The 57,671-nt window shown below is 60.3% G+C and carries 51 protein-coding genes, 1 tRNA gene and 1 pseudogene (1 of these 53 running past the window's edge); 23 read left to right on the top strand and 30 right to left on the bottom strand.

The genetic code is table 11. The annotated features are described in order from the left end of the window. From PG897_RS00265 to PG897_RS00205, 13 genes are all read right to left on the bottom strand, one after another. Positions 1–134: the 5' portion of a hypothetical protein gene (locus PG897_RS00265; protein WP_010633746.1), read on the bottom strand. 361 nt of this gene lie to the left of the window's left edge; only the first 134 of its 495 coding nucleotides appear in the window; the start codon lies at positions 132–134; the stop codon falls past the left edge of the window. A gap of 168 nt (positions 135–302) precedes the next feature. Beyond that, positions 303–665 (bottom strand): DUF2750 domain-containing protein, encoded by a 363-nt coding sequence (locus tag PG897_RS00260; protein WP_005301823.1) that lies wholly within the window; start codon positions 663–665, stop codon positions 303–305. A gap of 188 nt (positions 666–853) precedes the next feature. Continuing rightward, on the bottom strand, positions 854–2,158 hold the full coding sequence (locus PG897_RS00255) for an inosine/guanosine kinase (protein WP_010633745.1): 1,305 nt from the start codon (positions 2,156–2,158) through the stop codon (positions 854–856). A gap of 178 nt (positions 2,159–2,336) precedes the next feature. Further along, on the bottom strand, positions 2,337–2,729 hold the full coding sequence (locus PG897_RS00250) for an MAPEG family protein (RefSeq protein ID WP_010633744.1): 393 nt from the start codon (positions 2,727–2,729) through the stop codon (positions 2,337–2,339). Positions 2,730–2,802: 73 nt separating this feature from the next. Beyond that, complete coding sequence (gene hemH / locus PG897_RS00245; RefSeq protein ID WP_010633743.1) at positions 2,803–3,777, bottom strand: ferrochelatase; 975 nt, start codon at positions 3,775–3,777, stop codon at positions 2,803–2,805. A gap of 114 nt (positions 3,778–3,891) precedes the next feature. Then, positions 3,892–4,536 carry an adenylate kinase gene (gene adk / locus PG897_RS00240; RefSeq protein WP_005301834.1) on the bottom strand — a complete coding sequence of 215 codons (645 nt, stop codon included), beginning with the start codon at positions 4,534–4,536 and terminating at the stop codon, positions 3,892–3,894. Between the two features lie 254 nt (positions 4,537–4,790). Then, the gene (gene htpG / locus PG897_RS00235) at positions 4,791–6,704 is read right to left on the bottom strand and encodes a molecular chaperone HtpG (RefSeq protein ID WP_010633742.1); all 1,914 of its coding nucleotides are present in this window, start codon (positions 6,702–6,704) and stop codon (positions 4,791–4,793) included. 267 nt (positions 6,705–6,971) lie between these two features. Next, positions 6,972–7,574 (bottom strand): recombination mediator RecR, encoded by a 603-nt coding sequence (gene recR, locus PG897_RS00230; RefSeq protein WP_010633741.1) that lies wholly within the window; start codon positions 7,572–7,574, stop codon positions 6,972–6,974. A 125-nt stretch (positions 7,575–7,699) separates the two neighbouring features. Continuing rightward, positions 7,700–8,557, bottom strand: coding sequence for a formate dehydrogenase accessory sulfurtransferase FdhD (gene fdhD / locus PG897_RS00225; RefSeq protein ID WP_201881915.1), 858 nt, complete (start codon positions 8,555–8,557; stop codon positions 7,700–7,702). 11 nt (positions 8,558–8,568) lie between these two features. After that, the gene (locus PG897_RS00220; RefSeq protein WP_010633739.1) at positions 8,569–10,698 is read right to left on the bottom strand and encodes a sigma 54-interacting transcriptional regulator; all 2,130 of its coding nucleotides are present in this window, start codon (positions 10,696–10,698) and stop codon (positions 8,569–8,571) included. Positions 10,699–11,052: 354 nt separating this feature from the next. Continuing rightward, complete coding sequence (locus tag PG897_RS00215) at positions 11,053–11,352, bottom strand: hypothetical protein (protein ID WP_010633738.1); 300 nt, start codon at positions 11,350–11,352, stop codon at positions 11,053–11,055. Positions 11,353–11,532: 180 nt separating this feature from the next. Further along, a complete protein-coding gene (gene fdhF / locus PG897_RS00210; RefSeq protein WP_201881917.1) occupies positions 11,533–13,677 on the bottom strand; it encodes a formate dehydrogenase subunit alpha in 2,145 nt (714 codons plus the stop codon). 46 nt (positions 13,678–13,723) lie between these two features. Then, positions 13,724–14,323, bottom strand: a complete 600-nt coding sequence (locus tag PG897_RS00205) for a 4Fe-4S dicluster domain-containing protein (RefSeq protein ID WP_010633735.1) — start codon at positions 14,321–14,323, stop codon at positions 13,724–13,726. A 15-nt stretch (positions 14,324–14,338) separates the two neighbouring features. Between PG897_RS00205 and PG897_RS00200 the strand changes: the two genes are divergently transcribed. From PG897_RS00200 to hypA, 19 genes are all read left to right on the top strand, one after another. After that, positions 14,339–14,710, top strand: a complete 372-nt coding sequence (locus tag PG897_RS00200) for a hypothetical protein (protein WP_201883722.1) — start codon at positions 14,339–14,341, stop codon at positions 14,708–14,710. 220 nt (positions 14,711–14,930) lie between these two features. Further along, on the top strand, positions 14,931–15,920 hold the full coding sequence (locus PG897_RS00195) for a hypothetical protein (protein ID WP_144050642.1): 990 nt from the start codon (positions 14,931–14,933) through the stop codon (positions 15,918–15,920). 530 nt (positions 15,921–16,450) lie between these two features. Next, positions 16,451–18,319: a low affinity potassium transporter Kup gene (gene kup, locus PG897_RS00190; protein WP_010633733.1), complete on the top strand. Its 1,869-nt coding sequence runs from the start codon at positions 16,451–16,453 to the stop codon at positions 18,317–18,319. 608 nt (positions 18,320–18,927) lie between these two features. Next, positions 18,928–19,593: a 4Fe-4S dicluster domain-containing protein gene (locus PG897_RS00185; protein ID WP_201882726.1), complete on the top strand. Its 666-nt coding sequence runs from the start codon at positions 18,928–18,930 to the stop codon at positions 19,591–19,593. Beyond that, the gene (gene hyfB, locus PG897_RS00180; protein WP_201882730.1) at positions 19,593–21,476 is read left to right on the top strand and encodes a hydrogenase 4 subunit B; all 1,884 of its coding nucleotides are present in this window, start codon (positions 19,593–19,595) and stop codon (positions 21,474–21,476) included. Before PG897_RS00185 ends, hyfB begins: the two co-directional genes overlap by 1 nt. Before the next feature lies 1 nt (position 21,477). Then, entirely contained in the window at positions 21,478–22,431 is a 954-nt protein-coding gene (locus tag PG897_RS00175; protein WP_201882737.1) for a respiratory chain complex I subunit 1 family protein, read from the top strand. A gap of 80 nt (positions 22,432–22,511) precedes the next feature. Then, positions 22,512–24,230 (top strand): hydrogenase large subunit, encoded by a 1,719-nt coding sequence (locus PG897_RS00170; protein WP_045526942.1) that lies wholly within the window; start codon positions 22,512–22,514, stop codon positions 24,228–24,230. Positions 24,231–24,239: 9 nt separating this feature from the next. Beyond that, positions 24,240–24,806 carry a formate hydrogenlyase complex iron-sulfur subunit gene (locus PG897_RS00165; protein ID WP_201882738.1) on the top strand — a complete coding sequence of 189 codons (567 nt, stop codon included), beginning with the start codon at positions 24,240–24,242 and terminating at the stop codon, positions 24,804–24,806. Continuing rightward, positions 24,806–25,621: an NADH-quinone oxidoreductase subunit B family protein gene (locus PG897_RS00160; RefSeq protein WP_201882739.1), complete on the top strand. Its 816-nt coding sequence runs from the start codon at positions 24,806–24,808 to the stop codon at positions 25,619–25,621. The genes PG897_RS00165 and PG897_RS00160 overlap by 1 nt, the downstream gene beginning before the upstream one ends. Beyond that, the gene (locus PG897_RS00155; protein WP_201882740.1) at positions 25,614–26,048 is read left to right on the top strand and encodes a formate hydrogenlyase maturation HycH family protein; all 435 of its coding nucleotides are present in this window, start codon (positions 25,614–25,616) and stop codon (positions 26,046–26,048) included. Before PG897_RS00160 ends, PG897_RS00155 begins: the two co-directional genes overlap by 8 nt. Continuing rightward, the gene (gene hycI / locus PG897_RS00150) at positions 26,048–26,557 is read left to right on the top strand and encodes a hydrogenase maturation peptidase HycI (RefSeq protein WP_201882741.1); all 510 of its coding nucleotides are present in this window, start codon (positions 26,048–26,050) and stop codon (positions 26,555–26,557) included. The genes PG897_RS00155 and hycI overlap by 1 nt, the downstream gene beginning before the upstream one ends. Before the next feature lie 193 nt (positions 26,558–26,750). Further along, positions 26,751–26,842, top strand: a tRNA-Sec gene (locus PG897_RS00145). Between the two features lie 269 nt (positions 26,843–27,111). Beyond that, positions 27,112–28,548: an L-seryl-tRNA(Sec) selenium transferase gene (gene selA / locus PG897_RS00140; RefSeq protein WP_201882742.1), complete on the top strand. Its 1,437-nt coding sequence runs from the start codon at positions 27,112–27,114 to the stop codon at positions 28,546–28,548. 4 nt (positions 28,549–28,552) lie between these two features. Beyond that, positions 28,553–30,436, top strand: a complete 1,884-nt coding sequence (selB, locus tag PG897_RS00135; RefSeq protein ID WP_201882744.1) for a selenocysteine-specific translation elongation factor — start codon at positions 28,553–28,555, stop codon at positions 30,434–30,436. Next, positions 30,433–32,871 carry a carbamoyltransferase HypF gene (hypF, locus tag PG897_RS00130; protein ID WP_201882746.1) on the top strand — a complete coding sequence of 813 codons (2,439 nt, stop codon included), beginning with the start codon at positions 30,433–30,435 and terminating at the stop codon, positions 32,869–32,871. The genes selB and hypF overlap by 4 nt, the downstream gene beginning before the upstream one ends. Positions 32,872–32,876: 5 nt before the next feature. Next, positions 32,877–33,128, top strand: coding sequence for a HypC/HybG/HupF family hydrogenase formation chaperone (locus PG897_RS00125; protein ID WP_025201567.1), 252 nt, complete (start codon positions 32,877–32,879; stop codon positions 33,126–33,128). Further along, on the top strand, positions 33,122–34,240 hold the full coding sequence (gene hypD, locus PG897_RS00120) for a hydrogenase formation protein HypD (protein ID WP_201882748.1): 1,119 nt from the start codon (positions 33,122–33,124) through the stop codon (positions 34,238–34,240). The genes PG897_RS00125 and hypD overlap by 7 nt, the downstream gene beginning before the upstream one ends. Next, a complete protein-coding gene (hypE, locus tag PG897_RS00115) occupies positions 34,237–35,241 on the top strand; it encodes a hydrogenase expression/formation protein HypE (RefSeq protein WP_201882749.1) in 1,005 nt (334 codons plus the stop codon). Before hypD ends, hypE begins: the two co-directional genes overlap by 4 nt. Positions 35,242–35,310: 69 nt before the next feature. Then, positions 35,311–35,652 (top strand): hydrogenase maturation nickel metallochaperone HypA, encoded by a 342-nt coding sequence (hypA, locus tag PG897_RS00110; protein WP_201882755.1) that lies wholly within the window; start codon positions 35,311–35,313, stop codon positions 35,650–35,652. Here the strand turns inward: hypA and PG897_RS00105 are convergent. Continuing rightward, a complete protein-coding gene (locus PG897_RS00105; RefSeq protein WP_226013896.1) occupies positions 35,630–36,001 on the bottom strand; it encodes a hypothetical protein in 372 nt (123 codons plus the stop codon). The genes hypA and PG897_RS00105 overlap by 23 nt on opposite strands. Here PG897_RS00105 and hypB point away from each other — a divergent pair. Then, entirely contained in the window at positions 35,885–36,754 is an 870-nt protein-coding gene (hypB, locus tag PG897_RS00100; protein ID WP_270828682.1) for a hydrogenase nickel incorporation protein HypB, read from the top strand. The genes PG897_RS00105 and hypB overlap by 117 nt on opposite strands. 371 nt (positions 36,755–37,125) lie before the next feature. On the opposite strand, the gene PG897_RS00095 is transcribed toward hypB, so the two are convergent. The 11 genes from PG897_RS00095 to hybO form a co-directional block, all read right to left on the bottom strand. Continuing rightward, positions 37,126–37,767, bottom strand: coding sequence for an ATP-binding cassette domain-containing protein (locus PG897_RS00095; protein ID WP_201882764.1), 642 nt, complete (start codon positions 37,765–37,767; stop codon positions 37,126–37,128). After that, positions 37,767–38,555: an ATP-binding cassette domain-containing protein gene (locus tag PG897_RS00090; protein ID WP_201882767.1), complete on the bottom strand. Its 789-nt coding sequence runs from the start codon at positions 38,553–38,555 to the stop codon at positions 37,767–37,769. Before PG897_RS00090 ends, PG897_RS00095 begins: the two co-directional genes overlap by 1 nt. Then, on the bottom strand, positions 38,549–39,361 hold the full coding sequence (locus tag PG897_RS00085) for an ABC transporter permease (protein WP_124249902.1): 813 nt from the start codon (positions 39,359–39,361) through the stop codon (positions 38,549–38,551). The genes PG897_RS00090 and PG897_RS00085 overlap by 7 nt, the downstream gene beginning before the upstream one ends. Further along, the gene (locus PG897_RS00080; RefSeq protein WP_124249901.1) at positions 39,351–40,355 is read right to left on the bottom strand and encodes an ABC transporter permease; all 1,005 of its coding nucleotides are present in this window, start codon (positions 40,353–40,355) and stop codon (positions 39,351–39,353) included. Before PG897_RS00080 ends, PG897_RS00085 begins: the two co-directional genes overlap by 11 nt. Beyond that, positions 40,340–41,971 carry an ABC transporter substrate-binding protein gene (locus PG897_RS00075; RefSeq protein ID WP_201882769.1) on the bottom strand — a complete coding sequence of 544 codons (1,632 nt, stop codon included), beginning with the start codon at positions 41,969–41,971 and terminating at the stop codon, positions 40,340–40,342. The genes PG897_RS00080 and PG897_RS00075 overlap by 16 nt, the downstream gene beginning before the upstream one ends. Positions 41,972–42,078: 107 nt before the next feature. Then, on the bottom strand, positions 42,079–42,627 hold the full coding sequence (gene hybE / locus PG897_RS00070) for a hydrogenase-2 assembly chaperone (protein ID WP_201882771.1): 549 nt from the start codon (positions 42,625–42,627) through the stop codon (positions 42,079–42,081). Then, positions 42,609–43,139 (bottom strand): HyaD/HybD family hydrogenase maturation endopeptidase, encoded by a 531-nt coding sequence (locus PG897_RS00065; protein ID WP_201882773.1) that lies wholly within the window; start codon positions 43,137–43,139, stop codon positions 42,609–42,611. Before PG897_RS00065 ends, hybE begins: the two co-directional genes overlap by 19 nt. Beyond that, on the bottom strand, positions 43,139–44,842 hold the full coding sequence (gene hybC / locus PG897_RS00060; protein ID WP_201882774.1) for a hydrogenase 2 large subunit: 1,704 nt from the start codon (positions 44,840–44,842) through the stop codon (positions 43,139–43,141). Before hybC ends, PG897_RS00065 begins: the two co-directional genes overlap by 1 nt. Next, positions 44,839–46,026, bottom strand: coding sequence for a Ni/Fe-hydrogenase cytochrome b subunit (gene hybB, locus PG897_RS00055; protein ID WP_201882778.1), 1,188 nt, complete (start codon positions 46,024–46,026; stop codon positions 44,839–44,841). The genes hybC and hybB overlap by 4 nt, the downstream gene beginning before the upstream one ends. After that, on the bottom strand, positions 46,019–47,044 hold the full coding sequence (gene hybA, locus PG897_RS00050) for a hydrogenase 2 operon protein HybA (RefSeq protein WP_201882780.1): 1,026 nt from the start codon (positions 47,042–47,044) through the stop codon (positions 46,019–46,021). Before hybA ends, hybB begins: the two co-directional genes overlap by 8 nt. 2 nt (positions 47,045–47,046) lie before the next feature. Continuing rightward, on the bottom strand, positions 47,047–48,180 hold the full coding sequence (gene hybO / locus PG897_RS00045; RefSeq protein ID WP_011706350.1) for a hydrogenase 2 small subunit: 1,134 nt from the start codon (positions 48,178–48,180) through the stop codon (positions 47,047–47,049). A gap of 1,059 nt (positions 48,181–49,239) precedes the next feature. Here hybO and alr point away from each other — a divergent pair. Continuing rightward, complete coding sequence (gene alr, locus PG897_RS00040) at positions 49,240–50,352, top strand: alanine racemase (RefSeq protein WP_201883723.1); 1,113 nt, start codon at positions 49,240–49,242, stop codon at positions 50,350–50,352. 132 nt (positions 50,353–50,484) lie between these two features. On the opposite strand, the gene PG897_RS00035 is transcribed toward alr, so the two are convergent. Continuing rightward, positions 50,485–51,336, bottom strand: a complete 852-nt coding sequence (locus PG897_RS00035; RefSeq protein ID WP_010633704.1) for an alpha/beta hydrolase family protein — start codon at positions 51,334–51,336, stop codon at positions 50,485–50,487. 52 nt (positions 51,337–51,388) lie between these two features. Here PG897_RS00035 and PG897_RS00030 point away from each other — a divergent pair. Both PG897_RS00030 and PG897_RS00025 read left to right on the top strand, forming a co-directional pair. Beyond that, positions 51,389–51,580, top strand: a pseudogene (locus PG897_RS00030) (TetR family transcriptional regulator); the annotation flags it as partial. Positions 51,581–51,583: 3 nt separating this feature from the next. After that, positions 51,584–51,997 (top strand): LmrA/YxaF family transcription factor, encoded by a 414-nt coding sequence (locus PG897_RS00025; protein WP_230599211.1) that lies wholly within the window; start codon positions 51,584–51,586, stop codon positions 51,995–51,997. Positions 51,998–52,506: 509 nt separating this feature from the next. Here the strand turns inward: PG897_RS00025 and PG897_RS00020 are convergent. The 4 genes from PG897_RS00020 to PG897_RS00005 all read right to left on the bottom strand — a co-directional run bounded on the left by PG897_RS00020 (position 52,507) and on the right by PG897_RS00005 (position 57,588). Further along, on the bottom strand, positions 52,507–53,244 hold the full coding sequence (locus tag PG897_RS00020; protein ID WP_017783814.1) for a hypothetical protein: 738 nt from the start codon (positions 53,242–53,244) through the stop codon (positions 52,507–52,509). A gap of 126 nt (positions 53,245–53,370) precedes the next feature. Further along, entirely contained in the window at positions 53,371–55,137 is a 1,767-nt protein-coding gene (locus tag PG897_RS00015) for an SEL1-like repeat protein (RefSeq protein WP_223924714.1), read from the bottom strand. Between the two features lie 661 nt (positions 55,138–55,798). After that, positions 55,799–57,154, bottom strand: coding sequence for a VapE domain-containing protein (locus PG897_RS00010; RefSeq protein WP_017783778.1), 1,356 nt, complete (start codon positions 57,152–57,154; stop codon positions 55,799–55,801). Positions 57,155–57,330: 176 nt separating this feature from the next. Continuing rightward, positions 57,331–57,588 carry a hypothetical protein gene (locus tag PG897_RS00005; RefSeq protein WP_270828681.1) on the bottom strand — a complete coding sequence of 86 codons (258 nt, stop codon included), beginning with the start codon at positions 57,586–57,588 and terminating at the stop codon, positions 57,331–57,333. Positions 57,589–57,671: the final 83 nt, after the last annotated feature.

Genomic DNA, 57,671 nt, shown 5'->3' with positions numbered 1-57,671 from the left:
TCGGTCAGCAGCAGCACCGCCAGTCGATCGTCATCACAGTGAAAGGTGACGGGGCCGCTCTGTCCCCAGTCCAGCGCCTGGACCCGGATCTCGGCCCGCTCCCCCGCAGCGCCGGTGACGTCGAATACAAACATGGCTCCTCCCGCTCGGCAAAAGGTTGATGATGGACCATCCCTTTGGCGGGTGCAAAGGCAAATCGCCTTTTCATTCAGTATTCTGCAAGCCGGCCATAAAAAAACCGACATCCATTACGATATCGGTTCTCGTCACGCGGGCCAAGGCCCGGTTCAATGCAGCCTGGTTCAGGCGTCCAGTTCCACCAGCGCCTTGGCCAGCTCGATGGGTTCGAGCTCCTGCCCTTCCAGATCGGCGTTCCAGTTCGGGCCGACCAGCACGTCGTCTTCGTCCAGATCGTTGATCCAGATGTCGAGGAACTCTTCCAACTCGATCACTTCCGGCTCGTAGTCGGCCCACTCGTCCACGCAGTGCAGACGGGCGTCCTCTTCGGCGGACCAGAGCGGCATCACGTCCGCATCTTCGAACTCGGCTGAGCGGCAGACCACCCAGTCTTCACCGTAGCGCAGACCCCACACCTGACCCGACTCGCGGACTTCTTCGATGAACAGTTGGAAATTGGCGTCAAGATTGTCAGTTAACTTACTCATGGGGCTCTCTCTTTAATCGGGTGCTGCGGCCACGGCAGTGCCGAGTGGCAATGCGGTGGCCAAATGGTGTCGCAAAAGCGACATGGACTCAAGCATCTTGGGGGTTATCACACAAAAAACTGCCCGATGGCGGGCTTTACCTGACAAAACGCCTCCCGAAGGAGGCGTTTTCAGCGCAGAGGGCGGGATCAACGCTCCCAGTACACCTCTTCCAGGCTATCTTCCTTCTCCGGCAGACCGCGCGACAGGCGCGGGCTGCTCTGGGCCAGCACCTCGTAGCTGACCCGGTTGGCGTACTTGCACACCTGGGAGAGGGAGGAGTAGGTGAGGAACTCGGCCACGTGCTTGGCGGAGTTGGGCACGGCACTGCGGTGATAGGCGTTGGCCACCATGTCGTGCAGCACGGCGGAGAGCGCCCCATCCCCTGCCCCGTTGGTGTTCTTGATCTTCTCCGGCCCGCCCATGTAGGGGGAGATGTGGGAGTAGATGCGCTTGGGCACGCGGCAGCCGCTGCGGGTCATGGGGCGGCTGAACTCGTACATGTTGAACTCGGGGATGACGCCGGGCAGCAGCGGCAGGGTTGTTTCGCGCTTGAAGTCATCTTCGGTGTAGGCAGCCATGTAGAGCCCCACCGGACCTGCGGTGCAGAGCACCATGTCGGCCCAGTCCAGCGCCTTGTCGGCGGCGGCCAGCGGATCGGAGAAACCGGTCAGGGCCTCGCCCTCTTCCTCGTTCATGGCGAGCACGGTGACGTTCTCGCTGATGAAATCGCGCCACCACTGGGGGTCGGACTCGATGACGAAGCGGGTACCCAGGGTCAGCACCACTGGCACGCCGGCCTCGCGGGCATAGCGCACCGCGGCCATGGCCGCTTCCTTCATCGGAGTGCCATCTTCACCGCGCACCAGGTAGGCGGTGATGACCAGGGCGGAGGACTCCTTGATGATCTCCTCGGGGATGTGGGCCACATCCAGATGGTCCATCTTGCCGGCGTTGATGCCAAAGCTGCGTTCGCCCCCTTCGGTGATGAAGGTGAAGCAGCGGCCGACCGGGCCGTCTACCGGTTGCAGGTAGTCCAGGTTGACCCGCGACGAGGTGTTGCACAGATAGCGGTAGGCGTAGCTGCCGATGCGGATGTCCTGGCTCATGACGCCGAGCAGGATGGAGTGGGAGTCCGCCAGTACCGAATAGTTGTGCATAGTGTTGCCAATGGTGCCACCGGCAAACTCGCTCACCACCATGTTGTTGCTCTTGAGCTCGTCATAGATCTGCTCCGCCACCTCGTCGGAGATGAGCATGGAGTGGCCGCGGCTCAGGCCGTAACGCTCGAGAAACGCCAGGTCAACGTGCGCTTCGATGTCGACCAGCGTCTGGTCAATCCCGACCACATAGGCCTTGCCCCGCTCCGAGAGCTCCGCACTCTGGGAGATGAGGGGATCACGACGATCCACTGGAAAGTAGTGTTTGGACTTGCGCTGACCGGGAAATTTCATGGCAATGTTCTTGTGCTCTGGGGGAAAGAGGGGCGGGATTTTAACACAATCCGCCGCGCCGAAAAGTCGCCTGATTAAAATATGAAGTCAGTATAGACAAGGGTTGCAGAGGAAAACGTTTACCAAAACCCATCAAAAAACCACCTCGCGAGGAGGTGGTTTTGGGGGCGGAGAAGACTCAGCCGGTGGCGAGCCCGCTGGCCAGCGCCAGCACCGAGAAGAGCCCGAGCGAGAGCCAGAAGAAGAGGGTGCCGAAGAGGCGCGGCATGTTCGGCGCCTTGGGGATCTGGATGCCGATGGCGTGCAGGATGCGCCCCACCAGCAACAGCACGCCGCCAAGGTGCAGCCAGAAGGCACCGACTCCCGCCAGCTCGCACAGCGCCATCAGCAGCAGGGTGAGCGGCACGTACTCGGCGAAGTTGCCATGGGCCCGGATGGCGGCGCGCATCTCCGGCGCCTCCCCTTCCCCTATCATCACCTTGAACTGGGCGCGGCGCTTGACCACCCAGAAGGAGAGCAGCAGAAACAGCAGCCCCAAGAGGCCGGCGTAAATCAGGGTGATATGCATCATGATGACGCTCCTTCTCCTTGGATAACGAACAAAACACGGCCCGCTCCGGGGTACGGCACGGGCGGCGTGTCGATCAGGCCAGCTCGCGGCAGATCAGCGACACCATCATGCGAATGTGGGCCTGATCGCTGTTGAGGGCCGGAATGTATTCAAACTGCTCGCCCCCGGCGGCCATGAAGATCTCCCGGTTCTGCACCTGGATCTCCTCCAGGGTCTCGAGGCAGTCGGCGGCAAAGGCGGGGCAGATCACATCAAGCCGCTTGATCCCGGTGGCCGGCAGGCCGCCGATGGTCACGTCGGTGTAGGGCTTGAGCCACTCCTCCTTGCCAAAACGGGACTGGAAGCTGGCGGTCCACTGGCTGGCCTCCAGCCCGAGCGCCTCGGCCAGCAGGGCGGCGGTGCGTCGGCACTGCTGACCATAGGGATCCCCTTCCCGCTCGTAGCGCTCGGGAATGCCGTGAAACGACATCAGCAGGTGCTCGCCCTGGCCGTGCTGCTCCCAATGGCGGCGCACGCTCATGGCCAGCGCCTGGATATATTCGGGGTGAGCATGGTAATCACGAATGAGCCGCACCACCGGCAGGTTGCGCTCTTTTTTCATCGCCCGGCTCCAGCCATCGAACACCGAGGCGGTGGTGCTGACCGAATACTGGGGATAGAGCGGCAACAGGATCACCCGGTTGACCCCCTTGGCCTTGAGCGCCTGCCAGCCCTCATCCAGCGAAGGGGAGCCGTAGGTCATGGCCAGCTCCACCGGCACCTCGACCCCTTCGCGTCTGAGCTCCTGCTCCAGCGCCGCGCGCTGCTGCTGACTTATCACCATCAGCGGCGAGCCCTGCTCGGTCCACACCTGCTGATAGAGCTTGGCCACCTTGGGAGAGCGGGTCGGCAGGATGATGAAGTGGAGCAGCGGGCACCAGAGGTAGCGCGGCAGGTCGACAACCCGCTGATCGTGCAGAAACTGGCTGAGAAACGCCTTGACGGCGGCCGTGGTGGGCGCGGCTGGGGTACCCAGATTGACCAGCAAGATCCCGGTTTTCGTGGTCACGTTTGCTTCCTGTCTTTCTGTTGTTATGTCTTATATGCAAGAAAGGGCCCTGTCGGGCCCTTGTCTCAATGGCACATTGCCGCTGGCCCCTGGGGGACGATGGCAATGGCGGGCTTAGCCCAGGATGGTCGCCAGCTGCTTGCTGACCAGTTCCACCGGCTGGGTGCCATCAATCTTGACGTAACGGGTGTTGCCCGCTTCCGCTTCCTTGCCGTAGAAGCCGATGAGCGGTGCGGTCTGCTGATGGTACACATCCAGACGCTTGCGCACTGTGGTCTCTTCGTCGTCGGCACGGATCACCAGATCTTCGCCGGTCACGTCGTCCTTGCCTTCCACTTTCGGCGGGTTGAACACCACGTGGTAGGTACGGCCGGAACCGGAGTGAACGCGACGACCGCTCATGCGCTTGACGATCTCTTCGTCCGGCACGTCGAATTCCAGTACGAAATCCACGGCAACACCGGCGTCCTTCATGGCTTGCGCCTGGGGAATGGTGCGCGGGAAACCGTCCAGCAGGAAGCCGTTGGCGCAATCCGGTTGGGCAATACGCTCTTTGACCAGGCCGATGATGATGTCGTCAGAGACGAGCTGACCTGCGTCCATCACGGCTTTGGCCTTGAGGCCCAGCTCGGTGCCCGCCTTGATCGCGGCACGCAGCATGTCGCCGGTGGAGATCTGCGGAATACCGTGTTTTTCCATGATGAACTGAGCCTGAGTACCCTTGCCGGCACCCGGAGCCCCCAACAGAACAATGCGCATACACGCTCCTATTGATTGGTTATTCAATTCTTGAGAAGGCAAAAAACTACACGGTTTCGCTCATTTCCACAAGCTTGGCCCGTGTGAGTGACTTATTTTTCACCATTTTCCCGTCACGGCAATACGACCATTGGCGCAGATCCGTGTACGAAAAATGAGTGAAAATGCAGCAGCGCTGCACGCAACTGGCGCCCGCCCCAAACGGGGCGGGCGCCAGAAAAGAAAGAGCCCACTGCACGCAGTGGGCCCAAACATCATGCCTGGAGTAACAGACGGTTGATACGGGAGACGAAGCTCGCCGGATCATTGAGCCCGCCCTGCTCGGCCAGCTGAGCCTGTTCGTGCAAGAGGGTGACCCACTCGCCGAACAGTGCCTCGTCCTGGATGGTGTCGAGTTTCTTCACCAGGGCGTGGTCGGGGTTCAGTTCCAGAATGTACTTCTGCTCCGGCACCGGCTGACCGGCGGCGCGCATCAGCTTGATCATCTGGGTGCTCATGCCGTGGGCATCGGTGACGATGCAGGACGGCGAGTCGGTCAGACGGTGGGTGACGCGCACCTCTTTCACCGCCTCGCCCAGGCTCTGCTTGACCCGCTCCACCAGACCGGCGTTGGCCTTCTCGGCCTCTTCCTGTGCCTGTTTGGAGGCTTCGTCTTCCAGATCGCCGAGATCCAGCTCGCCACGGGTGACGGAGACCAGCTGCTTGCCGTCGAACTCGGTCAGGTGGCTCATCAGCCACTCGTCGACCCGCTCCCACATCAGCAGCACTTCGACGCCCTTCTTGCGGAAGATCTCGAGGTGCGGGCTGTTCTTGGCGGCAGCGTAGGAGTCGGCGGTGATGTAGTAAATCTTCTGCTGGCCTTCCTTCATGCGGCCAACGTAATCCTCAAGGGACACGGTCTGGGCTTCGCCCTCGCCGGCGGTGCTGGCAAAGCGCAAGAGCTTGGCGATCTCTTCGCGATTGGCGTAATCCTCGGCCGGGCCTTCTTTCAGCACATTGCCGAACTCGCTCCAGAACTTGGCGTACTTCTCGGCGTCATCCTTGGCCAGCTTGGCCAGCATGGTCAGCACGCGCTTGGAGCAGGCCTTGCGCAGGGAGACGGTCACTTTGTTGTCTTGCAGGATCTCGCGGCTGACGTTGAGCGGCAGATCGTTGGAGTCCAGCACCCCTTTGACGAAGCGCAGGTAGGTCGGCATGAACTGCTCGGCGTCATCCATGATGAAGACGCGCTGCACGTAGAGCTTCAGGCCGTGCTTCTGCTCGCGGTTGTAGAGGTCAAACGGTGCACGGGCCGGCACGTAGAGCAGGCTGGTGTACTCCTGCGCCCCTTCCACCCGGTTGTGACCCCACAAGAGCGGATCTTCGAAGTCGTGGGCGACGTGCTTGTAAAACTCCTGATACTCCTCGTCCTTGATGTCCTTCGGGTTGCGGGTCCACAGTGCAGTGGCGCGGTTGACCTGCTCCCACTCGCCCGGGGTGCCGACAATGGTTTCACCGTCTTCTTCCCGATCCGGGGTGCCCTCTTTGAACATCTCCACCGGCACGCTGATGTGGTCGGAATATTTGCTGACCACGGAGCGCAGGCGCCAGTCGTCGAGGAACTCGTCCTCTTCGGCACGCAGGTGCAGGATGACGTCGGTACCGCGACCCTCTTTGGTCACGTCAGCCACGGTGAAGGAGCCTTCCCCTTCCGATTCCCACTGCACGCCCTGGCCCGGTTCGGTACCGGCGGCGCGGGAGACCACGGTCACCTTGTCGGCAACGATAAAGGCGGAGTAGAAGCCCACCCCGAACTGACCGATCAGCTGGGAGTCGCGGCCCTGATCACCGGAGAGGTTCTTGAAGAACTCGGCGGTGCCGGATTTGGCGATGGTGCCCAGGTGCTCGATCACCTGATCCCGGGTCATACCGATCCCGTTATCGGAGATGGTCAGGGTCCGTTTTTCTTTATCAACCACCAGGCGAACGCGCAACTGGCCGTCGTTTTCGAACAAAGAGGCATCGGAAAGCGCCTTGAAGCGCAGCTTGTCCGCCGCATCGGAGGCGTTGGAAATCAGCTCGCGCAGGAATACTTCTTTGTTGGAATAGAGGCTGTGGGCCATCAGGCTCAGCAGTTGTTTGACTTCAGTCTGAAACCCGTGGGTTTCGGCATGAACGCTTTGGGTCATCGACACTATCCTCAGGCGATTCGGGTTGAACATATTCCCGATCCAAGATGGGGCCGGTGATCGCCATTTCAAGGGGACAAATGCAACGAACGGTGCGAATGGCGATTTTTGCGCCAATCGAGGCCGTGGCCCCATCCTGCGCAAACAAAAAACCCGCCGAGGCGGGTTCTGGTATTGCTGCTAAGTCGCGACGCAGGGCCTGTTGAAGAACAGATTCTGACTCAGTTGAGGGGCTGACGCTGGCTCAATTCAGGGGCTGACACTGACTCAGTTGAGGGGCTGACGCCCCATCAGGGAGTGGGAGAGCGTGGTGCCGTCCACCAGCTCCAGCTCGCCACCCACCGGCACCCCGTGGGCAATCCGGCTCACCTTGACGCCGGCGGCGCGAGCCATGTCGGCGATGTACCAGGCGGTGGCATCCCCTTCGATGGTGGGGTTGGTGGCCAGAATAAGCTCGCTGATCGCCTCGTCTTTCAACCGTCGCTCCAGGATCTCCAGCCCCAGCTCTTCCGGGCCAATGCCGTCCAGCGGCGAGAGGTGCCCCATCAGCACGAAGTAACGGCCGGAGAACTGGCCGGTCTGCTCGATGGCGGCCACGTCCGCCGGGCTCTCCACCACGCACAGCAGGCCGTTCTCTTCGCGCTTGGGATTGGCGCAGATCTCGCAGCGCTCGTTCTCGGTGAAGGTACGGCAGTGGCTGCAGTGGCCAATCTCGGTGAGGGCGCGAGAGAGCAGCTGGGCCAGTCGCAGGCCGCCGCTGCGCTCACGCTCGAGCAGGGTAAATGCCATGCGCTGGGCCGACTTGGGGCCGACACCCGGCAGCACCTGCAAGGCTTTCATCATCTCATCCAGCAGCGGGCTGAATTTCATGGGCTTGGTATCCTTTGACGCTGTGTCGGCCGCGGCGCCCTGACGGGCAAGAAGCGCGACCGAACCTATCTTGTTGGCGCAGGACTATACCCGAGCCAACCCCGAGCGCCAATGGCCTTGTGCCCTCAGCCCTCTGCCGAAACGGGGGATGATGCCGAGCTCGCCAGCAGGATGCGCTGGCGGCCGCTGTAGATCTCCGCCCGCCCCGGGCGGCAAAAGCCCACCAGAGTGAGCCCGGTCTGCTCGGCCCGCTCGACCGCGAGCTCGGTGGCAGCCGAGATGGCGAGCAAGATCTCCACCCCGGCGCTGGCGCACTTTTGCACCATCTCGAAGCTGGCGCGGCTGGTCACCAGGATGGCGCCGTCGCGCCGTTGGCTTCGCTGCAGGTGCCCCACCAGCTTGTCCAGCGCGATATGGCGTCCCACGTCCTCGCGAATGGCGAGGATGTTGCCCTCGCCGTCCACGTGCACGGCGGCATGGGTCGCCCCCGTGCTCTGCCCCAGCAGCTGGAGCGGGCGCAGCGCCGCCAGCACCTTGTCGATATGACCCACCGCAAAACGCTGGCTGTCGGGCAGCCTTGGCTGGGCACGCACCACCTGCTCCAGGCTCTCGCTGCCGCAGATGCCGCAGCCGGTGCGCCCGGCCAGGGTACGCCGCTTCTCTTTCAGGCGATGAACGCAGCGATTGGCCAGGGTGATGTGCAGCTCGATGCCGCGGCAGGCACTCTGCTGCTCGATGTCGTGGATATCGAGCAGACTGTCGATGATCCCCTCCGACAGCGAGAAGCCGATGGCAAAATCCTCCAGATCGGCGGCCGAGCACATCATCACGCTGTGGGCGATGCCGTTGTAGACCAGCGCCACCGGGGTTTCGCAGGGCAGCTGCATGGCGCTGTCGGTGGTAACGCCGCGCTGATGGTAATGGACCACCTCGCGATGGGCGCTGAGCGCCTGCAGGGTGTCGGGGTCGAGTTCAAGCAACATCTGGGGGCCCCTTAGTTGAGGGTGCGGGGATCTTTGGCCGAGATCCCGAGCCGTTTCATTTTCGACAGCAAGGTGGTGCGCTTCATGCCGAGACGCTGGGCCGCGCCCCGCTCGCCGGCAACGATGCCGTTGCACGCCTTCAGCGCCCGGATGATGCTGGCTCGCTCATCCTCCCCCTGAGCCTCGTCACCCTGCGGCAAGGCGGGCAACTGCTCACGGAACAGCTCCCGGGCCGGCTCGTCATAGACCAGGGTCTCTATCTTGTGAAAGCCCTTGAGGGGCAGCAGCTCGTCCGGCGAGAGGTTGAGCACGTGGCCGCGAGTCATCACCACCGCCCGCTCGATGATGTTTTCGAGCTCACGGATGTTGCCGTACCAGGGGAGCGACACCAGCATCTTCATGGCGTCGGCCGGGATGGAGGTGATGGTGCGGCGCATCCGCTTGGCGATCTTCTTGATGAAGAAGTTGACCAAGAGCGGAATATCCTCGCGCCGCTCGCGCAGGGGCGGCAGCTCGATGGGAAAGACGTTGAGCCGGTAATAGAGGTCGCTTCTAAAGCGCTTGTTCTTGACCATGGAGAGCAGATCGCAGTTGGTGGCCGCCACCAGCCGCACGTCGATGGCGATGGGGTTGCTGTTGCCCACCCGCTCCAGCTCGTGCTCCTGCAAGACCCGCAACAGTTTGGGCTGCAGATCGAGCGGCATGTCCCCCACCTCGTCGAGGAACAGGGTGCCCTTGTGGGCCCGCTCAAAGCGGCCGATGCGCTGGGTCAGCGCCCCGGTGAAGGCCCCCTTCTCATGGCCAAACAGATCGCTCTCGATAAGGCCGGTGGGAATGGCGGCGCAGTTCACCTTGACCATCTCGTGATCATGGCGGGTACTCAGGGCGTGAATGGCCTGGGCGATCAGCTCCTTGCCGGTGCCGGTCTCCCCCAGAATGAGCACTGTGCAGTCGCTCTGGGCCACCAGCTTCACCTTCTCCAGCACCTTCTCCATCACGGCGCTCTGGTAGATGATGTTGGCAAAGTCCCCCTGCGGAGCGGGTCCGTCGACCCGAAGGGTCTTCTCCCTGGCACCTGTGGTGTTGGAGATCTCCTGCTGCGCCTGCACGTTGTTCATGGCAATCGCCGTGCGCGCCGCCACTTGTTCGAGCAGCGAGATATCGAGGTCGGCGAAGAAATCCGCCTCGGGGTGAGAGAGGATCAACACCCCCAGCAGGTTGCCCCGATAGCGCAGCGGCAGGATGCAGGAGCTGTCGGCGTCGGGGGGCAGGATCTGGGAGGTGAAACGGCAGCTCGACTGACAGCCGTGGCCCTGCTCGCGATAGAGGAAGAAGGGCTCGCTGTGGCCGAGCGCCCCCTGCAGGCAGTTCTTCTCAAAACACGAGTGGTTGATGATGCCGGGCTGTTCGCGCTGCTGCTGATTGACCAGGTAGCTCTTGAAGCTGTCGGAGGTGGCGTTGTACTCGGCCAGACACAGGCTGCTGATGCCAAAGTGGTGGTGCAGTATGGTGAACAGGCTCTGGGGCAGCTCGGCGATGCGCACCAGTTTGATCACCGCGTTGGTCACGTCCACCAGGATCTTGCAGCTGTCGCGCTCAAGGCGCAGGGAGTTGGCCTGCTCCAGGGTGCGCTCCTTGTCCAGCACGTTCTCCAGCGCAATGGCGACGATGGCCGCCAGCTGGGTCAGCTTGGCCAGGGTCTCCATCGGGAAGGCATTGGCCTCGCGGCTGATGAACTCCACCCCGCCCAGGTGGCTGCGGGCGGTGGTGATGGGCAGCTGGCAGTAGGAGTGCAAACCGTCATAGACAGGGGTGCTCGCCAGCTGTTCGCAACGGTGGCGAAAGCGGCTCGCCGGCAGCACGATGGCCTGCTCGCGGGAAAAATGGAGATCGGCCTTGCGGCAGATAAGGTGCGCCGGCCCCTGCTCCCCCAGGTAGTAGAAGACCGCCTCCTCCCCCGTCCCCAGGTTGAGGATGAGGTTGACCCGATCCACCTGACGAAAGCAGGGCTGGATCCGGTTCAGCTTCTTGATGAAGTCGTCCAGGGTGACGGCGGAGAGCAGGTTCTTGGAGAGGGAGAGAAAGCCGTCATCCCAGATGGGTGAGATGTCGGTCAACGGAATGGCACTCACATTCAGCATTCAGGCCTCGCATTACATCTAGATAGGTACCCTTGCCGGCCAATTGCAGCACGGCAACAACGGTAAACAATGCATCAGCCATCGCAGTCAGATGTTATAATTAATTTTTAAAAACTTAACGCTTAATTATAAAAACTAACATGCACCGAAATAGCATCGCGCAGATTATCGCAGGATGGCTGGCATAATAAGTTAGCCCCATCCCCATTACAACCAAGCCGGCCCTGGCACATATTACAGTTCCGTCAGCGGATATTTCCCGCCACGCTCAAATATGGCGTCACTATCGCCGTCATTCGCCGCATATCGCCGCCAACTGGCCCATCCTCTGCCCCTGTTGCCGCTGTCGCAGGCTCATGAGGAGAGCAGCCGGTAGTTGTGCAGCTTCAGCCCGCCGAAGATGAAGGCGGCGGAAAAGAGCTGAAGTCCCAGCAATAACCCACTGATATTGTCAGCTATTTCCACCGACACCACCCGATGGGTGAGGTAGACCCCGAGCCCCAGCACGCCCGCCAGCAGACAGTTGACCAGGGTGGTGGAGAGAAAGGCGATGAGCCAGGCCGCCTGCACGCTCAATGCCGCCAGCACGGCGCTCATGGCGATGCGCGCGGCGATAAAACAGCCGAAGAAAGCAAACCCCAGCAGAAATATCAATTCGTCCTGCCATAGAAAACACCCAACCCCTAACAACATCACCAGCAAATAAGCGGAGACATAAAAGATCCCGAACGAAAGATTTAATTCATTTTTCATGATGGACACCTGCCAGCTGAAAAAAGGATGAGCAGATCCGGGCCCTGTATACAGAGCCTGGATCCACTTTATTAACGACGATTACCCTTTGGCGGCGCTGCGCAATTTCGCCTTGAGCGCGCTGTATTCAGTCTGGACGTACACTTCCGCCCCTGGCTGATCCTCGATACGCTCAATTTTCACTGCGCAGTACTTGTACTCCGGCGTGTAGGAGACGGGGTCTACGTGCTCGATGGTGAGCTCGTTGCAGGCCCCGATCCACCACTGGTAGGTCATGTAGACCACCCCGGCGTTGACCCGGTCGTTGTAGTTGGCCCGGGTGATCACCTTGCCACGGCGCGACGAGATCCAGACCAGCGCCTGATCCTTCACCCCGAGCTTTTTGGCATCGCTCGGGTGGATCTGCACATAGCCCGGCTCATCGGCCAGAGTCTGCAGGGCCGAGCAGTTGCCGGTCATGGAGCGGCAGGAGTAGTGCCCCACCTCGCGCACGGTGGAGAGCACCAGCGGGTACTCGGCACAGGGCTGCTCCAGCGGCGGCCGCCACTCGGAGGCAATCAGCTGACCCTTGCCGCTCGGGGTGGTGAACACATTCCCCTCAAACAGGGTGCTGGTGCCCGGGTGATCCTCGGTCGGACAGGGCCACTGCACGCTCTTGAGATCGGCCATCTTGTCATAGCTGACCCCGGCATAGAGCGGGCAGAGTCCGCGCAGCTCGTCCCAGATCTGCTCGGTGTCGCGATACTCCATGGGATACCCCATGGCGGTGGCCATCAGCGAGAAGATGGCCCAGTCCGGCTTCACGTTGTCCGGCGGCGTCACCGCCTTGTAGAAGCGCTGGAAGCCGCGATCCGCCGAGCTGTAGACCCCCTCGTGCTCGCCCCAACTGGTGGCGGGCAAAATGACGTCCGCCATTTCGGCAGTCTGGGTCATGAAGATATCCTGCACGATCACCAGCTCCATCCCCGCCAGGGTACGGCGGAACTGACCGAGATCGGCCTCGGTCTGGGCCGGATCTTCCCCAAAGATGTAGAAGGCCTTGCACTTGCCCTCTTCCACCTTGTGACCAAGCTCCGTCAGCCGGTAACCCGGTTTCTGGGAGAGCGCATCCACACCCCACGCCTTGGCAAACTTGGCGCTGATGGCAGGATCGCTCACCGACTGATAGCCCGGGAACTGGTGCGGCAGCATCCCCATGTCGCAGGTGCCCTGCACGTTGTTCTGGCCGCGTACCGGCCCGCAGCCGGTGCCACGACGACCGAAGTTGCCGGTCAGCAGCGCAATACCCGCGAGCCCCTTGACCACGTCCACCGCCTGACCGTACTGGGTCACCCCCATGCCCCACAGGATCATGGACGCAGGCGACGCGGCATAGGTGCGAATGGCGGCGCGGATATCGGCGGCTTTGAGGCCGGTGATCCCCTCCACGTATTCCGGGGTGTACTTGGCGACTGTGGCCTTGAAGGTGTCGAACCCTTCGGTGTAGTTGGCGACGAACGCCTTGTTGTAGAGCCCTTCATTGATCAACACATTGGCGAAGGCGTTGACCAGCGCCATATTGGAACCGTTTTTGAGCGGCAGCCACTGATCGGCGATGCGGGCGGTCTCCACCATACGGGGATCACACACAATCACCTTGGCCCCGTTAGCCTTCGCCTTGAGGATATGGCGGGCGACGATGGGGTGAGAGTCAGCAGCATTGTAACCAAACACCAGCAGGCACTTGGTCTCTTGAATTTCGGGAATGGCGTTGCTCATGGCGCCGTTGCCTACCGTTGTCTCCAGACCGGAGACTGAGGGTGCGTGTCACACCCTCGCGCAGTGATCGACGTTGTTCGTCCCAAGCACAGCGCGGGCAAATTTCTGCATCACATAGTTGGCTTCATTGCCGGGGCCACGGGCAGAGCCGGTGGTCATGATGGCGTCCGGGCCATATTTCGCCTTGATGGCAGAGAGGCGACTGCTGGCGAACTCGATGGCTTCGTCCCAGGAGACGGCTTCGAGCTTGCCACCGCGCTCGCGGCGGATCATCGGGCTCTTGAGACGGGGGGTCAGCAGGTTGGTGTCGTTCAAGAAATCCCAACCGTAATAGCCCTTGAGGCAGAGTTGCCCCTCGTTGGTCCGGCCGTTGGCGCCTTCGGCCCCCACCACCTTGTCGTTTTCAACCAGCAGGTTGATTTTGCAACCGGTGCCGCAATAGGGGCACACGGTAATGACTTTTTTCATGACTCACACTCTTGTTTGTTAACGAAAAACGGCTCGGCAAGCCCGCTCACACCCGCGCCGGCATCGCCAGCAGGGCCTCGGCACTGGCCAGCTGCTTCTGCCGGTTCAGGGTGTCAAGGTGCGCCGGCGTGACCAGCCGCAGCGCCTGGGTCGGGCACACCTCGACGCAGGCCGGGCCTGCCTCACGGTGCTGGCAGAGATCGCACTTGAGCGCCTGCGCCTTGGTCTGCGGCCGCTTGAAGAACGAATCGGCCGTGGGGGCCACCTCTTTCACCACCACCGCCATGGCGCCGTAAGGACAGGCCACCACGCAGGACTTGCAGCCGATGCAGCGCGCCTGTAGCACCTTGACGCAGCCATCCTCGCTGACGATGGCGTTGTTCGGGCAGGCCATGGCGCACGGCTTGTCTTCACACTGGCGGCAGAGCACCGGCGTGGTCACCTTGCTGCCCACGATCACCTTCAGGCGCGGCTGAAAATGGCTGTCCTTGGAGACCAGATGTCCATCCTCGATGGCAAGATGCAGGCCGCCCTCCCGTTCAAGGGTCCCGCTGCAAGACCCTGACTGGTGTGAAACGGCGCAGGCCACCTCACAGGTACGACACCCAATACAGAGACTGGGATCTGCAATCACGAAGCTGTTCATAGAGAGGGATCCTAAATGGTTCGTTACACCGGGCCGCCCGCCGACAGGCAAAGAGGCGGCCAGCCCCCCACAAAGCATTTATCAGACCAACACGGGCAGATGGCTGTCATAAAATCACAAGCCAATGAAAATAAAGGGATAATCTGGATGGTGAAGGCGGTATTTGCCGCAACTGACGAGGGTGACGAAGGGGCCGGCCTTCTGATCGACATGACAAAAGTGACGAGGTCGACACTGGCTGAGAAGCCCCTGCCCCGCGTGATGAACAAGGTATTAAACAACACCATCAGAAAAGATACCGAGGCCGCTAGTTGTTGGGTTTTACTATCGCCTCAGCCCAGCATCACCAAGCCAAACAGAACAGAACAAAAAAACGCCACACATTGATAAAATTATTGAGCCAGAGCTGATTTTCAGCACCTGCCACTTCAGTTTCTCATCTGTCTGGCTACTATGAGCCAAATGAAAATCATTCTAAGGAAATTTACGCGCATGATTCTATCTAATCTCTATTAAGAAATACTTTTAAATTAACAGCTATATCTAATACATAGTTAAAATATTAATTAGAAATTTTATACACATAAAGCGATAATGGAGTTAAGTAATGGATTTAATTTTAATTTCTGAAAAATCATATAAACAATATCATCCAAATTTTGTCATTGCTGGTAGAGAAGACTTAACCGCCACAAAAAAAGATAATTACAAAAAAGCAGCAACTGCTGCAGCTGTAACATCGGGAATAGCCTCAACTGTTGCAGGCGGTGCCGCAAGTGGTGCGACACTTACTACGCTGGGTTTATTAGGTACTATCCCACTTTTCACGCCGATAAGTATGTTAGCAGGTGCCTCATTAGCAATACCAGCCATATATAAACTACTTACATCAAAAGAAGATTCTGAATCAGTAAGCCAAGATAGCATAAACGAACTAAATGAATATATTGCCCGCCACTCTCTTACAAAAAATGAAGCCTTAGATAAAGGCTTTAAATTCCCTCCTGGACATCCGAAGGTTGGGGGAACTTACGTACCTCATCCTTTATCTGGTTACCCAAACTCATCCAAGAAAGATCTCTACATACCAGAGCATGTTTTTGATGACATCTTGTTTGAAGAGAGAGAAGCCGAATTACTAACGCTGCTTGTAAAGTTAGGTGCTATTGAAGTCGAGATATCGAAAAATGTTAATTCAGTTTTCGTTGATCAAAAAGATATCAACATTGGTGCTAATGCTGGAGGCATTGGTAACACCTCTTTTTCTGGTGAGAAAAAGATAGAGAAAGAAAATGGTGAGAATGATACAAGAACTTTTTTATTAAAAGGGAAACCATGGGACAGTGAATCAAAAATAGACAGAAGTGAGTATGCATGGTTAAATTTCGAGCCATCATGGAATGCATTAATTACAGCGCGAGAAATAGGTGGTTGCACTTGTGCTAGCTTAGAGATAAAGGAAGCTTCAAAATACATATCAAACAAAAATATATCTATGCAATTACAAGCTGGCATTTACTCTGCTAATGGAGCTGGAGGTTTATCAATGCGAGATTTGCAGGAAACTTCATACTCTGTAAAAGTAAAATTTTCTTAGATTATCCAACAGGGTGTAATATACGTAGCGCATGGCACCTCCTGCATGTTTAATTAGCGGTGCAATTCACTTCGTTCATTGCACCCTACCTGTATTCATTTCTGGAAAATAAAGGCTCCATTGCTACCCAACACACTCCCCTTTGCCATCCTGCCCACAATTAATTAGTCACTACTTTATCGTCCATTTTTCACCCAACCAGGTAGAAAATAGTGACCAAATAACTTACCCAGATAAAACAAACGGTTGCCCACAGACAGAGTGGTTTTCTCAATCATTGGCCAATTAATAATTTCGTTAGCCACCCCTTTTTGATTATTTATACCTGAGCATAAACCCACGACGGGTGTGTCATTATACCCTTAACGGCAGATGAACAGACTGTGTCCCATGATGAGCCTCTTTATATCCAGTTAGCTCCCTTTCCCATCGCAATCCATTAATGCGTTCCTGCGGCACCTGCCGCACGCCCGATAGACGGGGGCGGCCCGTGCTGGCCAATCGTCACCATCAAACTGACAGACAACTTCATGAACGGTAATCACAAACAAGCCCTGTCCGGCGTTACGCTGGCGGCGATCGGCGTGGTCTATGGCGACATCGGCACCAGCCCGCTCTATACCCTGCGCGAGTGCCTCTCCGGCCAGTTCGGTTTCGGGGTAGAGCCCGCCTCCATCCTGGGCTTTCTTTCACTGATCTTCTGGCTGCTGATCCTGGTGGTCTCGGTCAAGTACCTCTCCTTCGTGATGCGGGCAGACAACGCCGGCGAAGGGGGCATCCTCACTCTGATGTCGCTGGCCACCCGCAATACCCCGGCCAAGTGGACCCCCTTGCTGATCATCCTGGGGCTCATTGGCGGCAGCTTCTTCTATGGCGAGGTGGTGATCACCCCGGCCATGTCGGTGATGTCAGCCATCGAGGGCTTGAACATCGCCGCCCCCTCCCTCGACCCTTATATAGTACCGCTCTCGGTGCTGGTGCTGACCCTGCTGTTCGCCATCCAGAAACACGGCACCGCCACCGTGGGCAAGCTGTTCGCCCCCATCATGCTCACCTGGTTCATCACCCTGGCGGTGCTGGGCCTGAACAGCATCTTCCAGCATCCCGAGGTGCTGGGGGCGCTCAACCCCGTCTGGGCGCTGCGCTTCTTTGCCAAGTACCAGACCGCCTCCTTCTTTGCTCTCGGCGCCGTGGTACTGGCCATCACAGGGGTGGAGGCGCTCTACGCCGACATGGGCCATTTTGGCAAGAGTCCGATCCGGCGCGCCTGGTTTATGGTGGTGTTGCCTTCTTTGGTGCTCAACTACTTCGGCCAGGGGGCGCTGCTGCTGGCCCATCCCGAGGCCATCACCAACCCCTTCTTCCTGCTCGCACCGAAATGGGCGCTGCTGCCGCTGCTGCTGCTGGCGACCCTGGCCACGGTGATCGCCTCGCAGGCGGTGATCTCCGGGGTCTTCTCGCTCACCCGGCAGGCGGTGCGGCTCGGTTATCTCTCACCCATCCGCATCGTGCACACCTCCGAGCAGGAGTCCGGCCAGATCTATATTCCGGTCATCAACTGGATGCTCTATATCTCGGTGGTGATCGTCATCATGAGCTTCGAGCACTCCAGCAATCTGGCGGCGGCCTACGGCATCGCCGTCACCGGCACCATGGTGCTCACCTCCATCCTCTCCTGTTCGGTGGCCCGCCACAGCTGGCACTGGAACAAGTACCTGGTGGCCGCGCTGTTTATCGCGCTGCTGGCCATCGACGTGCCGCTGTTTGCCGCCAACCTCGCCAAGATCTTCTCCGGCGGCTGGCTGCCGCTCACCCTGGGGGCGGTGATGTTCACCGTGATGACCAGCTGGAAGAGCGAGCGCTTTCAGCTTATTCGCCGCCTCAACGAGCACGGCAACTCGCTGGAGCCGATGATCGCCTCGCTGGAAAAATCCCCGCCGACCCGGGTGGCCGGCACGGCTGTCTATATGTCGCGGGTGGTCAACGTGATCCCCCACGCGCTCCTGCACAACCTCAAGCACAACAAGGTGCTGCACGAGCGGATCATCCTGCTCACCCTGCGGGTGGAAGAGGTGCCCTACGTTCACAACGTGCGCCGGGTCTGCATCGAGCAGCTCTCCCCCACCTTCTGGCGGGTGGTGGCAAGCTACGGCTGGCGCGAGACCCCGAACGTGGAGGAGATCTTCCACCGCTGCAACGCCGAGGGGCTGAGCTGCCGGATGATGGAGACCTCCTTCTTCATGGCCCACGAGTCGCTGATCATGAAGGAGCGCCCCTGGTATCTCTACTTGCGCGGCAAGCTCTTTATGCTGCTGCAGCGCAACGCCCTGCGCGCGCCGGATCAGTTCGAGATCCCGCCCAACCGGGTCATCGAGCTGGGATCCCAGGTGGATATCTGATGTCGAGTTGATGGCCTCTTGATGGCATCGAACATCAACAAGTAGAGAGGGAGGCATTGGCCTCCCTCTTCTTTTCCGTTAACCCCAATTACCGCCCCTCATCCCCGGCCCTTCTCCCGCAAGGGGAGAAGGGGGCACACCACGTCGACCCCCACAGACATCACACCGTAGGGTGCAACAAGCGCAGCGCCGTGCACCGCGACCATATTGCTGACTTTCCCCCTCATCCCCAACCTTTCTCCTGCGAGGGGAGAAGGGAGCACACCACCGCGAACGTATTTGCAGAGCGGTGCAATTCACTTGGTTCTTTGCACCCTGCTCCCCCCGATGCCGTGGCGCAGACCCATAGCCTTTTCGCCCCTTGTCACGACCCCGCATTCAGCCATGCCGACACCGTTTTGCGGGGGTGACGAACCCTCTCCTACCTTCGTCACAAGTGACGAACGTCACGCTTCGACAGTGGGACAAGGCCTCGACACCCGTCGATGCTATTTTAAACTTCATTTAAAAACAAACACTTACACTCATACAGCCAAGCAAAACCAAGCTGGCCCGTATCTTGCCAACCTGCCCCTACTCTCTCCGTTCGCGACACGACAAGGTAGGCTATGAACCGCTTCGTTATCGCTGACCCCAAGCTTTGTATCGGCTGTGGCACCTGTATGGCGGCCTGCAGCGAGGTACACAAGGCGCAAGGTTTGCAACAAGCCCCCCGTTTAACCGTTATGCGACACGAGCAGGCGACCATGCCGGTTCAGTGCCGTCACTGTGACGATGCCCCCTGCAGCAAGGTGTGCCCAGTCGAGGCCATTCGCCAGACCGGCGATTGCGTGCAACTCAACGAGTCGCTCTGCATCGGCTGCAACCTCTGCGCCGTGGCCTGTCCCTTTGGCGCCATCCAGAGCGGCGGCAGCCGTCCGGTGGCCGTGGCCACCAGTTACGACACCTATATCCCCTGCTCCATCCGCTCCAACAACCCCTCCACCTCCGCCGGCCTGCGCTGCTTTGGCGAGGATCTGCTGAGCTGGGAGCCGGGGGTGCGCAGCATCGCGGTCAAATGCGACCTCTGTGAATTTCGCGCCGAAGGGCCGGCCTGTGTCGATGCCTGCCCCTCCCAGGCATTGAAGCTGGTCAATGACGGCGACACCGAACGCGCCGCATGTATCCGTCGCCAGCAAGCGGCCGACACCAACCCGCAAGGGACCTCTGCCTTCTCGGCGCCTGCCACGGCGCTCCCTGCATCCGATTTATCCACCACAGAGGGAGTTCGCTGATGTTGTCCCCCCTTGTAATGGCTACGCTCCTGCTCTTTTTGCTGGGCGCTGCCGCCGGTTTGCTCCTGCAAAAGCTGCCCGCACTGGCCAACCGCCTCAACAGTGGCTTTGCCCTGCTGGGCTCGCTCGCGGGTCTGGTCGCCGCCATCCAGATCTTTGCCCAAGGCGCCCCCGTCGACGGCCAGCTCTGGCTGCTGGGCTCGGTGCACCTCGACATGCTTGCCGCGCTGATGCTGCTGGTGATCAGCACCGTCGGCGTTGCCGTCGCCCTCTACTCCTTTGCCTATATCCGCGAATATCAGGGCAAGGGGGATGTGGCCATCGGCGCGCTGATGAACCTCTTCCTGTTCGCCATGGTGGGCATGGTGCTGGCCGACAACGCGCTCGGTTTCTTGCTCTGCTACGAGCTGGTGACCCTCACCACCTACTGGCTGGTCAAGACCAACCCCGAGGCCGCCAAACAGAGCCGTCTCTACTTGGTGATGAACCATATCGGCATGGCGCTGGTACTGGTCGCCTTCTGGCTGCTCTGCCGCGAAAGCGGTTCGCTGGAGTTCGCCGCGCTGCGCGAGCACCATCTGGCGGGCGCCCTGGCCTCCCTGGTGTTCCTGCTCAGCTTCTGCGGCTTTGGTCTGCGCGCCGGTTTCGTGCCGCTGCACGGCTGGCTGCCGGTAGCCGAGCCAGTCGCCCCCTCCCATATCTCGGCGCTGATGTCCGGCGTGATGGTGAAGCTGGGGCTGTTTGGCATCTTGCGGGTCAGCATCGATTTTCTCGGCGCCAGCCAGCTCTGGTGGGGCTATGTGGTGCTGATCTTCGGTGCCTGCTCGGCGGTGCTCGGGGTGCTGTTTGCGCTGGCCGAGCACGATCTCAAGCGGCTGCTCGCCTACCACACGGTGGAGAACATCGGCATCATCCTGATGGGGATGGGGATCGGCATGATCGGCATCGCCAACCAGCAACCAGCGCTGGTGGTGCTGGGGCTGCTCGGCGCCCTCTATCACCTGCTCAACCACGCCATCTTCAAGAGCCTGCTCTTTATGGGCACCGGCTCTGTGATGTTCCGCCTGCACACCCGCGATATGGACAAGATGGGGGGGCTGGCCAAGCTGATGCCCTGGACCGCGCTGGCGTTCCTCATCGGTGCCATGGCCATCTCGGCGCTGCCGCCGCTCAACGGCTTTGTCAGCGAGTGGTTTATCTATCAGGCACTGCTCTCCATGACCAAATTCGGCACCTCCGTCGTCGCGCCGCTCGCGGTAGTGATGCTGGCGGTAACCGGCGCCATGGCGGTGATGTGTTTCGTCAAGGTGTACGGCATCTGCTTCTGCGGCGCACCGCGCAGCGAACACGTGAGCCACGCCCGCGAAGTACCGGGCGCCATGGTGGCAGGCACCCTGCTGCTGGCCGCGGTCTGTCTGGTGCTGGGTCTGGGCGCCCCCTGGATTGCCCCTCATATCGCCAGCTATGGTCAAGCCTTGGTAAGCGGCCAGATGAACGTGGCCACCGGCGCCACTCTGCTGCCACTCGACAGCTCACAAGCGATCCTCTCCCCGCCCGTTATCGCCATCACCTTGCTGGGGCTGTTCCTCATTCCGCTGCTGATACTGGCCATCTTCAAGGGGCCCAAGCTGGGTCGTCGTCACGCCGGCACACCGTGGGCCTGTGGTTACGCCTATGAGGAGCGCATGAGCCTCACCTCTGGCGGTGTCACCCACACCTTGCGCCAACTCTGCGCGCCGCTCTATCGCAAGCAGCCGCAGCTCGATCTGGCCAGCGCCCTGCACGGGGTGAGCGATGCCAGCGGCAACACCGGCAGGCTGCTGCTCTCTTTAATAAATGGCGTGGTGCTGGCGCTCTTTATCCTGATGGCTGTAGGAGTCTGATATGCCTGTTCTTGAAATGCCGAGCTGGGGCATGGTTGCCCTCGCCCTGACCCAGGCCATCGCCATGCTGGCGCTGGCGCCGCTCGCCACCGGTTTCAACCGGGTGCTGCGGGCCAAGATGCACTCCCGTCAGGGGCCGGGCCTGCTGCAGGATTACCGGGATATCGCCAAGCTCCTGCGTCGCCAAGAGGTGACCCCCGAGCCTGCCGGCATCATCTTCAACCTGATGCCTGCGCTGCTGATCGCCGCTCTCTTGCTGGTAGGGATGGCGCTGCCGACCCTCACTCACGAGTCCCCCTTTCCCATCGCCGGGGATCTCATCACCGATATTTATCTGTTCGCCATCTTCCGCTTCTTCTTCTCTTTGGCAGGTCTGGACAGCGGCAGCATGTTTGCAGGGATCGGCGCCCGCCGCGAGCTGACCCTCGGCATTCTGGTGGAGCCCATTCTGGTGCTCGCCTGCTTCATCATGGCGATGATGGTGGGCAGCTCGGATCTGGGCAATATCAGCAGCTATGTGGCGACCCAGCCGCTGGCCGCGCCGGTTGCCACCCTCTTGGCTGGCGCTGCCTGCGCCTTCGCGGTGTTTGTCGAGATGGGCAAGCTGCCCTTTGACTGCGCCGAAGCCGAGCAGGAGTTGCAGGAGGGGCCACTCACCGAGTACTCCGGTGCGGGGCTGGCCCTGCTCAAGCTCAGCATGGGCCTCAAGCAACTGGTGGTGGTGCAGCTCTTTCTGGTGATTTTCCTGCCCTTCGGCAAGACGGCCAACTGGAGTCTGCCTGCGCTCATCGGCGCGGCGCTGATCCTCGCCTGCAAGCTGCTGGTGGCCTTTTTACTGGCTGGCATCATCGAAAACGCCATGGCCCGTACCCAGTTCGTACGCACCCACAAGCTCACCCGCTACGCCTTGGGGCTGGCTCTGCTGGCGCTGCTCGCCTATCTGGTCGGGATCTGAGCCATGCCCGCCAGCACAGCAACTTTTTCCGATTTCATCATTTGTGAATGCTCATTCCCGAACATTAAAGTGAGAACTGCATGACCATCGCCATTTCGGATCGCATCGGCTGCGACTACATCCAGCAGGTGCGAGCACAACTGCCCCACGCCATCGTCGACGAGGAGTGGCAAACCGCCGATCAGGCCACCATTACCGTCAAGCCCACCAGTCTGGTCGAGACCGCCAGCCTGATCTTCCACCAGCTGGGGGGCTGGCTTCCGCTCTCCTTTGCCAATGACGAGCGCAGCCTCAACGGCCACTTCGCCGTCTACCACGTCTTCTCCATGGAGGGCGACACCAAGTGCTGGATCACCGTCAAGGTGCTGGTAGATGCCGATACCCAGGAGTACCCCTCCATCACCCCGACCATTCCGGCCGCGGTGTGGGGCGAGCGGGAGATCCGCGACATGTACGGCCTGCGCGCCATCGGCCTGCCGGACGAACGTCGTCTGGTACTGCCGGACGACTGGCCGGAGGATATCCACCCCCTGCGCAAGGACGCCATGGATTATCGCCAGCGCCCTATGCCCACCACCGACACCGAGACCTACCCCTTCGTCAACGAGCTCGGCAGTGATGCCAACCGCATCGTGCCGGTCGGCCCGCTGCACATCACCTCCGATGAACCGGGCCACTTTCGTCTGTTCGTCGATGGCGAAGACATCATCGATGCCGACTACCGCCTCTTCTATGTCCATCGCGGCATGGAGAAGCTGGCGGAAACACGGATGGGCTACAACGAAGTGGCCTTCCTGACCGACCGGGTCTGCGGCATCTGCGGCTTTACCCACAGCGTCGCCTACACCACCTCGGTGGAGAACGCCATGGGCATTGTGGTACCCGAGCGGGCCAAGATGATCCGCGCCGTGCTGCTGGAGGTGGAGCGCCTGCACAGCCATATCCTCAACATCGGCCTGTCGAGCCACTTCACCGGTTTCGACACCGGCTTCATGCAGTTCTTCCGGGTGCGGGAGAAATCCATGACCCTGGCCGAGTTGCTGACCGGCGCACGCAAGACCTATGGTCTCAACCTGATTGGCGGGGTACGCCGCGACATCTTCAAGGAAGATCGCATCAAGGGTGCCCAGCTGGTGCGGGAACTCCGTGATGAGCTCAAACCCCTGGTGGCCATGCTGCTGGATACCGCCAACATCTCCTCCCGCCTCATCGGTATCGGCAAGCTCGACCCGCAAATAGCCCGCGATTTCAGCTGCGTCGGCCCCATGGTGCGGGCAAGCGGCTTCAAGCGCGACGTGCGTCGGGTCCACGACTTTGCCGGTTACCGCGAGCTGCCGATGGAGATCCAGACCAAGGCGGGTTGCGACGTGCAATCCCGGGTGCTGGTGCGCATCCACGAGCTCTACGACTCCCTCGACATGATTGAGTTTGGTCTTGAGCACCTGCCGGAAGGGCCACTGCTCACCGAAGGGTTCACCTACCAGCCGGGCAAGTTTGCGCTGGGCTTTACCGAAGCGCCCCGCGGCGAGAACGTCCACTGGAGCATGACCGGCGACAACCAGAAGCTGTTTCGCTGGCGCTGCCGCGCCGCCACCTACGCCAACTGGCCCGCCCTTCGCTACATGCTGCGCGGCAATACCGTGGCGGATGCACCGCTCATCATCGGCAGTCTGGATCCCTGCTACTCCTGTACCGACCGGGTCACTCTGGTCGACCCGAAGAAGGGCAAATCCACCGTGGTCTCCTACAAGGAGATCGAGCGCTACGGCATCGATCGCAAAAACTCTCCGCTGAAATAAGGGGTCATCATGATCAAGCTGTTCAAGACCATCCTCAAGGCTGGCACCCCGACCGCCAAGTACCCCTTCGCTCCTATTGATGTGAACCGGGATTTTCGCGGCAAACCGAAATATCAGGCGGATCAGTGCATCGCCTGCGCCGCCTGCACCAAGGCCTGCCCGGCCAACGCGCTGGTGATGGAAGTGGATATGGAGACCGGCGAACGGCGCTGGGAGATCTCCATGGCGCGCTGCATCTTCTGCGGCCGCTGCGAGGAGGTCTGCCCGACCCGCGCTATCGCCCTCTCCCCCGAGTTCGAACTGGCGGTAACCAACAAGGCGGATCTCTATGAGGAGGCCCGCTTCGCGCTGGCCCCCTGCACCCTGTGCGGCACCTACTTTGCCCCGAGCAAGCTGGTAGCGCTGGTGGAGGACACCCTCAAGCAGGCGGGCACGCCGCTCGCTCGCGATGCCAAGCCGCTGGCGCCGCCAGAGCGGCTGCACCACTGCCCCGACTGCAAACGAAAACAGAGCATGCTGAGCCAGCCTGACTCGGCCCTGATCACACCGATAGCCACACAACAGGAGTGGATGTGATGAGCAAGATCAAAGGCATAGAACCGGCTGTCGGCCATGCCCATACCCGCGCCGTGCCGCTGGCACAGGATCCCGAGATCACCAAACTCAAGAAGACCCTGCTGAAAGACATTCGCCGCTCGGCCTATGTCTACCGGGTCGATTGCGGCGGCTGCAACGCCTGCGAGATCGAGATCTTCGCCACCATCACCCCGCTGTTTGATGCCGAGCGTTTCGGCATCAAGGTGGTCGCCTCCCCCCGCCACGCCGACATCCTGCTCTTTACCGGCGCGGTGACCCGGGCGATGCGGGTGCCGGCCCTGCGCGCCTACGAGGCAGCGCCCGATCCCAAGATCTGCATCGCCTACGGCGCCTGCGGCTGTGACGGCGGCATCTTCCACGACCTCTACTGCGTATGGGGCGGCACCGACAAGATCGTGCCGGTGGATGTCTATATCCCCGGCTGCCCTCCGACACCGGCGGCTACCATCTACGGCTTTGCCGTGGCGCTCGGTCTGCTGGAACAAAAACTCAAAGCCACCAGCCACGAGGTGCAACCGGGTGAGCGGGTCGAACTGCGCCACACCGGCATCCCCAACGAAATCCGGGTGATGATCGAACGCGAAGCGCGCCGCATGGCCGGTTACCGGCAGGGGCGGATCATCGCCGACGAGTTCATGGCCCTGCTCGAAGGGGCAACTCAGCAGGATGTGGATCTGCGCATCCAGAGCTACCTCGATCAGCACGACGATCCCCGCCTGGCGGAGATCGTCAACAACCTCGCAAACGCCTGCCTCAACCGGGCGGCCGGCAAGGGAGAGGCGGTGCATGGCTGACGAGGTTTTTTTCTACCGCCTCTCGCGCAAGTTCGTGGACGAGCAGTTCGATGTGCCCCCCGCCCCGGCAAAGGAGATGGAGCAGGCCAAAGAGGTGATGTACTACAGCCTCGCCATCGGCCACCACCTCGGCATCATCGATTGCCTGCGAGCAGACCTGGTCTGCTCGCTGACCGGTTATCGCGACTGGGTAGCCAAGCTGCCAGAGGGGAGCGAGGCGCGCCGCAAGATGGAGGGGTTTCTCACCTTTGGCGAGATCACCATCTATCGCGAGCACTGCCATATGCTGGCCTGCGCCTTCGACCGACTGCGCAAAGCCGACAATCTGCTCGATGAGCAGGAGCTGGGCTGGACCAATACCTTTATGGATCAGCTCACCGCCCTCTTTAACGACCCCCATATGTACCTGATGGTAAGGAGCCGCTGATGGGCTGCAATCTCGTGTTGACCGTGGGCAATGCCATGATGGGGGACGACGGTGCCGGCCCCTATCTCGCCGACAAGCTGCAGGCCGCCCCCCTGCCCGGCTGGATCCCTATCGACGGCGGCATCGCGCCGGAAAATGTGGTCCATAAGGTGCGGGAGCTGCAACCGGCGCGGGTGGTGCTGGTGGATGCCGCCGAGATCGGCGAGAAGGCGGGCACCCTGCAGGTGATCCCCCCCGAGACCATCGCCGAGATGTTTATCTTCTCGACCCATAATATGCCGCTCAATTTCCTGATCGACGAGCTCAAGACCTTTGTCTCAGAGGTGATCTTTGTCGGGGTACAACCGGCCATCGTGGCGTTCTCCTTCCCGATGACCGAGATGGTGAGCCGCGCCATGGATTATCTTTACGATCATCTGGAAGAGGCCAAAGATAGCGAGTTGTTAATAAACCGGCTGGCCCAGTGGAATATCACCAATGCGGCCACCGATTATTTGCCAGCTTGTTAACGGCAGCAGTCTGCGTTCCCTCTAAAGGCATATATAAACGCCCGATGTTAAATTAAAAACATCGGGCTAATTGCCATGAAATTGATATAAATCAACGCGCGGACATTTTTCAGAAAATTGGCCAACTCGCTATTTTCAAATATAAAAAAGCGTTGCCAGTCACAGAAAATTGCCACAAAATGGTGGCCATTGCGGAAGCTGATGGGGTCTGGTGGCCTCCTCGGTCTTCAAAACCGATGAGAGCCGAGAAGGCTTTGGCAGGTTCGACTCCTGCCTCTTCCGCCAAATTTCATATATTGGAGAGAAACCGTCAATTATGTTTCAGGCTGATTGACGACCGTTTCACATATTGTTCTAACAAGGCGCCTGTCGCATTGCCAATATAATCTGAATGCGCTCCAACACGCTTATTACTCTGCTCAACAATTAATTTATCCATTCGCCTTTTTTATTAATTCATGAATGGTGGACAGCAGCAAACAAGCAGCGTTGAAGCGGCCTTCCTCCGGCAAGGCGGCGTGCATGTCACTCCCACGCACAGCCCGGGTCATCCCATGCCAACTCCGTCTGACGTATCCTCCCTCGCCCCCAGCGCCTCTTATGCCGCGACTCCCGCAAATCAGCGTCGCTTGCCGCAAGTGGAACAGCTGCTGCAGCAACCTTTTCTCGCAGGGTTTATCGATGAACTGAGCCGCCCGCTGGTGACCCAGGCGGTGCGCGAGACCCTGAGCGAACTGCGCCAGAGCGAGGCGTTTCGCCAGCACGGCGTCGCCCCCGAGCAGATCGAGGCGCTGATTGTCAGACGCTGCCAGCAGCAGCTGCGCCAGCGTCAGACCCGGGTCATCAACGCCACCGGTACCCTGGTGCACACCAATCTGGGCCGCTCGCCGTTAAGTAGCGATCTGTGGGACGAGGTGCGTGACCTCAACACCGGCTACAACAATCTGGAGCTGGATCTCGCCACTGGCAAGCGCGGCGGGCGCAAGGGGCTGATCGCTCCCCTGCTCGGTTGCCTCACCCAGGCCGAGGATTCGCTGGTGGTCAACAACAACGCCGCGTCGCTCTTTTTGCTGCTGCAGGAGGTGGCCAAGGGGCGCGAGGTGATCGTCTCGCGCGGTGAACAGATCCAGATTGGCGGCGGCTTTCGCATCCCCGACATTCTGGCCCTCTCCGGCGCCAAGCTGGTGGAGGTGGGCACCACCAATATCACCACAGCCAAAGACTACCTCGATGCCATCACCGATCAGACCGCGCTGGTGCTGATGGTGCACAGATCCAATTTTGCCATTCGCGGTTTTACCGAATCCCCCGATATCGGCGAGCTGGCCCGCGCCCTGCCCGAGCAGGTAGTGCTGGCGGTGGATCAGGGCTCGGGCTTGACCACGGAGGAGTTTGCACCGGACGAAACCTCGGTGCGCCAGTACATCAAGGCGGGGGCGGATCTGGTCTGCTACTCCGGCGACAAGCTGATGGGCGGGCCCCAGTGCGGCATCATCAGCGGCCGTGCGGACCTTATCAAGCGGTTGGAAAAACACCCCATGATGCGCACCTTCCGCTCGAGCCGCATCATCCATTCCCTGCTGGAACGCCTGCTCATCCACAAACTCAACAAATCCCCCGTCGGCGAAGGTATCGCCCAACGGACTTTAAGCAACCCGGCCGCCATGCAAGCGAGAGCCTCTCAGCTGATGGAAGCCCTACCCGGCTGCTTTGTGCCGGTCCCCGCCCAGCTGGTAGTGGGCGGCGGCACCTTGCCGGACGAGTTCTACCCGGCGCCTGCGCTGGAGTGCACCGACCCTCGCCCTGCCCAGCAGTTGCTGGATACCCTGCGCGAGCTCCCCGTCCCGCTCATCGCCACCGTGCGCCAGCAGAGGGTGCTGCTCAATATGGCCACCCTGCTCGACGAGGACATGGAGCTGCTGATCGTCCAACTCAAGGAATTGCTGCTGCCCGCCCCGTTAAATGCAACAAATGCGACCGAGGAGCCCTGATCCCATGACCCCCTATCGCGCCGTTATCGGCCTTGCCGGCCACGTGGATCACGGCAAAACCCAGCTTATCAAGGCCCTCACCGGCATCACCACCGCCCGTGCCCATGAGCAGGCCATCGGCATGACTCAGGATCTTGGCTTTGCCCACTTCGACGACGGTCAGGGCAACACCATAGGCGTCATCGACGTGCCCGGCCACGAGCGCTATATCCGCAATATGGTGGCGGGGCTCTGGAGTCTGGATCTGGTGCTGCTGGTGATTGCCGCCGACGAGGGATGGATGCCGATGACCGGCGATCACCTGCGCCTGCTCAAGGCGATGGGGGTGCCGCGACTCTTGGTCTGCATCAACAAGTGCGATCTGGTCTCCCCCGACGAGCTTTTGCTGTTGGAGGAGAGCCTGCTGGAGCGGGTGATGGACGAGAGCGGCATGGTGCCCGACATCGTCAGCGTCAGCGCCAAAACCGGCGAGAATATGGCTGCCCTGCACGCCGCCATCGTGCGCCAGCTGGAGGATATGGCCGAGCATCATGCCCCCCGCGAACGGGCCGCCCCGCGCCTGTATGTGGACAGGGTCTTTACCGCCAATGGCACCGGCACCGTGCTCACCGGCACATTGCAGCAGGGCAGCCTCAAGGTGGGGGACAAGCTGCGCCTCTACCCCGCCGATCGGGAGGTGCAGGTGCGCTCCCTGCAGGCCTATCACCAGAGCGTCGACGAGATCGGCGCCGTCTGCCGGGTGGCGGTGGGCCTTAAAAAGGTGCCCCACAAGGAGGTGGCCCGCGGCCACTGCCTCACCAGCACTGCCGGCCAGTGCGAGGCGGCGACTCATCTGATCGTGCGGCTAAATGAGGTCGGCGGCAGCATCAGGGAGCAACGCAACCGCGAGGTGGAAATCGCCCTCGGCAGCTGGCACGGCCGGGCCCGTTTTGTTCCCATCAAGGATACCCGGCTGGCACGGCTGATCTTTGCCAGCCCCATCCCCTGCTTCTTTGGCCAGCCGCTCACCATCATTCGCCACGGCAGCAGCGAACTGCTGCACGGCGCCCGCATCGTCTGGTGCGGCGACATCCATCCCTCCAGACGCAAGACGCTGCACGCCCTGCTGGGCGAGCTGCCAGATGAGCTCGAGCACTACAACCCGGCCACCCTGCAACTGGGGCTCAACGGCTATGTGCTGGCCAGCCGCTTTGACCAGCGACCCGAGCTGGTCACTCCCCTCGGTGAGTGGCTGCTGGATAGCTGCTGGCTGGCCCAGAGTCGCGACCAGCTGCTCGCTACCCTGGCCAGCGAACCGCTCAGCGCTGCGGAGCTCGCGACCCGCCTTGGCATCGCCCTGCCGGTCATTCAGGCCCTGCTTCAGCAGCTCAAAAGCGAGCAGCACATTCGCCTGCACCATGACAAGTGGCAGCCGGGCAGCGGCGAGTCGGAAGATGATCTGGGGGAAGAGGCACAGCTGGTGCTCAAGGTGGTGCGAGATCAAGGCAAGGAGGGTTACGAGCCCGGTAAACTGGGCCCCGGCGGCGTGGCGCTGGACCCCTTTATCACCCGCCAGCTGCCCGCCGCACTGCAGCAGGGCTTGCAACAAAAAGGCGCCCTGCAAAAGCAGCTGCGCAATCTGGCGCGACTCAAGTATCTGGTGCAGCTCGATGGCCCCATCTACTACGACGCAGCCCTTTACAACCAGATGGTTGCCGCCGTGCTGGCGGGCCAGCAGGTGGGAGATCTGATCGACATGGCATCCCTCAAGGAGATCACCGGTTTGTCGCGTAAATATGCCATTCCGTTCTGCCTGCGCATGGAGATGGATGGCTGGGTGCGGCGCGAGGAGAACGAGCGCCGGGTGCTGCGTTTGCCGCAGACTCAAGATGAGATGGAGCCGGCATGAGCGCCACCATCGCCCCCTCTGGCTCTTCCAATCCTGTGGCCAACCGGCTGCGCCGCGAATTTCATATCGACGGTATAGTGCAGGGGGTCGGCTTTCGCCCCTTCGTCTATGGGCTGGCGCTGCGCCACGGCCTTGCCGGTTATGTGTTGAACGACGCGAGCGGCGTCACCATAGGTGCCGAAGGATCACCCGAGCAGCTCACAGCCTTTACCCGCGAACTGCGGGAACTGGCGCCGCCCTTAAGCCGAATCGATCACTTCAGCGAGCGGGAGCTGCCCCTTGCTCATGATCCCGACTTCGATGGCCAATTTCATGGCCAGTTTCGAATTAAAGCCAGCCAGCAGCAGAGCGCGGCCACGGTCGCCATCTCGCCGGATCAGGGGATGTGCGAGGCGTGCGCCACGGACGTGGCCAATCCCAACGATCGCCACCACCACTACCCCTTTACCAACTGCACCCACTGCGGCCCGCGCTACACCATCATCCGCCGCCTCCCCTACGACCGCCCCCATACCGCCATGGCGGGCTTTGCCATGTGCCCGCGCTGTGCGGCGGCCTATGAAGACCCGCTGGACAGACGCTACCACGCCCAGCCGGTAAGCTGCCCCGAGTGCGGGCCCCATCTGACCTGGCGCAGCGGCCACGGCGATGCGCTGGCCGAGCGCGAGGATGCGCTGCACACCGCCGCCCGCGCCCTGCAAGCGGGAGCGCTGATTGCGGTCAAGGGGATGGGGGGTTATCACCTGATATGTGATGCCCGCAATGAACGGAGTGTGGCCAGATTGCGAACGCTCAAGCGGCGCGCGCGCAAGCCGCTGGCGGTGATGATGGGCTCCCTTGCCGAGGCCAAACTGCATGTCACCGGCTGCGAGGCAGAGTGGACGCTGCTCGCCTCTCAGGCCAGACCCATCACCTTGCTGCGCAAGCGCATTAACGATGATCGGCTCTCAGAATCCCGACAGTCAGCCGCGCCGCTGGCCGAGGAGATTGCCCCCGGCATCCCCTACCTCGGCGTCATGCTCCCCTATACCCCGCTCCATCAGCTGCTGCTGGACGCCTGCGCCATGCCGCTGGTGGCCACCAGCGCCAATGGGCGCGGCAGTCCCATCCTTGTCGAGTGCGAGGCAGTGGTCAGGGAACTCGGGGGCGAGATTGACGGCATCCTGGATCACAACCGCCCCATCCTGCACCCGTGCGACGACAGTCTGGTGCAGTGGGCAGGCGGGCGGCGCCAGACGTTGCGCCTCGCCCGGGGCTATGCCCCCTGCACTCCCAGCCTGCAAGAGGCGGTCCAGGTGCCGCTCTTGGCAGTCGGGGCGCAGCAGAAGAACCAGCTGGCGCTCGCCTTCGGCCGCCAGCGCATCTACAGCCCCTATATCGGCGATCTGCACAGCCTGCCGATGCAAGAGCACTTCGAGCAGACCCTGGCGACCTTTCGCGAACTCTACGACCTCAAGCCAGAACTGCTGGTCTCGGATCGCCACCCCGGCTACCTCAGCCATCAGTGGGCCAAGGGCTATTGCCAGGATCAGGGTGCAACCCATCTCGAGGTGCAGCACCATCACGCCCACCTGCTGGGGGTGATGGCCGAGCGCGACATCACGGGCCCGGTGCTGGGTGTTGCCTTCGATGGCACCGGCCTTGGCGATGACGGCACCCTCTGGGGCGGCGAGCTGCTGATCGCAGACATTAAGGGCTTCGAGCGGGTTGCCCACCTCAAACCCTTCAAGCTGATCGGCGGCGAGGCGGCCATCCGCGAACCGGTACGTCAGCTGCTGGGGCTGCTGTTTGAGTCGTATAGCATGGAGGAGATCAGTGCCCTCGATATTCCGGCGATCAAGCAACTGCCCGCTGGGCAGATCAACAATCTGCACCAGCTCTGGCAGCTGGGTCGAAACGCCCCCCATACCAGCGCCATCGGTCGGCTGTTCGATGCGGTGGCGGCGCTCTTGGGGGTGATCGATACCCCGGATTACGAGGGCGAGGCTGGACTCCTGCTGGAGGCGACTGCCTTGCAGCTGGCCCCCGATGAACAGCCCTTCCCCCTCGCCTTTGATCTCAGCCAATCAGCTGAGGGGCCACTGCAGATCCAGTGGGCAGAGCTCATCCATACCCTTGTCAACGAGTGGTGCCAAGGTACCCCCACCGCCAGCCTGGCTGCCGGTTTTATCCGCGCCATCAGCAATCTGGTGGTTGCCCTGGCCGGGCGCGTCCCCGGCTATCCGGTGGTACTCGGGGGCGGCGTTTTTCAAAACCGGGTGCTGATGGACCAGCTGGTGCCCGCTCTCGAAGCGGCCGGCCGGGAGGTATTGACCAGCGAAACCCTGCCGCTCAATGACGGTGGCATCGCCGCCGGTCAGCTCTGGTTTGCCATCCACCATCTTGCCACGCACCAGCCTGTCACAACCGGTTGTGCCACCTTGTCGGAGTCCTGAAATTCATGTGTCTATCTATTCCCTCTCAGGTGGTGCAACTGCACCCCGAAGATAACTGCGTCACCGTCGACACCCTGGGGGTGCAGCGGCGCGTCAGCTGCATGCTGCTCGAAGAGCCTCTCCAGGTAGGCGACTATGTGCTGCTCCATATCGGCTTTGTGATGAGCAAGATTGACGAAGCGGAGGCGCAGGCCAGCCTCGAGAGCTTCCGCCAGATGGTGGCCCTGATGCCCAACCAGGATATCTTGCCATGCTGACCTTGAATGACCTGTTTCAGGGCTTTCGCCAGCCCGAGGTGATCCGTGCCCTCGCCGCCCAGATCACTGAACTCGCCAACGATCTGCCCGAGCCGCTGCGGGTGATGGAGGTGTGCGGCGGCCATACCCACACCATCATGAAGTACGGCCTGCACCAGCTGTTGCCGGCCAGCATAGAGTTTGTCCACGGCCCCGGCTGCCCGGTCTGCATCATGCCCAAAGAGCGCATCGATCAGGCCATCGAGCTGGCTTGCCAACCGAACGTCATTCTGGTCACCCTGGGGGACATGATCCGGGTGCCGGGCTCCAAAGGCACGCTGGCCCAGCAGCGCGCCAAGGGGAGCGATATCCGCCCGGTCTATGACCCCCTCGATGCCCTGCGTATCGCCCGTGAAAATCCGGACAGCACCGTGGTCTTCTTCGCCATCGGTTTCGAAACCTCCACCCCGATGACGGCGGCGCTCTTGGCAGCAGCCGAAGCTGAGGGGATTGAGAACCTCTTGTTTCATATCAACCATGTGCTGGTGCCGCCCGCCATTCACGCCGTGATGGCCGACGGGGTGGCCAAGGTGAACGCCTTTATCGGCCCCTCTCACGTCAGCGTCATCACAGGTGCCGATATCTACCTGCCCATCGTCGATCGCTATCAGGTGCCCGTGGTGGTGAGCGGTTTCGAGCCGGTGGACGTGATGGAGGCGCTGCTGATGATGGTGCGCCAGAAGGTGGAGGGTCGCTACGCGCTGGAGGTGCAGTACAGCCGCGCCGTCACCGCCAGCGGCAATAAAGCGGCCCAGCAGCTGGTTGAGCGCTTTTTCGAGACCCGCGAGCACTTTCGCTGGCGGGGCCTTGGGGATATCAATGCCTCCGCCCTGCGCCTGCGCGATGCGTTTGCCAGGCGCGATGCGGAGCGCCACTTTGCGCTCAATCAGACTCCCATCGATGACCACAAGGCGTGCCAGTGCGCCGATATCCTGCGCGGCCTGGCCAAACCGAACCAGTGCAAGGTCTTTGGCCGGGGCTGCACCCCGACCCAGCCCATGGGCAGTTGCATGGTCAGCTCCGAGGGGGCCTGCAATGCCTACTACCGATATATGGGGATCCAGGAACGATGAGAGAAATCCAGTTAAGCCACGGTGGTGGCGGCGTCGAGATGAACCAGCTGATCAATCAGCTCTTCTTTCGCCACTTTGGTAACGAGATCCTGCTGCGCGGCGAAGATGCCGCCCTGCTGCCGGTGGAGGGCCCCGTTGCCTTCACCACCGACAGCTTCACCGTCTCGCCGATCTTCTTTGAAGGGGGCGATATCGGCAAGCTGGCCATCGCCGGCACGGTCAACGATCTCGCCATGATGGGGGCCAAACCCGAGTATCTGAGCTGCAGCTTTATCATCGAGGAGGGCCTCCCCTACGCCGACCTCGCCCGCATCGTGGAATCCATGGCCCGGGAGCTTGCCAAGAGCGGTGCCCGCATCGTCTGCGGCGACACCAAGGTGGTGCCCAAGGGGGCGGCGGACAAGATCTTCATCAACACCAGCGGGGTCGGCAGCTTCCCGCTGCCAGAACAGAGCCGGGGCATTTCGGTGCGCAATATCAAGGCCGGTGACGCCATCCTGGTGTCGCGGGATATCGGCAGCCACGGCGCCTGCATCCTGATGGCCCGCGACGCCCTGCAGCTGGGCTCGGATTTGCAAAGCGATTGCACCACCCTCTGGCCGCAAGTAGAGGCGCTGCTAAAAGCGGGTATTACCCCTCACGCCCTGCGCGACGCCACCCGCGGTGGCCTTGCCGCCGTGCTCAACGAGTGGAGCAGCGCCTCTGGTGTTGCCATCGAGCTGGAGGAGTCCGCCATTCCGGTGTGCGATCCGGTGCGCGGCCTGTGTGAGCTCTACGGTTTCGAGCCCCATGATCTCGCCAACGAGGGGACCATGGTGCTGGCCCTGCCTGCCGAACAGGCGCAGGACGCACTGGGCATCTTGCGGCAATTCAACCCCGCCGCCAGCCAGATCGGCGTGGTGCAGGCGAGCGATCGCCACAAGGTGATCCTCAACAACCCCTGGGGCAGCCGCCGTTATCTGGAGCTGCCGCAGGGGGAGCTGCTGCCGCGGATCTGTTGAGCAACCATGCCGTTCCGTCAATTTCAGGGAGGAGTCACTGCTTCTCCCCATATCGGTTAAGGAGCCACCATGCACGAAATGTCTCTGGCCATGGCCGCCATCGATCTGGCGGCCGAGCAGGCCACCCAGCGGGGCTTTACCAGGGTGACCGCCCTCTGGCTCGAGGTCGGCAGCTTCTCCTGCGTCGACCCGGACACCATTGCCTTCTGTTTTGAGGCCGCCGCCAAGGGCACCGCCGTCGAAGGGGCCCAGCTGCACTTTCAGCACCAGGCCGCAGAAGCCTGGTGTTACGACTGCAATCAGACGGTCACCCTCACCGAGCGCGGGCAGGCCTGCCTCGGGTGTGGCGGATACAAATTACGAGTCGCGCAAGGGAACAGCCTGCGCATCACCGACATCGAGGTAAGTTGATATGTGTAGCGTATGCGGATGCGGCCAGGCGCGGATCGCCGGCCATGAAGATGATCACGACCATGAACATGCTCATGAACACCACCATCATCATGAGCACGGCCATCATCATGCTCATGACGCCCATCACCATCATGACCACGAGCAGAGCACACCGCGCACCCTGATCATTCACCACCACTACCACCATCAGGGGGATGTCCATCACCACTACCACGGGGTACGGGCTCCCATGGGTCATGAGGGTCATGAGGGTCATGATCACCCCCACGACCATCATCATGATCATGCCCACTCTCATGACCACGGCCATTCCCACGCGCATCCCCATGATCACAGCCATGACCATGACCATGACCATGACCATGACCATGACCATGACCATGACCATGACCATCAGCAGGGTGATCTGCACTACGGCAAAGGGGAAGCGGGATTGTCGGTGCCCGGCATGGGGCAGCGCCAGCTGATCGCCATCGAGATGGACGTGCTGGCCAAAAACAACGCCTTGGCCGCCCACAACCGTGAGCACTTCGACGAAGCGGCCCAGCTGGTGCTCAATCTGGTGTCGAGCCCGGGTTCAGGCAAGACCACCTTGCTGTGCGAAACCTTGCGCCAGCTGGCTAACAAGCGCCCCTGCGCGGTGATCGAAGGGGATCAGCAGACCAGCGCTGATGCGGATCGCATCCGTGCCACCGGCGTGCCTGCCGTGCAGATCAACACCGGCAAGGGCTGCCATCTGGATGCCAAGATGGTTCACGATGCCTGCCACCAGTTGCCCGCCAATCAAGGGGGCATCCTCTTTATCGAGAACGTGGGCAACCTGGTCTGCCCCGCCAGCTTCGATCTCGGCGAGAAGTACAAGGTGGCGATCCTCTCCGTCACCGAAGGGGAAGAGAAGCCGCTGAAATACCCGGACATGTTTGCCGCCGCCCAGCTGATGGTGATCAACAAGATCGATCTGCTGCCCTACGTCAGCTTTGACGTGGCCCGCTGCATCGAGAACGCCAAACGGGTCAACCCCTATATTCAGGTGATCCAGGTCAGCGCCACCACGGGCGAAGGGATGGATGCCTGGCTCAACTGGCTGGCCAGTGCCTGAATCGGTTAAACGCCGCTGATAACGGTAGAAAACAAGAGAGGGAGGCTGATGCCTCCCTCTCTTTTATCTGTAGACCTTGCCGGCCGTGCTATCTGTCTCGAATGGCCAGCGTCCCACACTCGCGTCCCCTCACCCTAGCCCTCTCCCCAGGGAGAGGGAACCCATTTGTGGATGCTGCACTCCTCCCCTGTCTCAACAGGAAAAGGGGAGCCTGTTCATGGATGCAGGCAATATGCTCGAAGTACGCGCAGCCCCCGGAGAGTCTGCGAGCATAACAACCAGCATTGTGCCCCGCCAAGCTTGGGGAGAGGCACCTTCCGCTCCCTTCTCCCCTTGCGGGAGAAGGGCTGGGGATGAGGGGGACCTAACCCTCAAGCTGCACTTTCGGTCAGCTCCCCAGATTCGGGCTGCATCTCGCCAAAGCGCAGCACCCGATGGCAGATCTGGCGCAATAATGCCTGCTGGTGACTGAAGACAAGTATCCCAAGACCACGCTGCTCGCACTCCATCATCAACTCCCGCCAGAGCTGGCGCTGAATTTGCGGATCCAGCTGGGCGGTCACCTCGTCAGCAATCAGCAGACGGGTGCGGGGATCGAGGGCGCGCAGCAGCGCGATGCGGGCCAGCTCGCCGCCGGAGAGCTGACCGGGCTTGCGACCGAGCCACGCAGGTTTGACCATAAAGCGGGCCAGCATGGCGTCATCGGGGCGCCATACATCCCACAGTGCCTGCCCGGTGGTGCGATAGGGATTGAAGGTGAGCTCCGGGTGCTGGGGCACCAGCTGGATGGGGTTGTAGCCCTTCACCGGTTTGGCCAACGGCTGCCCATCCAGCAGGATCTGCCCACCCGCCCGAACCGGTTGCCAACTCGCCAATATCCGCCCCAGCGTGGTCTTGCCATAACCGCTCGGCGCAGAGATGCCGAGCCGCTCGCCCGCTTTCACCGTCAGCGATAACTCCTGCCAAAGAGGGCGTTCCCCCTGATCGATGGTGAGATTTCGTAGTTCCAACATCAGGAAACCTCCGGCGCAGAGAAAAGCGAATTGAACTCGGGCAACGCCTGCCAGTGGGCTCTGAGCATCTCGCTCCCCTGCCCCTGGCGCAAATGGTGGCAGCTCAGGGTATCGCTCACCTGCCCCTGATGCAGCGCGACGATGCGATCGGCAAAGCGGGCCGCCAGCGCCAAATCGTGGGTCACCCAGAGGATGCCGCTGCCCTGATTGGCCAATTCACGCAACTGGCTGAGCAGCTGGCAGGCCAGCCCCTCGTCGAGCCAGGCGGTGATCTCGTCCGCCAAAATGTAGCGGGCACCGCCGAGCGCCGCGGTGCAGGCCAGAATGCGCTTGGCCATGCCACCGGAGAGCTGGCGCGGGTATCTGTCCAGCGTGGTGGCGGGCAACTGGTAGCGCAGCAGTTGCTCGCCGAGCCGTTCGCGGGAACCGCTCTGACCGCAGAGGCGCGCCGCCCGGCCCAGCTGACGCTCCACCGTCAGCAACGGATTGAGGGCGCTCACCCCCTGTGGCACATAACAGAGGGTGTGGCCGCGCAGCCCGGCACGGCTGGCGTCGCACAGGGGCACGCCATCGAGGGAGATGGTACCGCGCATGCGCAGGTTGTCTGGCAGCAGGGTCAGGGCGCTTTGCAGCAGCAGGCTCTTGCCCTCGCCGCTCCCCCCCACCAGCGCGACGATTTCGCCGGGCGCCAGTTGCAAGCTGATATCGGTCAACAAAGGCTGCCAGCTGCGCCGCCCCAGCCAGGAGTAGTGGGCCGCCTCTATGGTCACCTGGTCGAAGCTCAGCATGATTCACCCCCAAACCAGAGTTGTTGCAGAGCCCGGGTAGCCTGATCAAACAGTAAAACCAAGGTCAGCAACATCAGCCCCGGGAAGAGGGCCAGCCACCAGCCACCACCGGCCAGATAACGCAAGGCATCGGCCAGCAGCAGGCCCAGCGAGGCCTCGTGGGCCGCCAGGCCAAAGCCGAGAAAGCTCAAGGCGGCGCTGTGCAACACCGCATGGGGAAACATCAGCAGGGTGCCGATAAACCACTGGGGCAACAGCCCCGGCAGCAGGTGGGTGCGCCAGCGGCGCAGCGCCCCCATCCCCTGACAGCGGGCCAGCACCACATAGTCACTGCTGGCGATCCGCCGCGCCTCGGCGCAGAGAATGAGCGCCAGCTTGGGCCAGTGGGTGAGCGCCACCGCCAGGATCACCCCGCGCATGCCACCCCCCACGGTAAAGCAGATCAGGATCAACAGCAGCATATGGGGCAGCGCCAGCATGGCGTCGATCACCAGCCGCACCGCCGCATCACACCTGGGATGGATAAGCGACACGCTCGCCGCCACCATGGCCAGCAGACCGCTGCACAGGGCCGTGCTGATCCCCAGCTCCAGACTGGTGAGGGTACCCTGAAAGGCGCGTTGCCAGAGATCCCTCCCCATCTGGTCGGTACCGAACCAGTGGGTCAGCGAGGGGGGCTGCTGGCGCGCCAGCAGATCCATCGGCACATCCTGATGAGAGAGGCTCCAGCCGTAGCTGGCCAGCAGCAGCAGGCAGATCAGCGCAAAGCCCAGCCGCAGTATGGAGGGAAGCGGATTAAACAGCATGCACACCCTCCCAACCGCGGTTGATGCGCGCCAGCAGCAAACTGGCCACCGTGTTGCCAATAAAGACCAGCAGGGTGCAGAAGAGCACGATTCCCATCAGCAAGGGGATGTCTCCGCGCAGTCCCGCATCCACGGTGGCCTGACCGAGCCCCGGGTAGGAGAAGACCTTCTCGGCTAACAGCGATCCGCCAATCAGCTCACCGAGGGAGGCAAACTGCAGACAGATGGCCGGGGTCAGGGCGTGGCGCAGCACGTGAAAGCGCAGCATGGGCCAGCCGCCATCCCCCTGGGCGCGGGCGTAGCGAATAAAATCGCTCGCCAGCACCTCGGCCACCCGCCCCCGGGTATGCAGGGCGATATTGCCAAGCCCCAGCAGCGCCAGGGTGGTCACCGGCAGCAACAGATGACGCGCTCGCATAGCCCAATCTGCCTCATCGGCAGAGAGGCCCGGTGTCCAGGCGCAGCAGACCGGAAGCCAAGGCCAGTGCACCGCAAACAGGGCGAGCAGCAACAGGCCAACCCAGAAGGTGGGCAAGGAGGCGAGCAGGTAGGCAAAGCGGCAAATCAGGCGATCGGGCCAGCGATTGAGATAACGACCGGCGCAGAGGCCCAGCACAATGCCGAAAAAGCCAGAGAGCAGCCAAGCACCCGCCAGCAGCAGGAAGGAGGCAGCAAAGCGCTGGCCTATTACCTCACCCACAGGCGCGTTGTAGAGCATGGAGTAACCGAGATCCCCCCGCAGCACCTGGCTGAACCAGTGCCAGTAGCGCAGCCAGAGCGGCTGATCCAGCCCCCAGCGGGCGGCGATCCGGGCGTATTGCTCGGGCGGCACATGGAGCAGATCATTGCCGATATAGGCCTTGATGGGGTCGATGGGGGAGTAACTCAGCAGCACAAAGGTGGCGACCGAGACCAGACAGAGCAGCCCTGCCAGACGCAGCAGGGCTTTCAGAGTGGCAGTCATCATGGTGGACGAACTTAACGGCACGTCCACCGCCAATCCTGCAGGTTGTTGAGCAAAGACCAGCTACCGTGGATCTCCGGCGCCCCCTTGCCAAGATCGATGCAACGGTTGGCGAGATAGGTGTGCTGCACATTGAGCAGCCAGGCCCAGGCGGCATCTCCCTGCACCCCGGCGCCACGCTTGCCATCCCACTCCACCAGCTGCCAGAACGGTACGGCCGCCTGCCAGTTCGGGGCATCCAGCGCCTGCTTGAGGTGCGCATCCACCACCGGATTCTGGTAATAGCCTGGGTTGTAGAACTCCACACCGGCGGAACCGCTCTGGTAGTGGTGATAGAGCTCCATGGGATCCAGACTCCCCCACCCCATCAGCACCGGATTGGCGTGCATCTCCCGCTCCACCTGCTCCCAGCTGCCGGACTTGAGGCTCACCTCAAGGCCGATGGGTTTGAGCATGGCCCGCACCGCTTCCGCCAGATCCCGGCGGGTGCTGTCACCGCTGGTGTACCAGAGGGTAAAGGCGGCGCGCAGGTCGCCTTTGTGGCGAATGCCGTCACTGCCCATCTTCCAACCCGCCTCGTCGAGCAGGGCGTTGGCGTGGGCCGCATCCCCGTCCTTGAAAGCGGTGGCTTTATTCAGCCAGGGCAAGCCCTCTACCGCGCTGTAGGCGGGAATGGCGTGCCCCTCCAGCAGCTGGTCGGCCAGCAGCTGGCGGTCGATGGCGTAATTGATGGCGCGGCGCACCGCCACGTCCGAGGTCACGTCGTTGCCGATGGGATAACCCTTGGCATCCTTGCCACCCGCTGGCGGAATGGGGAAGACGATGCCGCGGTTCTCGACACTCGGCCGCACCCACAGCTTGAGGGAGGCAGGGACTGTGGGCGCCAGCGACGGGGCAATGCGCACCAGGTCAAGCTGGCTGCTCTGGGCGGCGGCGTAGGCGCTCTCTTCATCGATAAAGACAAAGACCAGCCGTTTGAAGTCATTGTTGCCGCCGGCGTAATAGGGGTTCGCCTCTACCACCAGCTGTTGACCGGGCAGGAAGCTCACCAGCCGGTAGGGGCCGGCACCGACCGGATGGCGGGCGTAAGCTTTTGCGTCGTAATCCCGTTTCGACACGATGCCGAGCGATCCCAGCACGTTGACGAAGGTGCTCTGGGGGGCGCTTAAAGCAATCTCCACCTGGGTGGGCGACACCACCTTGGCCGAGACAAAGTTGCCCATGTCGATCTTGCCGCCGCCCTGGGCTGCGCTGTTGTAGGTAAAGGCGACGTCTTCGGCGGTGAGCGGCGCGCCGTTGGAGAACTTCAGATCCGGCTTGAGGCGGATAAGCCACCCCTTGCCATCCTGGTTCGGGGTCACCGCCTGGGTAAGCAGGTTCTGCCAGCTGAGATCGGCGTTTTGTTTGAGCAGCGGGCTGTGCAACAGCAGGTAGCTGCCGTGGCTCCAGCCGAGCAGGGGGTCGAACCCTTCGGTGGGCTCACTGCCGATGGCGAGCTTGAGTTCGGCGGGGACGGGCTGGGCAGCCAGCGCCATGGAAGAGAAACCGCCCGAGAGCAGGGCCAGCAAGGCGGCCGCCGTGGCAGAGAGGCCTTTGCGGCGGGCGATGTTGCTGCCTGAGTGGCAGCCAAAGCATTGAATGGTCATAAGATCCCTTGTTCGTTTTACCACTCACTACCCAAAAAACAGGGGCACGACAGAAGCGAGTGAGGGGCCAAAACGGCCCCTATTCTAAACCTGATTGCAGATGAGACCTAGCGCTGGGTACCACCCACAGCGTCACCGCGCCGGCCGCTGAACAGGCGGCGCCGGCTCAAGTTCACGCCGCCCTCCCCCTGCTGCACCGGAAGCGAAAGCAACATCTTGAGGGTGCTGCTCACCAGCGCCTGCCCCTCGTCGGCCCCCAGATGCGGGTCGATGGGGGACATGAGCGAGCAGGCCAGCAACTGCCCCGTTTCGGGCAATGCCCCCACCATAAAGGTCAGGTTGCCGCAGGGGAGCTGCAGGGCGAGCCGATCGCGGCTGCCACGCAACGGCCAGAGCTGATCCGGCCCCGGCAACACCACCACGCTCAGCATCCAGGGAGTGAGCACGCAGCCGAGCCACTGCCCTTCAAACAGGATGCACTCTGCGACTATGGGCATCGCCGGGTGATAGAAGGGCAGCACCTGCATCTCTTGCTGCGCGATCCGCTCGTACTGGGCAACCAAGCGCGGGGCAGGGTTCGCGGCAAAACCGCTAAACTCCTGCGCCGGCTCTGTCGCGGCTTCGTTCACTGTCTCATTCACAATGGATTGCGCCATACGCCCTCCCGTGCTCGCTCGGCCTTCTCCTGCTCAGAGAGCTCAATGGCCGGAGCCCCCAGACTGGCCAGCAGGGCCAGGATCCGATCCGTCGCCTCCCCCAGCGCCGCCGCCACCACGGGGGTGAGGCCGATGCGGGGCTCGAGGGATTCTGGCTCGACCCCGATCAGGGTGAGCCGCCTGGGGGATTCTCCCGTCATGTGCAGCGCCGAGAGCACATCCGCCAGCCCCAGCTGATGGGGAGAGATCTTGCGACCAAACAGGGTCGGGATCTCCTCATCCTTCAGGGTCACCACGGTACCCGGTGGATTGCCGCTGCGCACCGCGTCCGCCAGTATGATGTGGTCGCGACTGGCCATCGCTTCGAGCAGCTCCATGCCGGCGGTGCCGCCATCAAGCAGCTCGATGCCGGGGGCTAAGCGGTAGTCGCGCTCCAGCCCCTCAACAATGCGCACGCCGACGGCCTCATCGCTCAACAGCAGGTTGCCCACGCCCAGGATCAGGGTGTTCATCACAGCACCTTCACCTGAGTTGTTTCACCACTCTGGGTATCCACCACATGGACCGCGCAGGACATGCAGGGGTCGAACGAGTGGATGGTGCGCACCACCTCCAGCGGTTTGGCGGGGTCGGCCACCGGGGTGCCCACCAGCGATTGCTCGTAGGGGCCGGGTTCGTCGTTGAAGTTGCGCGGGCCCGAGTTCCAGGTCGATGGCACCACCGCCTGATAGTTCTCGATCTTGCCGCCCTTGATGACGATCCAGTGGGAGAGCATGCCGCGCGGCGCCTCTTCAAAGCCCACCCCGCGAAACTCCTTGTCCGCCGGGATCTCGGTCTTGATGTAGGCGCTGAAATCCCCCTTGCCGATGTTGTCCACCAGCGCCTTCCACTGATGAGACAGGGTGTCTTTCAGCACACAGCAGCGTACCGCCCGGCCTATGATGCGGCCCAGGGTGGAGTGCAGCTGTGCAGGTGTGATGGCCGAACCGGTCAGCGCCTTGTAGAGGCCGTTCAGCTGATCGAAGTGTGCCACCGTCTCCGGGTGCTTGGCGGCCAGCTTGACCAGCAAGTCTGCGAGCGGCCCCACCTCCACCACCTTGCCGTAGAAGGTGGGGGATTTGACCCAGGAGTACTTGCCGTCATCCTGCCAGCCGGTGTAGTTGGGCTCGGTCTTGCCCTCCCAGGGCTTGAGGGGTTCGTCATCCTTGTACCAGGCGTGCTTGTTGCTCTCGGCGATACCGTCCATCAACCAGGCATCCTGATGGCTCTCGATGGGGCGATAGCCGGCCAGATCGCCGTTCTCGATGTAGCCACCCGGCATCAGGAAGCTGCCGCCGTCACCGTCGGTGGGGAGCTCAGGCACGCTCAGGTAGTGCCTGGCCCCCTGCCCCAGGTTCAGCCACTCGGGGTAGTGGGCGGCTATGATGGCGGCATCCACCTTGTAGACCTGCTCGATAAACTCGCCGAGCCGATCGATGAAGCTCTTCACATACATGAGGCGCTCGAGGTTGAGCACGCTCGGCGCATCCAAGTTGATGGGGTTGGCCACACCGCCCACCGCCAGGTTCTGGATGTGGGGAGTCTTGCCGCCGAGGATGGCGACGATGCGGTTGGCATCGCGCTGGCACTCCAGTGCCTGCAGATAGTGCGCCACGGCGATGAGGTTCACCTCCGGGCTCAGCTTCATCGCCTTGTGGCCCCAGTAGCCGTTCGCAAAGATGCCGAGCTGGCCGCTCGCCACCAGGGCGCGGATCTTGTCCTGTACCTTGGCGAGCTCGTCGGCGCTGTTGAGGGACCAGGTCGATACCCCCTTGAGCAGGTCGGCCGCTTTTTGCGGATTGGCCTGCAGTGCCGCGGTGATATCCACCCAGTCCAGCGCGGAGAGCTGATAGAAGTGGACGATGTGATCGTGGATGTTGTGGGCCGCAATGATCAGGTTGCGGATGTACTGGGCGTTGACCGGCACCTTGGCGCCGATGGCGTTCTCCACCGCCCGCACCGAGGCGATGGCGTGAATGGAGGTGCACACCCCGCAGATGCGCTGCACTATCATCCAGGCATCGCGCGGGTCGTTGCCCTTGACGATCTCCTCCATCCCGCGCCACATGGTGCCGGATGACCAGGCCTTGGTGACGACGCCGCCTTCGATTTCACAGTCGATACGCAGGTGACCCTCGATGCGGGTGATGGGGTCTATGGTGATACGTTGGCTCATACGTTGGCTTTCCCTCGGGCCTGATAATCTTGGTGAACACGTTCAAGTGATGGCAGTACCGGCAGCAGCCGGATCAGCAGCAAATAGGCACACACCTCGATGGCGACGAAGCCCAGGGAGATCAGCACTTCCGCCGCGGAGGGGAAGTAGTGGTAGCCATTGCCGGGGTTGAAGGCGAGCAGGGAGTAATCCAGTCGCCAGAGGGCGGCGCCCAGCAGCATGCTGAGGGCCCCCAGGAACAACATGCGCGAATCGCGGCGGCTCTTGTCCCAGTGGAACACCAGCAGCGGGAAGATCATCAGCGCGATCTCGCTCCAGAACATGATGGAATAACGGTTAAATTCGGAGAGATAGGCCGACTTGTCGTTGATGACGATCTCGGCAAAGCGCAGCGCCACAAACAGGATCAGGAAGATGTCGATCACCTGGGTCAGCTTGTAGAACAGCGGCTTCTCGTTGAGGCCGCGCCCCGCCAGCCCCGCCTGCACCAGGGAGCCTTCAAACACCACGATGGAGAAGCCCATGATGAAGGCGGTGAGCAAGGAGAACACCGGCAGCAGCTCGTAGCTCTGCCAGAGCGGATGGATCTTCTCCCCCGCCACTATCATCAGGGATCCCATGGAGGATTGGTGCATGGTAGGCAGCAGGGCCCCCAGCGCCAGAATGAAGAACATGACCTTGTTGATCCGCGCAAGGGAGACCTTCCAGCCGAACTTCTCCAAGAGCACGGGCGCAAACTCCAGCGCCATCACCCCGATGTAGATGGTCATGCAGACCGCCGTCTCGAACAGCACCGAGGAGGTGTTGAAGAAACCCGGAATGTAGAAGTAGGGCAGGTTCCAGTAACGGCCGACGTCGATGGTGATGGAGAGGCCGCCCAGCGAATAGCCAAACAGGCTCGCCAGCAGGGCCGGTCGCACCAGGGGGTGATACTCGCCCCGGTTGAAGACGTAGACCGCCCAGGCCAGCGCCCAGCCACCGCAGGCGAAACCGGTGCCGATCAGCAGATCGAACGAGATCCAGAGCCCCCAGGGGTAGCCGCCGTTGAGATCGGTGACCGAGCCCAGCCCGAAGATGAGGCGTTTGAGGATCAGCATGCCGCACAAGATGACGAACGGCGCCAGCACCATGACCGGCCAGCTGACCAGCCTGCCCCCCAGCGGATGTGCCTTGTGATTACTCATGATCCTTGCCTCCCGATTGCTTGTCATGGCCCGCGTGCGAGTCATGATCGTCGCCATCCTGATGGTCCTTGGTGTTGCGGCGAATGAGCACCGAGAGCCCGGTCAGCACCACCAGCGGCAGCACCATCCCCTTGTAGAGGGTGTGCTGGATGTGCTCGGAGCGCGCCCCGGAGGAGAGCTCCGGCAAATCAGGCATGTCGAGCTTGGTGTAGGGCACCCCGGCCAGCACCAGCACCTGGGTGCCGCCCCCCTCCTTCTCGCCATAGACGTAAGGCTGGTAGTTGGGCACTTCATGCAGGTAGGGATCGTTGGCGCTGAAAGTCTGGCGCGGGTAGGCATATTCGCTGCCCGGGGTGGCCAGCAGCCGGCGCTTGGCCTCGGCCATCAGCGCCTCGCGGGTGCCGAAGATGACGGCGCCGGTGGGGCACACCTCGACGCAGCCGGGCAACTTGCCCTGATCAATGCGCTCAAGCCCCTTCTGGTTGCAGAGCTCGCACTTGTGGATCGCCCCGAACGGGTTGTCGTAGTCATATTTGGGCACGTCGAACGGGCAGCCCACCATGCAGTAGCGGCAGCCGGTGCAGACGTCCGGGTCGTAGTGGACGATGCCGGTCCTGGGATCCTTGGTCAGCGCCTGCACCGGGCAGACGGAGACGCAGTTGGGATCGACGCAGTGCATGCACTGCTTCTTGATGTAGGCATAGCCATCCACCAGCTGATCCTTGTGCTCACCCGTGCCGCTCTTCCACACCTGAATGATGTTGTTGGTGTAGGGGCTCAGCTTGTCGTTGTTGGACCAGGTTGCTTCCCCGGCCGGATTGGCCGGGTTGCCGTTGAGGCGCTGGCACTCCGCCACGCAGGCCTGGCAGCCGATGCAGAGGGTGGAGTCGTAGAGCATGCCGAGCGCGCCGGGAATGGGCGGCTTGTTCTCGGCCGCCGCCAGGGCAGTGCCGGAGACGGTGGTGCCCGCCGCCAGCGCACCGACGGAGGCGAATTTGAGGAAATTGCGTCTGTTCACGGTCACTCCTCCCGTGAGGTGTGCTGCCCGGCTTCATGGCGCTTCTGCTGGCGACCGAGCTCGCGCACCGTCATCAGACTCACCCCGACCAGCACCCCGAGCGCCCCACCGATAAGGCCGGTGGCGGTGGGCGACATGTGCCCTCCCTCCTGGATGGCCACGTCGGGCTTGTTCACCCGCGGGGTGGGATTCTCCACCTTGGCGAGCTGGAAGATCCCCTTGCTGAAACCCACCCCCTGCTCGTTGCAGCCGTAGCAGGGGTGGCCGATGCCCACCGGCCAGATGCCGCCGCCCACGTCGCAGAACTCCAGGGTCGAGCAATTGCCGTAGGTCTCCGGCCCCTTGCAGCCCAGGTGATAGAGACACCAGCCCTGACGGTGGCCCTCATCGCCAAACTCCTTGGCAAAGCGGCCGGCATCGAAGTGCGGGCGGCGCTCGCAGTTTTCGTGGATGAGCCGCTCATAGGCAAACAGCGGCCGCTTCTTGGCATCGAGCGCCGGCAGCTTGCCGTAGGTGATGTAGTAGGCGACCGTGGTGAGGAAGTTGTGGGGATTGGGCGGGCAGCCCGGGATATTGATAATCGGCGTGCCAAGGTTGCCGAGGGCCTCCTCCAGGCTGACGGCACCGGTCGGGTTGCCGCCGCTGGCGGGCACCCCGCCCCAGGCGGCGCAGGAGCCGATGGCGATGACGGCAGCCGCATCGGCAGCCGCGCGGCGAATATGGTCGACGATGGGTTCACCGGCCACCATGCAGTAGATGCCGCCATCTTTAAGCGGGATGGAGCCATCCACCACCAGCACATACTTGCCCTTGTAGCGTTCGATGGCATTGTGCTTGTTCTCTTCAGCCTGATGACCGAAGGCCGCCGAGAGCACCTCGTGATACTCCAGCGAAATGGTGTTGAGGATCAGGTTCTCGATGGTGGGGTGGGTGGCGCGCAGCAGCGACTCGGTGCAACCGGTACACTCCTGCGCCCCTATCCAGATCACCGGTGGCCGCTCGGGGCTGGTGAGCGCGGTGGCCATCTTGGCCACGGCATGTTGGCTTAATCCAAGGGTTGCGGCCATCCCGGCGCACAATTTCATAAAGTCACGGCGATTAATTCCATGAGCCGATAAAAAAGTATCCTCGACCATTCTTTTTATTCCCGTAGTGAGCACTTGTTTGATAAATGCTTAATAGCGGAAATGCTAAGTACTCCCCCCCGGTATTGTGTTGATCTCCATCAAGTGATGGGACATTACTCAAATAGAAACTCATCACAATTAATTTAAAAACTTCATATGTGGCATATACTTACAAAACCCTTGTGAAGACACAAAAATACCCACTAGGGGGTATTTTTGTATTTTAAAGAATTAACACCATTTAAATTACCCGTTAATTTTTGATGTTAAATAATCAGAATGAAAGCGTTGTCACACTATTTGACAGGATCTTTATGTTACCAGCCATAGGCTATTTCACCTTGCCAAAAGTGGTTGATAATATATACCTTTATATTTGTATGAGTATATGTAAACAAGTGAAATGAACGCGCAAACGATATTTATTATCAGCTTTTAAGAAATAACTAACCCTGCTGCTCAAGGCTGATCTTCGCCGCTTGATTAATTAACCGGCCCATATCCATGCCTCACCATCCTGGCCACGGATGATCTGCCTCCCCCGGCCGCGTGCGCCACCAAACCGGCCACCAGCCTTCTTGGTGGCGTACACCACTCACCGGCTCGACGGGATGCCCTCTTCATCCGGCAGTGCCACCTTACACCTCCCATGGATCTGGCAGCCTGCTTTTCTCCTCTGCCATGCGCCTGCCCGCACCTTTGCCAGGGGTCAGCAACCCAGCCTGCGCGCAGCCGGTGCAAAAAACCGCCAGCAATGTGCGAAAAAGGCGCGATTCCCCTCCCGTTTGAAGGGGCAAAACCAGTGATAAATATTGCCCGATAGGGAGCCAGAGAAAGCGTCGGCAGGCGAATTTATACAGAGGAATATCCCGTATTTTGCCCATTTTCACATTCCCATTCGCCACATAATTTACCAACCAAAAAACAACTGATAACATCTTTTCACAATTTAAAGCATATAAAACAACATGGTTCGGTGACCCCCCGTTTGCTCGTCGCAGCCACCGGGATCACCTGATCAGGATTGAGACCAGCAGCCAACTTCTCATCGAGCAGACACCCGACCCCATGATGAACACAGTTACGGCCAATATCGATCTGGATGCACTCCAGCACAATTTAGCCGTGGCACGCCGCCACGCCCCCCACAGCAAGATCATCGCGGTACTCAAGGCCAATGCCTATGGTCACGGGCTGCTGCCGGTGGCCCATGCCCTCGCCCAGGCCGATGCCTATGCCGTGGCAAGGGTCGAGGAGGCGCTGGTGCTGCGTGCCAACGCCATCACCAAGCCCATTCTGGTGCTGGGGGGCTTCTTCAGTGCCGAGGCGCTGCCGCTGCTGGCCAAACACGATCTGCAGACCACCCTGCATACCTGGGAGCAGCTGGCGCTGCTCGAGCAGACCACTCTGCCCGCCCCCATCAAGGTGTGGCTCAAGCTCGATACCGGGATGAACCGGCTCGGGCTGCGCGCCGAGGAGTTGCCCGCCTTTATCGAGCGGCTGAGTCATTGCCACAACGTAGTGCAGCCGTTCCAGCTGATGACCCACTTCAGCCAGTCCGATGAGCAGGATACCCAGGCCACTCTGCTGCAGATCGAGGAGTTCAACCGCCTCTCTGCCCATCTGCCGGGCGAGCGGGCCATGGCCAACTCCGCCGGCATCCTCGCCTGGCCGGCCTCGCGCAGTGACTGGATCCGGCCCGGCCTCATGCTCTACGGCGCCTCCCCCTTTACCGGCCAGCTCGCCGCCGACCACGGCCTGCGTCCGGTCATGACCCTCAAGAGCCAGCTCATCGCCACCCGGGCCTGCCAGCAGGGTGAGGCTGTCGGTTATGGGGGTCACTGGGTGGCGAGTCGGGACACCACCCTCGGCGTGGTGGCCGCGGGATATGGCGATGGCTACCCGCGCATGGCTCCCGAAGGGACCCCAATGCTGATCAATGGCCGTCGGGTTCCCATCGTGGGTCGGGTCTCCATGGACATGATCACCGTCGATCTGGGCCCGGCGGCCAGCGACAAGGTGGGGGACGAGGTTACCCTGTGGGGAGAAGGGCTGCCGGTGGAGCAGGTGGCCGAGAAGATAGGCACCATCCCCTACGAGCTGCTCACCCGCCTGACCAGCCGGGTGCATCTCGCGCATTGCGACAGCCGCGAACAGATGCCGATGTTGAAGCTGGCCTGAACAATCAAGCTGAGGGCGGCCACCGCGAGGTGACAATCCGGCCCCTGATAAGCAAAAGGCCCTGTCTTGCGACGGGGCCTTTGCCTGATGGGGAATTCAGGAGCAAGGTGCCACGACCTTATCCGCATGGACTCAGCGAATCCCCTCCAATGACTTGAACCAGGCGAGGCTGGCCTGCCACAGGGGCGTGGCAGACTTGCGAAAATAGCCCATATGGCCGATTGCTCCATCCAAAGTATGAGGAAAGAGATCAACACGCGTCACGGGAGCATTACTGTAGTGCTTCATGAAGGCGTCGCGTGATGCGGGCATCGCCCAGCGATCGTCCAGCGCATTGGCCGCCACAATGGGAGTCTGGACGCTTTGGTAAGCACGCTCGATGCCACGCATCGCCGGGTCGTCAAAGAAATAGTGACGAAAACGGCACCAGTACCGCCATTGTACAAAGGCGCCTTTTGGCAAATCTTCTCCCATGCCCAGCAGGCTCCACGCGCAATAGCCTTTCCACCAGGTCAGCAGCGGCAGCACTGTGTTCCACATGGTGAGCACCTTGAGCTGCTCGCTGAAGGGCATATAGCCGTGCCACCCGGCCCCGGTGCCGAAGACATAGAGCCCGGAGACTTTCCGATGATTGGGGAGCAGGCCGAAGGCGTGCCCACCATAGGAATGGCCGATGACGAACAGGGGGAGATCGTCCCCGCTCATGGTTTCCACTGCGGCGGCCAGATCGCGCCTTCCCCAATCGAGCAAATCCATCTCGAAGCCTTTGAGTGACGCGGGTTTTGACGCGCCTATGCCCCGGTAGTCAAAAGTCAGGGTGGTAAACCCTTGCTCACTGGCGAACTCGGCAAAGCGACGATAGAAGCCCTGCGGCACGCCAGTAGCCCCCGCGACGATGATCTTGCCCTGCACCTGCCCTGTTGCCGGGTACAGTTGCCCCTGGATCAGATAGTCATCGTCGGTGTGAAACGAGATAGCAGCCATATTCCTCCCTGAAGTATGACGATTGTCATAGTCATGCTCCGAACGCTATACTATGACACTCGTCATAGCAAGAGGGTGCAGCGTGAAAGAGTGCACATCGACCGGGCGTCAACGGGTGATTGAGGCCGCTGCCGCCATGCTGGCACGGCATGGTTTGAGAGGGATCAGCATCCGTGAAGTGAGCAAGTTCGCCGATGCACCCCTGGGTTCCACGTATCATCATTTTCCCAGCGGCAAGAATCAGATAGTGACGGAGGCAATACACTGGGCCGGCGCCCAGGCATCCGAGCAACTGCAGCGCTGCCTGCAGGCCGATGCCTGGCAGGGTCTCGGTCTGTTTGTATCCCACTGGCGTGAGCGGTTGACGCAATCTCACTTTCGCGCGGGGTGCCCGATCGTGGCAGCGGCCATCGAAGCGCAGCATGAAGAGGATGGGGAGCCAATCAAGGAGGCGGTGGCCCAGGTCTTTGGCCACTGGCAACAGCTGATTGCCGATCACCTGATGGCACAGGGGCAGGCCGACGCCTCTGCCAGAGCCTGTGCGCTGGGGATCATCGCCAGCATAGAGGGCGCCATCGTGTTGTGCCGTGCCCATCAAAGCAGCGAGCCCCTGGATGCGGTATTGGCATGCTTACCCAGATTGATGGGCACCGCCGAGTGATGGCACGCCTTGGCACACAATAACGGGGCTATAGAGCACGGAGCAGCCCGGATACATGTCCGGCGGGGAAATCACTGCCCCTCGTTCCCAGGGGGATGATGCCGAGAGATTCATGACTAAATAAAGCAAAAGGCCCCGTCTTGCGACGGGGCCTTTTGCTTTATTTGGCGGTGAGGGAGGGATTCGAACCCTCGAAATGACTCACTAAAACGTTGTGAATCAACCAGTTAAGGTTGAATTTAATAAAAATTGTGTCACGATTATGTGACACTGTCAATAAGGTCTCGACGCTTGGTTATTTTCTCATTTGATTGGAAAATAGAAGCAAGTATAGAGATAGATCTAAACAACCGATTACTAACTGACCATCCTACAGAACGCATATAGTTCAGTTTCTATGTCTTTAGGGCTTTACAGTTCCTGCTACATATTCGTAAGCCTCGCCACGACTTGCTCACCTGGGGCGGTGGTAGATACTTCGTTGCGCCCCGATAAGCAGCCATTCATTCTTAACAGTCGTCTCCTTTAGTTTTATTTGTTTGCGAGATGATTGATATAGCATTGTCAATCGCGGTTTTACGAGCGTCCGCATGTGGCCTCTCCCATCCAAGAGCGGAAGTATTGGATGTAAAAGCTCTCAGGGCATCATCGACGGATAAATGGGGTATCCATCTACCAACATCATCGTCGTACCTACCACCAAATTCTAAGCTGGGATGGTTCTGCTTAAACCATCGTCCACAGTCATTGATTGTAGCTTCATAGCACTCACTAAAAAACTTACTAACCTCATCAATGGCTTCGCGCACGGTACTGCGCGATACATAGGCAATATGAGGTCCCGTATAGTGCATACCATCAACGTATTTAGGCATTACATTCACGTACCCCTCCTTTGCCTCTTCCACTACGCAATCTATCCTATAGGCAGCTCGAATCATCGCACCTGTAAGCCGCGACATAAAATCAAGATGTTGCTCTAGCGCACACTGTTTCCCTGTTTTCACTGCTTGCTCTACAGCCTCGAAGAGGAATGCGGGCACTAAAGCCGGTGTCACCATCAAGTTCTTCAAGTAAAAATCTGTGGTCTTGTTATGCCAATAGTGCTCTTTTGCATTATTCATACACAAGTACTTTCTCATATTCATCAGGGCCTCTGATACGAACAATTCTGTGAGTTGTTTTGTCGTGAGATGTGGCCAAAAGTCATTTATTTCGTCAGTAAGCTGTTCAAAATAAAATATCATAGCAATTACCTGTAATGATGAGCAAAACAGAACGAGATTATTCTAAATATGTTTGTGCCTTGCCATTTCACACTGTTCGCATCACCCATATTTAAGTCCATATATAAAATTACCAGGCTTAGATATTTACTGCCTTGGTTGATAGGCCGATGTATACTGGTTGACTAACAAATTTGCCTCCACCAACGACATAGGTGACAAGCGCTTGGCGAAGATCTCACGCTTATTAATTGCATCGAGGTGACCATTGGTAGCCGCCACCGAACACCAGACGTAAGCCAATTTGTCATCCAGTTCCACACCCATACCAGCGTGGTACATCAAACCAAGGTTATACTGAGCACCCGCAACCCAGTTCTCGGCAGCTTTTCGATACCAGACCACAGCTTGAGCCATATCTTGTTCAACTCCTTGGCCTGTGCGGTACATAAAGCCAAGATTGAACTGCGCAATGGCATGCCCTTGCTCACCCGCCTTTCGATACCAGACCACGGCCTTAGTTATATCTTGTGTTACCCCTAAGCCTGTGCGGTATCTCCCACCTAGGTTGTATTGCGCCTCGATATTTCCTTGCTCGGCTGCCTTGCGGCACCTGAGCACAGCGTGAGCGATATTATATCGCTCAGAGAGATTGTACGGCTCGCCATCGGCCTCCCCTGAATAGCCTCGCTCGGCTGCTTTGCTGCACCAGAACTCAGCCTGGGGCATATCTTGCTCCACCCCGAAGCCTCGGGCATACATCCAGCCGAGGTTATACTGAGCCTCGGCTTCCCCATCCCACTCATCAAACGCATCCATGGCTGCCTTGCGGTACCAAGCCACCGCATGAGTCATATTTTGCGCTACTCCGAGGCCTTGGGCGTACATCACGCCAAGATTGAACTGCGCCATGCCACACTCTTGCTCAGCTGCCTTAAGGCACCAAGCCGCTGCCTGGACCATATCTTGTGTCACACCGAGTCCTTGAGCGTACATCCCACCAAGGTCATACTGAGCCCAGGCTAAGCCTTTTTCAGCAGCCATTCGAATCCATGTTGCAGCCTTACCCATATCTTGTGGTACACCCCGGCCATGTTCATACATCAAACCAAGGCTGTATTGTGCTTCAACATGCCCTTGTTCAGCCGCTTTTTTGCACCAGATGACTGCTTGGGCAATATTATTTGCCACCCCAAGACCTGCGCCATATATCTTGCCGAGGTTGTACTGGGCATGAGCATGCCCTTGCTCAGCCGCCTTGTGATACCAAACAACAGCTTGATTGATATCCTGTGTTACCCCTTGACCTTGAGCGTACATCTCCGCTAGTTTGTTTTGTGCCTCGGCATCCCCTTGCTCTGCCTCCATGCGGCACAGAAGCGCATCTCGCGCCACCCCTTTGCCTGTCTCAAAAATTTCTCCTGGTTCATCGTCCCACTCCTTGGCCGCCTTGCGCGACCAGTGCTCAGCCTGAATTAGGTCTTGCGCCACTCCCCAACCGTGCTTGTACATCACACTAAGGTTGTATTGTGCTTCGACATGGCCTTGTTCTGCCGCCTTGCGGTACCAAACGACAGCTTGTGCCAAATCTAGGGCCACCCCGAGGCCTGTTCTGTATATTTTGCCCAGGTTGTACTGAGAATGAGCATACCCTTGCTCAGCCGCTTTGTGATACCACACAATGGCTTGATTGAGATCTTGTGTTACCCCTTGACCCTGAGCGTACATCCCTGCCAAGTTATTCTGTGCCTCTTTAAGGCCTTGTTTGGCCGCCTTGTAGTAGCAAGCCACTGCTTTGTTCATATCTTGTTTTTGGGCATATTGCACACCACGGCTGAACTGTGTCCAAGCATCTTCTTGCTCGCCCTCTTGCAACTCTTGAGCGAGTTGCATTTCCAACCAGTCTTTACTCATCTCTGCATTCCCACTCTAATAAGATTATCCGTATTGTAACTAGTGGCACAGCATCATGAACTTGCTGGCCTCACACATTCCTTCGAAACTTCAATGTAACTTAATTTTGCGTACAGGCTGCTGTCTGGCTTTGAATGATGCTCTTTTGGCTCCACTTAATAATCCCCCTCATAGTCGTTGGGGGTGGTTGATATGGCTACCCTGCCGTTGAGCATTCAACGGCAATAAAAAAATCAGAGTCAATAGCTGTTAGCACTGTGCAGAGCTAATTCCCACCTCACCTGCCGAGCGGTCATGGTGATCGATAATCTTTATTGGGGATAATTTACGGTTGTGGTTATGCACTGATTAAGCAGACACAATATCGCTTAATCAGCCTCGGAGCCTTGCTATGACTGCGTTTGACGTGATGATGGTTAAGCGGTTAGGTGAAGTTGCTATAAAGCGTAGTGAGTGTTTGAGAAGCCCATGCATTTTCACTCAATGACTTTTTATATAGAAATTACTTAATCAATTAACCAAAACCCACTGTAGGCCAGTAATGGCGCGGATTTGAGGCTGGTTAAGCAAGCGACATTGCACTTAATCCGTGCTTAACCACTTAATCACCTGCCCAACAGACAGGCAAAAAAAGCCCCGCCTTATCGGCAGGGCTTTAGAATCACGCCTTGTCGGCTTTGCTCTTCTCTTTGGGGCTATCGACTGGAAGCTGGTACTCAGTCCGATTAGAACGCTCCCTACGGCTCTGGATCTTGCCCTCGCTCGCGAGCAGCCTGAGCGCCTTACCCCAGTTGCTCGCCATGCTCAGCTTCTCTCCATGGCGAGCACACAGCTCGCTTGCAGTGAACCACTCAGTTGAGGGCAGCGGGCACGATAAGTGGCGATGGTAAATAACCTCATAGTACGCCCCCTTATCGGTGTGGGCATCGTTTACAGAGGCGGCCAGTGCAGCAGTCGCATCATCCAGAAACCACGTCGAGCCAGACTCATAATGAGCCATAACTTCCAGCCAGAACTGGCGCAGTTGCTCAGGATCATCCAAGGATAGTCGGCCTGCATTCCAGCTCCAGCCTAGGATCGCATTCAGGCGATCAACATCAGCCGCAGCGGCTAGCTCGATAACCGCAAATCGAGCGTTACCTGTCGTGTCTCTGAGAAAATCCGAGCCGTTAACCGTGGCGATAAATGCGGTCTGGCGCTTTTTAGTGGTCATGCTGCGGGCATAGGGCAGGCGGAAACAGTCACTCTCCCTTGTCAGAAAAGCTTTGAGCGAGCCAGCCTCATGCTTCGTCGTACTTTCCAACTCAGCCAGTTCCACAATCCACGCTGACACAGCGCGACGAACATCATCAGGTCTGTCTGGATTGATGGAGCAATCCAGGGTTGAACCTGGCACCACGGCAGCCAGACGGCTAATCCATGCGGATTTACGGAGGGACTGCCCGCCCGCCAGCACCGGCACCAGTTTTGAATGCCAGCGTGGGTGATACAGCGCAGCAACACACCCAACCAGCCATGCATGCAACACGGCACCCGCATAGGCGGGATTAGCGGTATTGAGGGTAGCAATCACCGCATCGATGCGCGGTTTCCCATCCCACGGTGCCCCACGTTCGAGCCACTGACGCACAGGGTGATAACTGTGGCGCTCACAAATTGCGATCAGGTGCTCCTCAATCACGGCATCTGGCACACCTGCCAGCTGGCAGGCATCAACCAGCGCAGATCGCTGGCCCGCCTCAGAGCCCCCCAGGCGCTCACCATCAGCACCCGCCAGTTCTGGCTCACCCGTCATCAGGTTGTAGCGCGGCAACCATGCCTGAAATCGAATGAGGGCGCACAGATTTGCACTGGTTTTGATAGGGCGGCCAGTAGGACCCATGTCCGGCAGAGTCAGCAGTTCACCCTGCATCACCGACCTGACAGCTTGTTGAACCTGTTGTGTGGCAATGCCGTCGTTCTGACCATCATTTGACGGAATATCATGCCCCGCTGTAGTATTTTCATTATTATTCATTTTTATAGTCCTCGGCTTTATCGCCTGATTGTTGTTATATAGAAGCCCTTGTCATTTTCTACTTTTTAATTTCGTGAGCAGCAAACATATTAACCACACACTCAATTAAATCTAAGCGATTTTTATGAATGGTATTGTGCAACCAATAATGGCGGTATTAGCCCGTCTGTCCTCGATCAGCAAATGAGCCCGAGCGCCCGCAGGCGTTGGAGCGCCTGATCCTGTGCGTTGTTCGAATAATCGGGTTCCTGAGTGATCCGAGCAAGACGCGCAACCAGCCGCATGCTATTTTCATCAAGCCTCGCAGACACATCGAGCAATGACACTGCGTAGTGAGTGTTACATGCCGATGCCAACGCAGCAGCCAGCACCCTGCTAGATCCGGTGCGCGGGTGCTCTACAATGAGAGCCAAAATTTCGTTCAGAATTTTCATCTATTTCGCGAATTCAACTTCGAAGTGCGACACTCGCCTATGCCGCCTGACGGTACTCTTCGAATACCTTGACAGGCTGCCTG

It is taken from the genome of Aeromonas sp. QDB20, from assembly GCF_027707805.1.
GTDB classification, from domain to species: Bacteria; Pseudomonadota; Gammaproteobacteria; order Enterobacterales; family Aeromonadaceae; genus Aeromonas; species Aeromonas dhakensis.
Note: the sequence above shows the minus strand (reverse complement) of the source record. Positions and strands in the feature narration are given on the sequence as shown.

Excerpts from the sequence above, each read along its gene's own strand:
- PG897_RS00260 (WP_005301823.1), bottom strand. The coding sequence starts at position 665 with ATGAGTAAGTTAACTGACAATCTTGACGCCAATTTCCAACTGTTCATC.
- PG897_RS00255 (WP_010633745.1), bottom strand. The coding sequence starts at position 2,158 with ATGAAATTTCCCGGTCAGCGCAAGTCCAAACACTACTTTCCAGTGGAT.
- PG897_RS00250 (WP_010633744.1), bottom strand. The coding sequence starts at position 2,729 with ATGATGCATATCACCCTGATTTACGCCGGCCTCTTGGGGCTGCTGTTT.
- adk (WP_005301834.1), bottom strand. The coding sequence starts at position 4,536 with ATGCGCATTGTTCTGTTGGGGGCTCCGGGTGCCGGCAAGGGTACTCAG.
- htpG (WP_010633742.1), bottom strand. The coding sequence starts at position 6,704 with ATGACCCAAAGCGTTCATGCCGAAACCCACGGGTTTCAGACTGAAGTC.
- recR (WP_010633741.1), bottom strand. The coding sequence starts at position 7,574 with ATGAAATTCAGCCCGCTGCTGGATGAGATGATGAAAGCCTTGCAGGTG.
- fdhD (WP_201881915.1), bottom strand. The coding sequence starts at position 8,557 with ATGTTGCTTGAACTCGACCCCGACACCCTGCAGGCGCTCAGCGCCCAT.
- PG897_RS00220 (WP_010633739.1), bottom strand. The coding sequence starts at position 10,698 with ATGCTGAATGTGAGTGCCATTCCGTTGACCGACATCTCACCCATCTGG.
- PG897_RS00205 (WP_010633735.1), bottom strand. The coding sequence starts at position 14,323 with ATGAACAGCTTCGTGATTGCAGATCCCAGTCTCTGTATTGGGTGTCGT.
- PG897_RS00200 (WP_201883722.1), top strand. The coding sequence starts at position 14,339 with ATGGTTCGTTACACCGGGCCGCCCGCCGACAGGCAAAGAGGCGGCCAG.
- PG897_RS00195 (WP_144050642.1), top strand. The coding sequence starts at position 14,931 with ATGGATTTAATTTTAATTTCTGAAAAATCATATAAACAATATCATCCA.
- kup (WP_010633733.1), top strand. The coding sequence starts at position 16,451 with ATGAACGGTAATCACAAACAAGCCCTGTCCGGCGTTACGCTGGCGGCG.
- PG897_RS00185 (WP_201882726.1), top strand. The coding sequence starts at position 18,928 with ATGAACCGCTTCGTTATCGCTGACCCCAAGCTTTGTATCGGCTGTGGC.
- hyfB (WP_201882730.1), top strand. The coding sequence starts at position 19,593 with ATGTTGTCCCCCCTTGTAATGGCTACGCTCCTGCTCTTTTTGCTGGGC.
- PG897_RS00175 (WP_201882737.1), top strand. The coding sequence starts at position 21,478 with ATGCCTGTTCTTGAAATGCCGAGCTGGGGCATGGTTGCCCTCGCCCTG.
- PG897_RS00170 (WP_045526942.1), top strand. The coding sequence starts at position 22,512 with ATGACCATCGCCATTTCGGATCGCATCGGCTGCGACTACATCCAGCAG.
- PG897_RS00165 (WP_201882738.1), top strand. The coding sequence starts at position 24,240 with ATGATCAAGCTGTTCAAGACCATCCTCAAGGCTGGCACCCCGACCGCC.
- PG897_RS00160 (WP_201882739.1), top strand. The coding sequence starts at position 24,806 with ATGAGCAAGATCAAAGGCATAGAACCGGCTGTCGGCCATGCCCATACC.
- PG897_RS00155 (WP_201882740.1), top strand. The coding sequence starts at position 25,614 with ATGGCTGACGAGGTTTTTTTCTACCGCCTCTCGCGCAAGTTCGTGGAC.
- hycI (WP_201882741.1), top strand. The coding sequence starts at position 26,048 with ATGGGCTGCAATCTCGTGTTGACCGTGGGCAATGCCATGATGGGGGAC.
- selA (WP_201882742.1), top strand. The coding sequence starts at position 27,112 with ATGCCAACTCCGTCTGACGTATCCTCCCTCGCCCCCAGCGCCTCTTAT.
- selB (WP_201882744.1), top strand. The coding sequence starts at position 28,553 with ATGACCCCCTATCGCGCCGTTATCGGCCTTGCCGGCCACGTGGATCAC.
- hypF (WP_201882746.1), top strand. The coding sequence starts at position 30,433 with ATGAGCGCCACCATCGCCCCCTCTGGCTCTTCCAATCCTGTGGCCAAC.
- PG897_RS00125 (WP_025201567.1), top strand. The coding sequence starts at position 32,877 with ATGTGTCTATCTATTCCCTCTCAGGTGGTGCAACTGCACCCCGAAGAT.
- hypD (WP_201882748.1), top strand. The coding sequence starts at position 33,122 with ATGCTGACCTTGAATGACCTGTTTCAGGGCTTTCGCCAGCCCGAGGTG.
- hypE (WP_201882749.1), top strand. The coding sequence starts at position 34,237 with ATGAGAGAAATCCAGTTAAGCCACGGTGGTGGCGGCGTCGAGATGAAC.
- hypA (WP_201882755.1), top strand. The coding sequence starts at position 35,311 with ATGCACGAAATGTCTCTGGCCATGGCCGCCATCGATCTGGCGGCCGAG.
- hypB (WP_270828682.1), top strand. The coding sequence starts at position 35,885 with ATGGGTCATGAGGGTCATGAGGGTCATGATCACCCCCACGACCATCAT.
- PG897_RS00105 (WP_226013896.1), bottom strand. The coding sequence starts at position 36,001 with ATGGTCATGGCTGTGATCATGGGGATGCGCGTGGGAATGGCCGTGGTC.
- PG897_RS00095 (WP_201882764.1), bottom strand. The coding sequence starts at position 37,767 with ATGTTGGAACTACGAAATCTCACCATCGATCAGGGGGAACGCCCTCTT.
- PG897_RS00090 (WP_201882767.1), bottom strand. The coding sequence starts at position 38,555 with ATGCTGAGCTTCGACCAGGTGACCATAGAGGCGGCCCACTACTCCTGG.
- PG897_RS00085 (WP_124249902.1), bottom strand. The coding sequence starts at position 39,361 with ATGCTGTTTAATCCGCTTCCCTCCATACTGCGGCTGGGCTTTGCGCTG.
- PG897_RS00075 (WP_201882769.1), bottom strand. The coding sequence starts at position 41,971 with ATGACCATTCAATGCTTTGGCTGCCACTCAGGCAGCAACATCGCCCGC.
- hybE (WP_201882771.1), bottom strand. The coding sequence starts at position 42,627 with ATGGCGCAATCCATTGTGAATGAGACAGTGAACGAAGCCGCGACAGAG.
- PG897_RS00065 (WP_201882773.1), bottom strand. The coding sequence starts at position 43,139 with ATGAACACCCTGATCCTGGGCGTGGGCAACCTGCTGTTGAGCGATGAG.
- hybC (WP_201882774.1), bottom strand. The coding sequence starts at position 44,842 with ATGAGCCAACGTATCACCATAGACCCCATCACCCGCATCGAGGGTCAC.
- hybB (WP_201882778.1), bottom strand. The coding sequence starts at position 46,026 with ATGAGTAATCACAAGGCACATCCGCTGGGGGGCAGGCTGGTCAGCTGG.
- hybO (WP_011706350.1), bottom strand. The coding sequence starts at position 48,180 with ATGGTCGAGGATACTTTTTTATCGGCTCATGGAATTAATCGCCGTGAC.
- alr (WP_201883723.1), top strand. The coding sequence starts at position 49,240 with ATGATGAACACAGTTACGGCCAATATCGATCTGGATGCACTCCAGCAC.
- PG897_RS00035 (WP_010633704.1), bottom strand. The coding sequence starts at position 51,336 with ATGGCTGCTATCTCGTTTCACACCGACGATGACTATCTGATCCAGGGG.
- PG897_RS00020 (WP_017783814.1), bottom strand. The coding sequence starts at position 53,244 with ATGATATTTTATTTTGAACAGCTTACTGACGAAATAAATGACTTTTGG.
- PG897_RS00015 (WP_223924714.1), bottom strand. The coding sequence starts at position 55,137 with ATGAGTAAAGACTGGTTGGAAATGCAACTCGCTCAAGAGTTGCAAGAG.
- PG897_RS00010 (WP_017783778.1), bottom strand. The coding sequence starts at position 57,154 with ATGAATAATAATGAAAATACTACAGCGGGGCATGATATTCCGTCAAAT.
- PG897_RS00005 (WP_270828681.1), bottom strand. The coding sequence starts at position 57,588 with ATGAAAATTCTGAACGAAATTTTGGCTCTCATTGTAGAGCACCCGCGC.